This window comes from Propionispora vibrioides (genome assembly GCF_900110485.1).
GTDB lineage: Bacteria > Bacillota > Negativicutes > Propionisporales > Propionisporaceae > Propionispora > Propionispora vibrioides.
Window position 1 is genome coordinate 1 of record NZ_FODY01000013.1, and the last position, 57,671, is coordinate 57,671.

Here is a 57,671-nt window from a genome sequence, read left to right on the forward strand (position 1 = left end):
CCATACTCCTTTCGGAGAGCGGCAGGGTCTCCCAAGTTCACACGGAGTAATGGTGTGTAGCATGCCAAGACCTTCGATCCCGGGGCGCCAGACTTAACTCGCCTTTATCGCTAAGCCCAGTATTGTCTTCTGCTCGTCCCATACATCGACCTTTCCCTTTAGGAATTTCGGGATTCTACATCTTCAGCTTTCGCTTTCGGCCTACTACCTTTCCTACCTACGCTTAGACCTGGCGTTACCGCTTCAGTCCCAAGGCTGGATACAGAGTGGCTGGCTAGACCTTCTCTGGCGGGATTTCCACCCGCTTTACTCCGTGCGCTTCTTGGCGCACGGGACGGTTCTATCGAACCCAATTTGGTTGTCTTCACTTTTGCCTGCCAAATTCATGTTTCTGCTTGTCACTCATTTTCTAGTTTAAGCTTAGTGACCAAAAAACTAACTTTTAGCGTGAATCTTGTAACATGGCTGTTACACTGGCTCTCTAGAATAAGGATGAACATTCTAATCCTTAAAGAGGGAGGAGTTTAGACATGAAGGCTACGGCCCCGATCATGATTTTAGTCTTTGTTTTATTTTGCCTTTCCGGTTCTGTCTTAGCTGCTGAATCACTAAAATTATCCGGACAACCTACCATGTTCGTCCCCGGTAAAAGCACCGGTTATTTTATCTGGCAGGATAGCGATGGCCTGCACCTTCGCAGCACGTCTGACCAGAAGCATGTATTTAGCGGCGTTATTCAGACAAACGGCCATTTTGAAAATGTTTTCACGAAGCTGACGGAAAAGGATGACTACGCCCGCGTTAACCAAGCCCGTGATGAAGTCAACTTTACATTTACTACGGCAGGCAATGAAGCGGGAATTGATCTGTCGCTTAAAGGAGGGACCTATATCAAGTTCGATTTATCTATGGATAGCCAGAAGGTAAACCCGTTCGATATATTTATCGGCAGCGAAGGCTGGCATCCGGTGGATTACAAATTCACGCTCCGCCATAAAGAAGACCACCAGGGCGATCGCGATGACGATCATACCACCATTATTATCGACGGAGGGTTCTGGTGGGACTGGCTGCCACATCATTTTCATCCCGGTCCTGGTCCCGCCCCCAATCCCTGATAAACCGTCTGATCTATTATGAAAGATCAGCACGAGAAAACTGCTAAGCCAATTAGCATTAATTACATAATTAATAGGAGCTTTAGAATGAAAAAAAGGACAGTCAAGCCCCTCCTCTTTGCCGTCGGTTTTATGATCACAAGCATGTTTACTATGGTTCCATCCATATACGCCGACGACTTCACCGGTAAAACCATTGTCGGCATCAGCGTTACCGGTAATGAAGCCGTACCAAACGACCAAATTACCTCGGTACTTAAAGTGAAAGCCGGTGATACCTATGATGCCGACGCCATTAAACAAGATATGAAAGCTGTTTTTGATCTTAACGATTTTTATGACGTACAAGCCAATTTCGTGGAAGTGCCCGAAGGAATCCAACTGGTCTATTCTGTTGTGGAAAAAAAACCGGTTAAGGAAATAACCTTTACCGGCAACACCAAAATTTCCGCTAATGATTTGCTCACTCTGGTTTCGACACTCAAAGGTGCTGTTGTTGACAATAAAAGCTTACATGATGCCTCCCAGTCGATTGAGCAGTACTATCACGATCAAGGCTACATATTGGCGAAAGTAAGTAATATCGCCATGAACCCGGACGGAGAAATAAATTTCACAATTAACGAAGGCCTGGTAGAGGGTATCGTGATAAAGGGCAACGAAAAAACAAAAACATCGGTCATTTCCCGTGAGCTGAACATAAAACCACAGCAACCGTTTGATGCCAAGGCCGCCAAACGGAGTCTCCAGAAAATCTATAATCTGGGCTTTTTTGAAGATGTCAATATCAAGCTGAACCCCGGCAGAGAACCGAATGCCGTTGTGGTGGAAATTGACGTTGTGGAGAAAAAGACAGGCTCGTTTACGATTGGCGGCGGCTATAGCGAAAGCTATGGGTTCTCTTCTATTGTGGGCCTCGGCGACACGAATTTTAGGGGAACCGGCAATAATCTCAATGTGGAATTCCAGCACAGTTATTATAAATCACTCGGTACAAGCTGGAAAGTAAACTTCACCAATCCGTATATTGATGCTAAAAAGACGTCATTAAGTATTAGTGTCTTTAATACAACCGGTGAATACAGCGATTACGGACTGGACGGTGATAATACAACGCTGCGCTCCACCTATTACCGGCGTAGCAGAGGGGTCAGTCTTACCTTGGGCCGGCCGCAGGGCGAATATACCCAGAATTATATCACCCTTACCAAACGCAAAGACAGCTATTTAGAGTATGTTTCCGGGCCGGTTAACTACCTGGCCGGATCAAGCGATTCCACTTACAATGCCGATTACAACGCCGACTACCTTAAGGATAATTTTGGTGAGGTGCACAGCGTCACGTTGGCTAAGGTTTATGATAATCGTGACAATATCTTTAACCCCTCGGAAGGAAAACGTTTATCGTTGTCCAGCGAGTTTGCGGGAAAAGCGCTGGGCGGTCAGTTTGATTTCGACAAATACATCGCCGATTACCGGCAATATTTTAAAGTAGGCAGCAAACAGGTTATGGCCCTGCGTCTTTCCGCCGGAGCGGCCACAGGCCATGTACCGGATGCCAGCCTGTTTACCGTAGGTGGCATTGACACCTTGCGCGGCTATGAGGATGATCTGTTCAAAGGCAAGAAAATGTTTTCCTCATCCATCGAATACCGCTACCCTATCGCAAAAAAAATACAGGGAGTTGTCTTTACCGATGCCGGTAATGCCTGGAATGGAGATTATAATCTAAGTGAGCTGTACTATAGCATCGGTACCGGGGTTCGCGTGGAAACTCCGCTAGGACCGGTACGGCTTGAGTATGGGCACGGCAGTGAAGGCGGTAAATTCCACTTTACTTTTGGTACTCAATTCTAATAATAAAGTCTGAGGTAGAAACCGCAGCGTAGCTTACGGTTTCTACCTCAGACTATTTTAATGCATATTCCACGGCGGCGACGGCATGTAGCCTGGTTGTATCAAAAACCGGGATTTCAACATCGGCCTGCCTGATCAGCAGAGGGATTTCCGTACAGCCTAATACAACGCCCGCTGCCCCGTTTGCCGCCAGCTTATCTATGATGGTGGTAAATCGCGCCCTGGAATCAGACCGGATCATTCCCTGGCACAATTCATGGTAAATCACATGATGAATAAATTCTCTTTCCGCTTCCTCGGGAATCACTACGGTTATGTCAAACTTTTCTTTCAGCACCTGCTTATAGAAGTCTTGTTCCATCGTAAATTTAGTCCCCAGGAGCCCAACCTTTTTCATTCCCTTTTGAACAATGGTATGTCCAGTTACTTCGGCAATATGGAGCACCTTGATGCCGGCCCGAGTCTCTATGTCATTTGCCATTTTATGCATGGTGTTCGTACAGATAACCACAAAATCAGCACCGCCGTTTTTCAGTCTGGCAGCGGCAGCTACCATCATATCGGTCAGTGTGTCCCAGCGGTTTTGATGCTGCAAGGTTTCTATTTCCTGAAAATCGACGGAATACATCAGGCATTGGGCCGAATGAAGTCCTCCCAGTTTCGTGGCCACCGTTTCATTGATCAGTCTGTAATACTCCAGTGACGACTCCCAGCTCATACCACCGATCAAGCCGATTGTTTTCAAATTAAACCATCTCCTTTTTATGCTGCCATGCGAAGAATAACGACTCCCCTAACGATAAGACAGGCCCCGGTCAGCCTTACGGGTCCTATTTTTTCTTTTATTTACAAATTTACCCTAAAAGGAAAAACTCCTGCTAAAAACTTAACAGAAGTCTCCCTGCAGATGTAAAATATAAGGAATATATAATACAATCGTCTTCTACCATAAACAAGAAAAATCAATTCTAAAACAATAGTTGCTCCAATTGCCGGCATAGCTCTTCATAGTCAACAGCGTTAAAATCGGTCATATCCAGCTTGATCAAATATCCCAGCGAAAACTCACCATAGCCGCGGGTAAGACAGCGTTTGCTGAATTCATCATAATCCAGCAGGGCATCTGCCTTGCGGCGGTCAGCCGGCTGTTGGCCCTGATGATAGCTGGTCAACACGTGCCCCCAATGCCGGGAAGAATCCAGGTCCCGCCGTTTTTGCCGTTCAAACAAAATAGCCAGGTCGCCGGTCATCCGGAGCGTAATCACCTGATAGCCATACTGCCCGGTCAAAGCGGCCAGGCGGGCCTTTTGTTTATCACTGAAGGGATAATCCGACATGACGGCTAAACCCTCCTGCATGTAATCACATAGTTTGCCGTAATAATATTCCCAGCTTAGCCGGATGGTCGCTTCCTTTTCCGCCAGGTTGTCAAAACCTTGTTCATCCCAGAACTTTTCTTTGATCGCATCCGGTGACAGCAAGATGAACTCCGGCTGCCAGTCACGTATTTTATTGGCCAAATAGGTCTTTCCCGTACCGGGAAACCCAGCCAGTAAAATGAGTGTCTTCTTCATAGCCCTTATCCTTTCTGCTAAATAAACAGGTGCTACCCGCTCGAAAAGCGACTGCCTCATCGGCCGACCGCTTTCCACAAACGGATAACACCTTTTTTGACTATGCGTTTAAAAAGATCCCGATCTTATTTTTGATAATATTGAAAACCACTTCATTACAGGGCATGATGTTTTTCCGCAGCGAAGTATTCTCCCTGCTTTGCGAAAAATATTTGCTCGCTTCCCGTGTCCAGCCAACCAACAGCTCGGTGCCCACGTTGAACTTGCGCACGCCGTGCTTGGTGCACTGCCTGATGTCCTCATCCTTGACACCAGTGCCGCCGTGAATAACCAGCGGAATATCGACAGTCTCATGAATCTCTTTTAACAGCGGTATATTGAGCTCGGTTTTCGATTTATACTGGCCATGGTTGGTGCCGACGGCAACCGCCAGGGCGTCAATCCCGGTCTCGGCCACAAACCGTTTGGCATCGGCCGGATTGGTGTAGGCCTTTTGCTGTTCCGTCACCACCAGCCCGTCTTCCATACCGCCAATGGTTCCCAGCTCGCCCTCCACCGACACACCTCTGGCCTGAGCATAGTCAACTACTTCCTGCGTTCTCAGGACATTTTCCTTAAAGCTCAGCGCCGAACCGTCAAACATGACCGAAGAGTAGCCGGCATCAATGGCCTTCCGGATATCTTCAAATTTGTTGGCATGGTCCAGATGCAGTACAACTTCGGCGCTTTCGTAGTCGGCCAGATGCTTGCACACATTGGCGATGACGCCATAGCCGATATATTCCGCCGTACCGGCGCTGGTCTGGATAATGACCGGCGATCCCATAGCCTTGGCAGCCCGGATCATGGCCGGCAGCATCTCCAGATTATGCATGTTGAAGGCGCCCACCGTAAAATTCAACCGGGCCGCTTTCTCCGTCACTTTTTTCAAGGTAGTATACATGTGTGATTTCCTCCTGACTGCGTGTTTCTTTGCGTTTACTCCAGACCGCGAATGACATCCTTCGAGAGCTTCATCAGCGCGTCAATTTTATCAAGATAGTGCTGCAGCTGCTCGTCATCATTCTGTTCGGCCGCTTCTTTTCGCTTGACATTGTACAGCTTTAACAGATCAGTGTATGCCTTACCCAGTGTACGATTTTCCTGAATGCTTAGCTCATAGAAGCGAATGGCTTCGTCAATCTGCTCCAGCGCAAACAACTTGCCGCCCAGCTCATTAAGCAGTTCAAGCCGGACAGCTCCTTCGGCTGTTTCCAGGCGCTGCTTTAACACCGCCACCTGTTCAGGCAAAGCCGGATCAAGCTGTTTCACCGCAGCGGCAGGCTCCACTGGTTTTGCTGCTTTCTTTCCGAAGAAAAACAAGTTTTATCCCTTCTTTTCCTCAGGGCGTGTTAACACGCCCTAGAATATACTCATTAGCGGACTGATAATCCAGGCATACAGCAGCGCGGCTGCCACCGTATCCACATCAGTCGCCGTAGCGTTGGCAAAGCCCAACTGGCTGAACACCGTGACCAGCAGGGCCGGCAACAGAGTGATGAAAAAACCGTGGGCGATGCCGCCGATGATAGCGCCCCGTTTGCCGCCGGTGGCATTACCGAAAATCCCCGCCGTACCGCCGGCAAAGAAATTGGTCAGCATACCCGGCAGAATCATGGCCAGGCCGAACAGGGGCAATACAAACATCGCGATAACCGTACCAATCGTCGTAGTCACAAAACCAATGATCACGGCATGGGGCGCGTAGGGAAACAGCACCGGGCAGTCCAGCGCCGGTATGGCGTTAGGCACCAGCCGCATGGCAATACCACGGAAAGCAGGCACGATCTCGGCCAGAATCAGGCGAACACCGGCCAGCAGGACATAGACGCCGACGACAAACTGGATGGCCTGCAAAAAGGCATGCACCAAATAGTCGGTATGGCCGGCCAATGGAGCGCAAAACTCCGGTCCGGCAAAAAAGGCGGTAATCAGGTAAAGCGGCACCATAACGACCATCACCGAGAGATAGGTATCCTGCAAAAACTCAAACCCTTTGGGCAGCTTGATATCTTCGGTGGATTCCTCCGGGTTGCCGCAAACCTTGGCTACCGCTGCCTCAAACAAATAGCCGATGGTGCAAAAATGGCCCAGCGCAATATCGTTGCTGCCGGTGATCCTGCGAATGAGCGGCTGAGCAATCGCCGGCATGGCTACGGCAAAAATACCGCCCACAATACCACCGATTACGATCAGTGTAACGCCTCTAAAGCCTGCGCTATAGCCAAATACGGTGCACATGGTCGCCATCCACAGAATGGCCTGACCGGTCAAAAAGATATATTTCCACTTGGTAAAACGGGCAATGATAATATTTACAATAAAGATAGCTAAAAAAGTAAAGGCGATCGGGCTGCCCAGCCCCAGTTCGTTCATCGCCTGCCCGTTAATGGCTTCGATGGAAGGAATAATACCCTGCATATGAAATCCTTCGGTAAAAATCTTGCCAAAGTAAATCAAACTGCCGACAATGATACCTGCCCCGGCCGATAATACCTGGAAGCCCAATAAGGTTTTAAAGGTTCCGGCAATAGTCTGTCCCACCGATTTCTTCTGCAAAATCAACCCCAGCATGGCAATTAGCGAAATAGTAATTGCCGCCTGCGTCAAAATATTGGTGATAATGAAGTTAATGATTGACATAAACATCCTCCTTCGCTCTTTTACTCAGGTCTACAGCACGCCTTTGGCCTGCAGTAAGGGTACCAGCTTTTCCTCAATCTCCGCTTTGCTAACAATGTTTTTCAGGTACAAAATAGTTGTTGTCTCCGGAAGGGTAAACTGTTCAAACTGGGATTTAAAATTGCTTGCCGTAATAATAACCTCCGGATTCATCGACACGGCTGAGGAGATATCGCAGTGATCCATGTCCGCCTCCACCCCCAGCTTGTTCAATACATCCTCCACACTCATCTGGCAGGCAAAACTGCTGCCCAGACCGGCACCGCACACCATGAGCATTTTGATTTTCCGCTTCATACCGACCCCTCTTTTCTGATTAATGAACTAGACCCCGGAAACTCACGCCTGCATCCCCTCCTCAAATTCATCCAAGACCTTTTGAAAATCAGCGATGGTAGCTTGACCGGCAATCTTCTCAATCTTCGAATCTTCGCTGATGATGTTAACAATCGACTTCATTACTTTTAAATGGGAGAAATTATCAACAGCCGCCAGACAAAAGACCAGACTGACCGGATCGTTGGTTTCATGGCCGAAACGGACCGGCGTCTTCAGGGTCATGACGCTAAGTCCCAGTTTCAGCACGCCGTCTTCCGGCCGGGCGTGGGCCAAGGCCACTCCCTTCCCGACAACAATATACGGCCCGTATTTGTTCACGGCGGCGATCATCGCTGCCACATACTCCGGCTTGATATATTCTTCGTCCAGCAATGGCTGTGCGGCATCCCGTATACAGGCTTCCCAGTCCTGAGATGTCTGCTGCAGCAGAATATGCTGGTTTTTTAGCACTTCACGGATCATTGGTTGAACCCCCTGACGGTTTAGAATGATTTTATTGGTGGCAAACAGTTGTTCCAGTTCTTCAATGAACGGCTCCATTTTCAACTTGGTGCTGTGTTTTTCGGCTATTTTGCAAATATCTTTAAAAAAATCAACCGCAGCCAAATGAGTGGTGCCGGATTTTTTGATGTCCCGATGATTGTCCAGAAACTGTTTAATTTTCTGCTGGTCATGTTCGGTCAGTACCGGGTCGATTTTTAAAGAAGGCAAATTGTTGATTTCCATGTCGATCGTTTTCAGGGCAAAATCGGCACCCAGCCGCTTAATGGCGTGGAGATCATAGCCGTTGACAACACCCAGCACGTCAAACTGGTAATACTTCTTAAGGTTTTCCGCCAACAATTCTCCCGTAGCCACACCGTGGCCACAGATAATGACCACACGGTATTTCCCCGGATTATATTGAGCCAGTTTTTCCTCCGACGCGCTGAAATGCAGCGTCAGATAGGCAACTTCCTCTTCCGAAAGCTTCTGCCGGCAGAACAGTTCCAGTACCCGAACGGCCTTGTGCACCGTGTTGTACATCATGCTGTACTGCTCCATGACCATGTTCTTAAGGGGATTGAAAATGCTGACCCCGTTTTTAATCCGGTTGATCAACGGTTCGATATGATTAAACAACCGTTCAAACAGTTCTTTGTCCTGAGAGAAAGGAATCGCGGTAAGCTGCTCCATCTCCTGAATCAGTTGAATAGTCAGCAGTTGCAAGCCGCCCCAGTCAATTTTCAGGACCGTCGAATGTTTAATATTAAAACTATCAATGATAAAGCACAGATAGTAACGCTCATATTCACTGATAGCGCACGCTTCCAGCCCCATAGTCTCCTGCAAAAGCGGCACCACCATCTGGTAGGAATGCAGTTTTTCATGGCGCAGCGGCAGACAATTCGTACTGGTTACGGTGTATCCCTGGGTGAAACGCCTATACCAGACAGCAAAAATAACCGCCATTTGCCGGAAATGAATTTCATTGAAGGCAAATCCCTCACTGCGTGCCATCTGCTCAATATGACGATACATGCTGAACAGCAGTTTTTCGTTTAAATATTCCAGAACGATTTTTTCTTTCTTGGAAAAAACGAAATGATGGCAGCCATTATCCATCATCATTTCCAGATTGAGATATTGGTTGATGACATTATTAATGAACAGCCGGACCGACCATTCATCACCCTGGAATTTAAAGCCTTCCTTAGGTGTGCTTTTAAGGACGACCCCATACTCTTTCGCCAGCTTACGGATGGTCTTCATATCGGAATCAATCGAGCTTTTGCTGGTAATCAGTTCATCGATAAAGGTAGTGGCAAAAGTGGGTTCCTGCTCCTGCAAGATGGAAAACAAAATCCTGAGAATTCGTTCGTCAGCCGGATAATATTCCGCCTGTTCCTGATTGGTGTCCAACAGCGAGAAAAAGTGCTGCTTCTCGGCTGCTGTAAACTGCAGCCTGATCCCTAGCTTCCGGTCCTGCTCAATACAGGGAAATCCCTGCTGCTGCAAAGCCTGGTTGGCCTGCTCCAGATAATACCGGACGGTGCGTTCCGACTTTTGCAATGCGGTTTTCAATTCTCCATAGGTGCTATATTCATTTCTGGCGATTAGAAACAAGATCAACTCCAATTCCTTACTGGTCATTTCAATCCACCTCGCATGTTTAGTATACTGACTCCGGATTTTTCAAAAAAGTAGAACTATTTGCAAGATGGTTTTGCAAAAAGTTCTACTTACCTGTCCTCAATGTTTGGCAACCTCAGAAAATAAGATTATGGCAAGATAAGAACATAATAAAACAAAGTACCGCAATAAACCAAGTTATTACGATACTTTGTTTTTGGCTAAACGATGCTATATTATACATGGCAAGTAAGTTTTAGTCACCATGCTTGACCACTTTATCAGCCAAGCCTACAATATAAGGGAAAGCATAAACTGCGGAACTCATCGTGGGAAGGAGACAATCCCATGTATTATACAACTACAACAGTTAATGGTAAACCGTTAGACGAGTTTATTGCAAAATACCAGGATCAAGCGAAATTTTTAGTCTTTTGCCAACACTGCAGCAATTACCAAACCCTTTGGTCCTGCCCGCCGTTATTACTGGATATACCTCAATTCTTACAGGAGTTCAACTATATCTATATCATTGGGGTTAAAGTCATCTACGATGAAGAAACCATAAAATCAGCTCATACAGCGGAAAAGATCAAAGAAATTACGTTCCAGTCTTTACAGGAAGTTAAAACTAAGTTAGCCGCAGCTTTACTTGCTTTGGAACAACAAATCCCGGGTAGTGTCAGCCTATCCTCCGGGGGCTGCCGCCTCTGTCAGCGCTGTGAACGCTGTGACGACCGCCCCTGCAGGTATCCTGAAAAAATGCGTTATTCTTTAGATGCCTTTGGCTTTGACCTGACGGCGATTACGTCCGATTTACTCCAGATTGAATTAAAATGGGCCAAAAATAGTCTGCCGGAATATTACACCTTAATCCACGCATTACTAACCAATCAGGAATTAGACAAAACCATACTGCATGAAATGACACGGGGACTTTTCTAGGGAACCACTGATTAATTCACGCTGCGCGTCCTGACGGATCTTTTAATCAGCGGTTCCCTAAGAAAACTTCTTAAAAGTCCTTTTTCTTTTTCCCGGCACGGTTCCTGTTTTACCCCGCCTGGCATTATGCCCGGCAAGCCGGTTTTTTGTACCTAAGCACCCCGTCGCTCATTTCTCCGTATTGTTTTTGTACTCACTTAGTTTTTCATTAATCCGTCTTGCCTCTTTTTCACCGTCCACATACATCATGGCAAAGACGACTCCTTTTACAAGTAAAAGCACCACAATATAGGGTAGAATCAGGCTGCTGTCTGTGCTGGGACTAACCATAAACAACCATAGAACAATCAATATATCTGCCAGGAGGGTGCAAAGAGAAAATACAATTATCTGTCCTTTTCCGGTCAAATCATGGGGATTGGTATAAGCAACCTTAAACAGGGCAAAGGCCGCAGCCAGGACAATGATCTGCCACAGCAGTATAGGCCTGATTATTTCCGATGAATTGATTCCTAAAAGCAACGCCATTATAATCAGTAAACACCCACAGGCTTTAAAAATATCCGATACGATAGGTTTTATATATTGACCGACATCCATCACTAAAAACCTCCTTATAAACCTAATCTCTGTTTGAGAACAGGAACATATTGCCGGGAAATAACTGTTTTTTCACCATTTTGCAGTAAAGCCTCAAATCTTCCATAGAAAATCGACTTTAACGAATCTATTTTAGTAATATTAAGGATGGTTGATTTAGAGGCTCTGAAGAAATCACCCTTCTCATAGAGCTTTTCAATCTCGTAAAGCTTTAGTTTTGATTCGAAAACCTTCTCGTGACAGTAAATAAATACTTTATTATCGACCGACTCAAAATAGAAAACATCCCGGGGATCAACGATATGCATTTCCCCATCGGCCATTCCCGCCAGCTTTCTGGAAACTGATTTGATTGAATCAATACACTGCAGTAATGCCTCATCAACGTCATTAGCCCGTATGATGATTTCCGGTTCCGTTCCGTCGGGTATATTTTCAATCGTGATTTTTATGCTGACCACCTCCCGCTTCTTCTATTTCCAGTATAGGTCAGTAAATCAGCTTATTCAATACATGCAAAGGTAAGCTGCACCTATGGCAATCTAAGTTGCAAGTTTCGGGGATCTACAAAAAAAGAAACCTCTACTACATATTTCAGTTCTCAACCTTATAAATTTCTCCATAATAAAATATCATAGTGGTTTACATAGCAACAAAACTTCCGGAAACACTATACAAAAAGGAGGAGTAGAGCATGAACATCATACGCCTGGGAACAAGATTTCTCAACAATAGTTCTCCGCTTACGTTATTAGCTGCCGGTGCTGCTATTGCCGTTGCTTTTCCACCTGTCCGGCGGGGCTTTCGCGCGGTTGCCGTCATGACTACCCGAGGAGCCTTGGCCGTTGCAGACAGCGTTAAAGATTTAGGAGGCAAACTGAAAGAAAGTACCGCGGATATTGTGGCGGAAGCCAGAGACTATAGCGGGTCTCCACAGGACACTCTGTCGGAAACCATTGACTGTATTAAAGATACTGTCAGACACCAAGGCCGTCGTGTCGCAGTAGCAACCACCGCAGGTGCCCTGACATTGTCGGATAGAGCCCGGAAAATACGCCGGAACTTTAAAGATGTGGTAGAGGAAGCCAGAACCAGTCGCGCTGATAGAAACGATACCGAAGAGGTACGAGACGACCTGGCTTATGAAAACCCGGAAGATTCACCATACGAACTTTTAGATACCGATCTAACTCCCCCTCATAACAGACATAAAGAATAAAGGATAAAAAGAACAGAGTTGCCACTGTGCATTAGTGGCAACTCTATTCTTTTTCCATGATCCAAAAGTACGGCTTTCCGGTCTGATTAAAATAAACCATCTGCCTGTGCTCCGGAAGTGGCATAAGCCAAGTCTTTTCCTAAATTCCCGGGTCCTGCTTCTTTTCCTGCATTTTTTTCATTGCACAGGTTTTACCCACACCGTATACAAAAGGAATCCCGATGGCATGAATCAAAAGGAATGCGCCCCAGCCAATCGCGGGACGTGCCAGCAGCCAGTACATAGCATCACCTCCTTGCCACTTGTGCCGTGTCAGCCCTATTCCGTGGATACTGACGGGAGATATTACAAAAAATCTTCTCGCCACAACCCAGCAGTGTTAAGGTTGATACAAGACTAGTATTAGCAAAGAGGAAACATCCAACCCTTTCAACTTCAGTTCTCCTGCAATAACCTGAGTTGTGGCAAGGGACGCGTTTGTAACTCCTTGCCCGGTCTCCTCCATAACCAAAAGTCAAATACCGCAGTTACGATAGACACAAAGATCGCCAGACTCCATTCCCATACCGTTAATGGAACTGTACCGAAGACGGGCTGCAAAAACGGCAGATGAATGGACCCGATGACCATGAGCATCGATAGTGCTATCGCCGCAAACAGCCATTTGTTGTTTATACATTCCGTTTTTTTGATACCCTTTTCGATCCGGCAATCCAAAAGGTGGATAAACTGGCTGATAGCCAACTGGGCCAGCAGCAAAGAACGGGCGAGCAACAGATTGCCGCTTTGCCGCAATTTCCATCCATACAGCAATAAGCTGCTAACGCCAATAATCAAACCCCTGCTTATAATTTTCCTGCCCAGCCCATGAGCAAATACGCTTTCACTGCTTGACTGGGGACTTTGTTCCATTATATTTTCCGGCGGTGGATCATTGACAAGGGCAACCGCCGGCAAACCGTCACCGACCAGGTTAATCCACAAGAGTTGTATCGGTATCAACGGCAGCGGCATGCCTAGCACAACGGCCAAAAACATAAGCACTACCTCGCCAACATTGGTTGCAACCAAATACCGTATGGCCTTACGGATATTATTATAAATCGAACGGCCTTCTTCCATAGCCTTTATGATGGTCGCAAAATTATCATCGGCTAATGTCATACAAGCAGCTTCTTTGGTAACATCCGTGCCGGTTATCCCCATGGCAATGCCAATATTGGCGGCCTTTACGGCTGGAGCGTCATTTACCCCGTCGCCAGTCATGGCAACCACCTCGCCCCGGCTTTGAAAGGCCTTAACAATACGCATCTTATGCTGTGGGGTCGTCCTGGCGAATATGCAGGCTGTGGGGGCCGCTGCGGCCAATTCCTCATCCGTCATGCTGTCAATTTCCAGGCCTGTAATAATGCGCCCGTTATCCTTTAACAATCCCAGTTCCAGACCGATTGCCCTGGCCGTATTCGGGTGGTCTCCGGTAATCATGACTACCTTGACTCCGGCGCGGTGACATTTGGCGATCGCTTCCGGGACCTCGGCCCGAGGCGGATCGATCATCCCAACCAGGCCGCAAAAAACCAGATTATCTTCTCTTACCTGCTCCTGCCCCGCACCGTCTGCTTCCATAGGCCGGTAAGCACAAGCCAGAACACGCAATGCTCTTGCAGCCATAGCATTATTCGCCTGTTCAATATTCCGACGGGTTGTCTCATCCAACGGATAGCTATGTTCTCCGTCGGTGTAGTGAGTGCAAAGGCTAAGAATTTTATCAGGGGCTCCCTTGGAGTAAAGCGACATCTGCTTGCTGTCATCGGTACATAAAACGGACATCATACATCGTTCCGATTCAAAAGGGTATTCCACTACCCGGCAATGAGTTTCCGAAAATTGCTCAATATCAATGCCGGCCTTTGCCGCCAAAGTCAGGAGGGCCCCTTCAGTTGGATCACCGTCAATCGCCCAGCTTGCGGTTATACAAGGTCGCAAGGGAATCACCTTGCGATTTGCTTCCGTTTTCATCAGCTTTGCATTATTGCAAAGCGTGGCAATGGTTGCTACTTTTTTTAGCAGGCCGTTGGGTTTTACCGATTGATTATCAGCCACAAACTTACCCGCCGGATCATACCCTTCCCCGCTGACCAGCCAGTGACCGGCTGGTGAATATACCTCGCGCACCGTCATTTGGTTCTGCGTCAGCGTTCCCGTTTTATCGGAGCAAATGACGGTGGCCGCCCCTAGATTCTCAATGGAGGAAAGCCGGCGAACAATAATATTCCGTTTGCTCATCCGCTGAACCCCCATAGCCAATGCAATGAGAACAATGGCGGAAAGTCCCTCCGGTATCGCGGCCACAGCCAGACTGGCTCCTGTTTGCAGCATCTGAATCATCGGTTCGCCCCTTAATGTGCCCGCTAAAAAGACGAGGCCGGACACGGCCAGGCAGCCATACACTAAATATTTCCCCAGTTCCTCCAGCCGCCGTTGCAAAGGAGTTGCCTCTTCCTTCTGCTCCCCGATCAAGGAGGCAATCTTGCCCATTTCCGTCTGCATACCGGTAGCGACCACCACCGCGGTTGCCCGTCCTCTGGTAACAGTGGTGCCCATAAACACCATATTTCTCCGGTCTCCTAAGGCAACCTGATCCTTTTCCAACTTATCATATTGCTTTTTTACCGGAAGCGTTTCCCCGGTTAAAGACGCTTCTTCCACTTCAAAATGAACGCCTTGCAGCAACCGGGCATCAGCCGGTACCCGGTCCCCCGCTTCCAGAACAATGATATCACCGGGAACTACGGCGGCGGCGCTCACTTTAACCTGCCGGCCTGCCCGGATTACCCTGGCCTGCGGCGCCGCCAGTTCCTGCAGGGCATCTAGCGACTGACCGGCCTTTCGTTCCTGGGCAACCCCCAAAAACGCGTTGGCCGTGACAATTCCCACTGTCAGCATGGCATCTCTTCTTTTACCCAGTATGAAGCTTAAACCGGCGGCGCCAACCAGCACCTGAACCATAAAATCCTTAAATTGATCCAGCAACTGCCGCCAAAACGAAGGCTTGGGCCGTTCCGCCAGACGGTTATGGCCATAATGCAAGCAGCGCAGTGCCGCATCCTGTTCACCCAGTCCCCACTTGTTGGAAGTTCCCAGTTCCTCGCAGGTTTCTTCCGGACTCAGCCCATACCATTTTTTCGCTTCTGCCGGGATATGATTTTTCGCCTCACCCGCCTGCAGCGAACCAAGCTGAGATTCATTCATGGCAAAACGCTGCAAATTCAAGGGTTGACCCATTGGTGTGTTTTGGCCGGAAGTCAACAGGCGCCCTGAGTTGAGCACGACTCCCAGCGTGCTGATATTGGCCAGCAGCCCTGCCGTCAGCGGAGAAATAAGCCGGACAGCGGCTAAAGCTATCCCTATTATGTTTAATCCCGCAGCTAAAGCAATATTTTGCTTTACCACCTCATTTAGCCGTTTTCCCAATACCACTGTTTTTGCTATTTTGGCAGGATCATCATCGCCAATGACAATATCGGCCTTGTTGATGCTGGGCCCGGAGCCGGTTTTTCCCATGACAATGCCTACGTTGCTTGCCTGCAGGGCGTGCACGTCATTCATACCGTCGCCTACCATGATCACTTTATAATCATGCCGCTTTATATTTTGTATGATTCTGGCCTTTTCTTCGGGCAGCACCCCGCTGTAGGTATAGGGAATATCCAGCGTTGCGGCCACCGCCTGGGCGGCAGGATCCGCATCGCCGGTCAGCAGTGCCAGGTTCTGAATGCCCAGGCAGCGCAAAGCGGCCACACTTTCCAAACTGGCTGGCTTTATTTTGTCCCGGACTGCAATCAGTCCGCATAATTCCCGGTTAACCGCGACGTAGACAATTGTTTTGCCGTTCATTTTCATTCGGACAATCCGGTCTTTTGCCCCACCCAGCAGGACTTTTTCCTGCTGCATGAGTGTCTGATTGCCCACAGCAACCTGTTTCCCTGCTATAACGGCACAAACGCCTTTACCAGGAACCAGCCGGCTGTCGGCTGGCGGAAGCTGCAAGCCTCGTTTGACTGCTTCTGCCAGCAGCACCCGGTTGTACGGTTGAAATTCCCTTTCTCCTGCTGCCGCCGCCAGACGTATTATTTCGTCCTCACTCATACCGCCGATTGGCACAATTTCACCAATATGCGGCACAGCTTCCGTGAGTGTACCTGTTTTGTCGAATACAACCGTATCGGCTTCTCCCGCCGTTTCCAGTGCCCTGGGCTCTTTTACATAAATATTGTCTCCCATTGCCTGGGCAACTGCCGTCCCCATCGCCGAATTTCTCGCCAGCGAGATGGCTGCCGGCGACCCGGCAAGCAGTACGGCGATACTGCGGGGAATATCCCGGGTAAACAGAAAGATCAAACCGGCAATTGTAAGGCTCCACCACATCACTTTGTTGACATACCGGTCACTGATATGCCAAAGACCTTCATATTTGACCATATCATAGGCCAACGGCCTATAAGGAGTATTGTCAACATTATGTACCTGAATTTGAATCGATCCGGTTTCAATCAGCGCTCCGGGATGAACTATATCACCTTTAAGAGCCAAATACGGCATACAATCACCGTTCACCGCCGCCCGGTTTAATTCCGCCTGGCCGGCAATGATTTTTCCCTCAACAGGTATCGTTTCCCCCGAATGTAATGCAATCACATCGCCAGCCTTAATATTATGTTCCTGTATACTCTGCCTGCGGTCTGCCTCCAAACTAAGCCATTGTTGCTGCTTTTGCTGGAGCATTTTCTCAATCTGGCCACGGGATCTGGCCTGCATCACAAATTGAAAGAAATTAGCCAAATGGACAATCCACAGAATGGATAAGCCTGTTATACTTTCCCGCATGGCCAGCATCAGCAAGGAGGCTATAAAAATAACCAGGTCATGATTGACCCGTTTATGCCGTATCAATGATTTTACCCCGCTGCGAAATAAGGGATACCCCGATATAATTGTTGTGAGAGCCACCAGGTTAAACACATGGGGCGAAGAAGCCAGCGTCGAACGCCCTACTACCAGCCGTTTGGCAAAAATAGCCGCCAAAACACCGCCTGTTGTCAAAGCATACAACCCGGCACGGGAAGTTTCTCCCGGTTCCGGTACCGGAGCGGCAGCGGCGATCTGTCGCAACGCTGTGGCCTCACGGCGAACCTCCTCCAAAGTCTGATAGGTACTGACCACTTTAGCCACTTTTGCTCTGATGTCCGGCAAACCAATGACCGCAGCCTCATATAACACCAAAATCCGCCCGGTAAGCGGATTTGCCGTTACTTCACGAATTCCTGCCACCGAAGGCAGACATTCCTTTAGTAATTTTGCTAAAACAATATTCCGGTAAAGTCCTTTAACTTCCATTCTTAGACGTCCCGGTATCAGCCTACATTTCCCTGTCATCGTTTCCAAATGTATCACCCTATCCGACTACAATTTGTTTAGTTATTATACTGGAAAGAAAATATGGAAACTAAAGACCTGATGACGCAAAGGAACAACAGTAAGGCTTGTCCTTATTGTTGTTCAAAAAAACTTCAGGCGCGTCCAGGAAACACCGGAGAGTAAATTGTCCTTGGCCTCTTTACTCCTCTGTTTAACATACCCGAAAAAATCTTTTAAAAATAATTCCCACACCACAATCACTTCCGACTTGTCCTTTGGTGATTGCCGGCGTAGCTCAATGCTTAAATCTACAGCCTCCCGTAATTCTTTGCTAATCGCGGATACTTTTTCTTTCAAATCCTGTAGATCGGCCATCTCGTTCCTCCTGATTAAGGTGTAGGCTCCGTGGGCTCTGTCACCGTTTCATCTATAGCACTGTCAATGGACTGCTTAAACTGTTCAAACTGAGCTTCACTGACAATATCCTCCAAATCCTCCCGGACACCGCTAAACATTCCCTGGGCTTGTTCCGATAAGCCCATAATTCCCTGAACCGTTTTAATAGCCAGGGGCCGAAGTTTTTCTCTTACACTTGGCAGCAACAGCATACCCAATGCTGCTGTTCCCAGCCAAAAGGTCGGGCTGTGGCCCGTTTTCATTCTCATCCGGTGCCCCATTCTCCGGTGGGTGCGGGTAAAACTGTTCATATCCGGACTTTGCTCCACCAAATCGGCCAATTCGGTCAGATGCATTAATTCCCGGCGTTCCTGACGGATCATATCCTGTAAAACACTTCGGGCATAAGGATCGGTTATGGTGGCAAGTTTACGTTCATACGTACTAACCGCCGCTAACTTGGCCTCAAAAATCTGATCCAGACTTTCGGAAGATTCTACATTGGTTGTTTCCGTAATTCTTTCCCGCATGCGCTGTCCGCGGCTTTTTCGTTCATACCGTTCCTGCGATTTTGCCTCTTGTTTTTCGTTTTGTTCGTGATTTGATTCAATAGCCGGCATATACGCTCTGCCCCTTCTGTTATAGGATAACAATGTACAAGATAATATTACCCAGTTTAACCCATGTTATGCAGTTGCCTTCTCTGCGGGCAATAAAAAAACAGCATGATGTGGCCATCATACTGCATAGGGAACCTCATATAAAGAATGCCTCTTTTTCCGGCGTTTCCAATGTAGCAATTTATACTGATTTATTGTGGGAAGTTCAACATTCTTGCCGGTATATTCATCATAAAACCGGTAGTAAACTTCAGCGGCGGTTTCCTGATATTGATGTGTTATTTGGGTTGCCCAGTGGCTCAGCATACCATGAATGCAGTCATCGACCTGCCGCTGTAGCCGCTCTGTCTGTTCTGCCGGTGAGCAATCAAACCGGCTTAATAATAAGTCGCCCCAATCCATCTGGCCGGCTAACTGCCGCAACACCCGGGGCAATCCAGTGTGTGATAAGCTTTCCCGACAAGTTTTATTAACGACTCTGCCCATTGTTTTTGTAAAACGAAAGGTATTTCGATATTCCTGCAAGACCTGACTAATATAGGCCGGGGGAGAAAACAGCCGGGCACTGACCGTAAATAAATCTGCACATTCCGGTACGGAACGCCCGAAATAGTGCTGCATATCGGCCCTGACTAACGCATGGATTTCCTGTGCTAATTCATCAACCTGTAAATCTGCAAGCATGACTTCCAGGATACTCCGGTAATCCCATCGGCCACTAAGTAAAAGTAATGCATACGGACGGGAAATATTTTGACTTATTGCCAAAGTTCTTTGAATATACTGATCGATTTTTTCCTTGCAGGCGTTAATCCGGAGCAAAAGTTTTTTTTCTTCAGCCACACGGTGATTTGCCGCTATACAGCCAAGCAAGTGCTCACAAGAAACATTTGTCTGCATCACTGCAAAAGCTGATGAGAATGGGCGTATACATCGTCCTGACAAAGTTTTCACAGCACTTTCCCCTCTACTGGTCCCTATTTTCCCTTATTTTATTATATACCGGCATCTTTACGGGGAAGTTAAGTAAACGTAAAGGCTGTGTAAAATTTATTTTGGTATGGAAGAAACTACATCCTATAGCCACATAGAAATAACGCAAGCTTTCTCGCTGAACGTTTTATACTATAGGTTATATTGTCACTAGGGGGGATTTCTGTTGCAACATATTGGCTGGGCTTTTTTCGTTGCTTTTGCTGCCAATCTTGATAACCTGGGAGTAGGCATCACCTACGGAATGCGCCATATAAAAATATCCTATACGGCCAACGGGATCATTGCCGCTACATCGTTTTTCGTTGCCTGGATCTCCTCACAAGCCGGGCAAAGCTTCAGCCTATATGCCTCGCCCCAAATCGGCGCCATCATCAGTACCGCTTTACTGGTTTCAATGGGGCTATGGATCTGTCTCCAGCCAATCATTCACGCTGTCAAAGAGAAGCAGCCTATCATGGATCTACAGTTATTCGGAACCAAAATATATATCGGCCCGGTTGAAATATTGCGTCATCCGGAAAAGGTGGATCTGGATGCCTCGAAAGATCTTTGCTGCCGTGAGGCTTTCCTGCTTGGCTTTGCGCTTTCCCTGAATGCCATAGCCGGAGGGTTTGCTATCGGCACTGCCGGCCAGTCCCCTTTACTCGAATCTGTTCTCGTTAGCGCCTTCAGCCTTCTTACCGTCAGTTTAGGACATTATTGGGGACAAAAATATGCTTCGGAACTTCTCGGGAACTATGCGACTACCGTTTCCGGCTTTTTGCTGATGCTCATTGGAGTATACCAACTGGCCGGCTAAAGCTTTACCCGGCGCAACCTCAAATACAAGGCAGGCATTCATTTAATTGAATGCCTGCCTTGTACCGCAATACCGTCTAAATAAACCATAAGTTCCTGACTCGTCCAAAATGCATTTACTACTTCCTCCAGTAAGGCATGAATATTACTGGTTTCCAAAGTGATGTCGATGAGATGTGCCCTTGTTGTCCGTGGTTTAAGAATAACTCTGTAATTATAACCTGCAACAACCCAACAATCCAAGATTTCCCATCTTTCCTTGATCATAGCAGCAAATTCGCTCCTTATTACCGCCTGATATATTTACTGGAGGATATTCTGGATTAATAAAACGAAAACCTTTTTTTAATACAAAACTTTACAAATTTTTCATAAACTTAACTATCGTCCTCCTGTATTATCGGTCAGTAAATTCGCCTGTTCAGCAAACAACAATGCTCAAGTAATAAACAAAGTACCGCAATAGCTGTTATTGCGGTACTTTGTCGGTTGTTTTAAATCTGAAATTTATTGATTTCACTTTGAAGATTCATAGCCAGCTTGGCCAATGCCTGACTGGATGACGCGACCTCTTCCATCGTGGCCAGCTGCTCTTCGGTCGCAGCGGATACGGACTGCGTTTCGCCGGAAGCGCTTCGGCTCAGAGCATCAATTTGCTTGGCCGATTCTGCAACTTGCTGGCTTCCGACAGCCATTTGCTCAATAGCTGCAGTAATTTCCTTAATCTGCTCAGACACAAGAGTGATAACCGTAACAATTTCCTGGAAGGCCTGTCCTGAGGCATCAACAATTTCTGTTCCCAGTTTAACTTCCCTTGTCCCTTCTTTCATAGCATCTACAGCCATATTGGTATCTCCCTGAATTTCACCAATCAAAGTTGCAATTTGCTTAGCCGCCTCCTGAGATTGCTCTGCCAGCTTGCGAACCTCTTCGGCAACTACGGCAAATCCCCTTCCCTGTTCACCGGCCCGGGCCGCCTCAATGGCTGCATTCAAAGCCAACAGATTCGTCTGTCCGGCAATACCGGAAATAGTATCGACAATCTGACCAATTTCCTGGGAGCGTTCCCCTAATTTAGTCACAACCCCGGCCAGTGTTGTGACAGTATTTTCGATATGAAACATCTGCTTTACTGCCTTATCAATCGATTCTTTACCATGACTGGCCTTTTCAGAAGCCTGGTCCGAATGATTGGACACTTCGTGGACGTTAGCGGCTACCTGTTGAATACTGGCCGACATCTGCTGCACTACGGCCGATGTATCGTTCGCTGCCGACATCTGATTATCCATACCTTTCGCCACTTCTGCCATGGAACTGGCAACCTGATTGGCTGCCTGGGATGACTGCTCGGCACCGGCACTGAGTTCTTCTGAGGAGGAGGCAACCTGTTCCACCGACTGGCCAACCTGTTTTAATAAAACCTGTAGACTGCTGCGGGTATGCTCCAGAGCAGTCACTAATTGACCGATCTCATCACGGCGATTTATCTTACTGCCTTTATCCCGGAAGTCGCCGGCCGCAAAATCCCGGCATAAACCCACCATAAACGATAACGGCCCGGTAATGCTTTTAGTTATGTATAGGCCGCTAAACCCTAATAGCAGCACAACAGTTAGGATAACGGCTGAAACAATCAGTACCGCTTTTTCAAAATCAGCCTGATTTTCTTTATCGGACCGTTCCGACAGATCCGCATAATATTCGGAAAGTCCGCGTAGTTTATCCATAAAGTCGGTAGCTAACGGGTCTACTTTATCTATATAAAGAGCATAGGCTTCCGCATTTTTATTTTGTGCAGCCAATTCTATCACACCGGCTCTGGCCTGGCGATATTTGTCCTGCGCTGCTTGTATTTGATTCAATATGGATTGAGCTTTTTCATCCATCTGCATACTGACAAGCGATTTCATATTAGTATCTGCAGCAGCAGCGCCCTCGCTGATCGTGGCTTTTAATTCTTGATTTCTTTGTTCATTGGTAGTGATCATCAATTCCAAAATAGCCGAATTCACCTTGCGGGTTATTGTACGGGTATCATTAATCGTTTGTACGGGAAGCAGCCTATCCTTATATAAGGTAGTCATAGCTGTATTGGCATGCCCAAGATAGTAAAAGCCGGTAAAACTGATAATGCCTAAGGAAAGAAACGCAATAACAATCAGTATACTGAGTTTAAAAACTACTTTCATATTGTCCAAAAAGTGCATATAAATCCCCCTTATAAGTATGTTTTATACATTTAAATGCTAGCATTATAAATGTTGCGGGTGGTCTAGCCTGATCAGAAATACAACGGACAAATAGGCTCCCTGAGGGCAAGCCGAATATCCAAAAAATAAATTGTAAAATTTATCACAAAGCAGATTTGCCTTCTGCGGACGTTATCAAAAAGCTAAGTCGACTTTCTAATGTAACAAAATGACCTTGTGTTACATTAGAAAGTCGACTTGAGCTAGAAAAATCAAGGTTTTATAAAGAAAAAACTTGAAAACCAGGTTAACATATCACTAATTTCCACTACTTTTATCTTTTTGCAAGAAATGTAAGTTTATAGAGGAATCAAGCGAATCTTGTCGTATATAGTGTTAGAAGTGAATTGGAATATTACAGTAACACAAGGTCATTTTGTTACTATCTATTCGTAAACTCCGAAATCATCCGGAAAATGCAACTGAGAAAAAACTACTGGCGGATCTACCTTCCATCAGTAAAGCCAAACCGCCCCCAATCGCAGCATGAACTTAACTGCAATTGGGGGCGGTCTCTATAACAGCGCTCTGCTGTCCAGTCAGATTAAATGATTCTACGCCTGGCTTCTCTACTTTTATTAGCTCTCTTTATCCGGTTGGCCGGTTACGGTTTAACGCCCACTCGGCCATTTGTCTTACACGGGCATCAGGATCTTCCAGCGCTCTGGTAAAGTAAGGGGCATACGCTTTCGGGTCCTTATTAGCCATGGCCCGGATTATATTGCAACGCCATTGCCAAAAATCCTCTTGGGCGATATACCAGAAGCGAGGCTGCAAAACATTCCGGTACGTCACCTCATCCATAGCCAGCAGGGTCTCCAATTCCAGCAAACTGTCCAGAGCAACCGGTTCAACGAATTCCTCCTTACCCTGCCAGGCTTTATTCATGGGGCAGGCATTCTGGCATTCGTCACAGCCATACAGATAAGTGCCCATAGTTTTTCTGACATCTTCCGGCGGCAATGCGTCCCATTCACTGAAAGTCAAGTGAGCAATACAGCGGGTAGCGTCCATTGTCAATGGCGCGGTCAAAGCCCCCGTCGGGCAAGCCTGTATACATTTGTTACAGTTAGGCGGACAGGGGAAACGGCTGTCGCCGCCTGGCTGATCATAGGCCAGCGGCTTATCAACCAGCCAGGCATCAATCCAATGCCACGATCCCTGCGCAGTATATACAAAATTATTATTGCGGAACTTCCCCAAGCCGGCCTTCACCGCCGCCCAGCGCAGCGGCAGCCGCTCCCGGGCAATACGAAAACCGCTGTCCGTCAAAAACTGTTCAAAATCAGCCTGTGCCGCATATTCCGGCGAGTAAGGCAACCGCCCGTCGAACAGATAGTACTTGCCCACCAACTGATCCAGTTGCGGCTGAAGCTTATACTTATCGTAACGCCGCAGGCAAACTACGATAGAACGGGCCCAGGGGACGACAGCTTGCGGCTGCGAAGCGACTCTTGCCTCCAGCTTGTCATAAAACGGCGCCGCATGAGGAAACAGGCGGGCGCGCCGCTCCACTCCCGCTAAAAATTCCTGAAACGGTGCCGCCGCAATAATCCCACAGCCGTCATAGCCCAGCTCACGGGCTTTTGCCTTGATAGCCTCTTCCCAGGTTCCCAAATGTATCACGCTCCTGTTCCTTAATCCCCCACTGGTTCTTCTGCTCCGGGTTTTCTGTTCACCATACAGGAAAAGTTAACTACACGGTTTTTCCCGGAGGCTTTGGCCTGCAGCATGGCCGTGTCTGCCATAGTAATAATTTCATTGAGCGATTTGTCCGGACATTGCGTTATATCCACATAGCCGATACTGGCACTGACGCAATACCTGTTTTGATTACAATAAACCGGCTGCTCGATCTGAGATAGCAGGACAGCTCCGTCAAACACCTCACCGGACTCCAGGATCAGTAAAAACTCGTCGCCGCCCATCCGGTAGACCGAGGCCTGGGGCAGACAGTTTTGCAACCGCACGGCGATCTCCTGTAAAACCTGGTCGCCGGCTTCATGACCAAAATTATCGTTAATGACCTTGAAGTGATCCAAATCCACGTAGATAATGCTGGACTGCTGCAATCTGGACACGTCGGAAAACTCGTTGAACAAAGCATGCCTGTTTTTTACGCCCGTCAGATAATCGGTAGCCGCCAGCCATTCCAGTTCTCTGTTCCGTCGACGCATCAAAACCGTAGCAATCATAAAAATCATAAAAGTCGTTAGCAGCAGCATGAGAAAGAAATTGCGAAGCTCGTTCATGTGCTGCTCTTGCAAAACATGGTCCTTATAGTAGGCAAAAATACTTTTATCTTCATAATACTGCTTGCCAATCGTCTTTAAATCCAACTTTTTCATGCCTTTATCAAGAATTTCAATGAGTTTTTTCCCGTTTTCCGTCTTAGGCGAAAAAAAAGCATACTGCCGGATGTTATCGTTAATGGAAAATACAATCTCATAATCAAATAATTTCCCCGTAAAATACCGCTCCACAAAAGCCGCTTCATTATGTGAAATCAGGTTTACCTCTTGCCTTCGCAAAGCGGCAAACGCATCATCAAAGGTCCGGTAATAGATAACTTTTTGCGGATCGGCAAACTTTAATAGATAATCGTTAACCGACATCCCCTCAACCAGGCCTATTTTATACCGCGCAATATCATTGATCCGGCTTAGCCGTACATGATGATCAATAGCACCAATCAAAGCATAATTCATTTCAAAATAAACAGTATTGGCAAAATACCCGTACGATTTCCGTTCATCGGTTACACTGGCGGCGCATAGTATATCAATTTTGTTGTCCCTGATTAAGTTCAGATGCTCGATCCAGGACAGGTCGCCATACGGGATAAGCGTATACTTAAACCCCAGTGTTTGCGATAAAATCCGCAGTACCTCGATGGACACACCGTCAAATTCACCTGTTTTCTTGCTATAGCAGGATATGGGCGGAAACCTCTCGTCCACCGCCACTTTTAGAGTGCCCAGCGAACGGATGAATTCCCTCTCTCCCGCCGTCAGTTCCACCTGCATATCAGGCGTAATGGCGACGTGTCTGTTTTGCGTGGTCCGCATTTCTTGTACCTTATAACCATAAAACGCGGTCATACCAATGATGATCACTATAAGAAAAAGACCTGCCAGTTGTTTACTTTGTTTCATTAGGTAACCCACTTTACCAGGTAAATTTACCTTTACTGCCCACGGGGCTGCTTTAATACCGGTTATGACTGGGATAAATCACCAAGATTCCGGTTGTGTACTCATTCTGTACGGAGCTGAAAGTTCCTGCCAAATTCGACAAGAATATGCAAATACTTCTTCGCTAAAAGAGCAATGCTTACTGCTACGGCTTGGCTGGAAAATGAATAGCAACCCCGGCAGGAAATCCTGCCGGGGTTGCTATTATAGCGATTTTATATTTTAATTCATCCTTCGGCAACTGCCTTTAGAATGCTTTTCTCCAGTACCGTCAGCCCCCGGTCCAGTTCTTCGTCAGTGACAACCAGTGGAATAAGCAGGCGGATGACATTGCCGAACACTCCGGCGCTAATCAGCATAACGCCCTGTTCCAGGCAGTACTGGATGATCTTGCCGGTCAGTTCCTTGGCCGGTTCCTTAGTCTCCCGGTCTTTGACCAATTCAATGCCGATCATGGCTCCCACACCGCGCACGTCGCCGATAGCCGAACAGCGTTCCTGCAGAGTTTTCAGGCGGCTCATCGTAATTTCACCGATCTTAGTTGCCCGGCTGCACAGCGCATTTTCTTCAATATATTTAATGGTCTCCAACCCGGCTACGCAGGCCAGCGGATTACCGCCATAGGTACCGCCGATATTGCCGCCGTCGGGAGCGTCCATATATTCGGCCTTGCCGGTTACCGCACTTAAAGGGACACCGGCGGCAATCGACTTGGCCGTTGTCATCAGATCAGGCTCAACACCCCAATTTTCTATGGCAAACATTTTGCCCGTCCGGGCAAAGCCGGTCTGCACTTCATCGGCAATCAGCAAAATGCCTTTCTTCTCACAAATAGCTTTCAGGCCCGGCAAAAATTCCGGCGGCGGCACCAGGAAACCGCCCTCGCCCTGTACCGGCTCAATGATCATGGCGGCGATGTGTTCGGCGTCAATCTCGGTGGTAAAGAACCGCTCAAAATTCTCCAGACAATGCATGCCGCAGCCCGGATAGCTTGAGCGGTAATGACAGCGGTAGCAATAAGCCGAAGGCACCTTGTAGATATCCGGCGCAAAGGGGCCGAAGCCGTATTTATAGGGCTTTACCTTGCTGGTCAGACTCATAGTCATCAGCGTCCGTCCGTGAAAAGCACATTCAAAGGCAATAATGCCGGTCCGCCGGGTGGCATGACGGGCAATCTTCACGGCATTTTCCACCGCTTCAGCGCCGCTGTTGGCAAACATCGTCTTCTTCGGCGAAGCGCCCGGTGCGATGGCGTTCATCTTTTCAGCAAGTGCCACATATGATTCGTACATACCAATGGCAAAGAAGGAATGCAGCAACTTCTCCGCCTGGCTTTGCACCGCCTTGACTACCGGTGCGGGACAATGTCCGATATTCAGCACACCGACCCCGGCATAAAAATCCAGATATTCTTTGCCTTCCACATCGGTAATGACGGCGCCGCTAGCCTTTTCCACAAATACTCCGGTAGAATTAGCAATGCCCTTAGGTACCGCCTTGTTTTTTCTTTCAATCAACTGCTTCGTTTTGTCTCCTCTAGCGCTCATGCGAATCCCTCCCCTTCCCTGATAAAAAAGATAAACGCTGAACCGCCTCTAGGGATACGGTTCAGCGCCATTGCTTAAAAACTATTTGCGTGTCCTTATGCTTTTATAGTACCAAATACCGGCCGGGGCGTCTATGTGACACCTTCACAAGATATATCGGCGTATTTTGTGATATCATCCTAATATCATAGGTAACCGCTGATTAAATGAACCTGTCGGGCTGGCGAGAGATTTTTTCGTCTGGCAAGGAAGCAAAACCGCAGAAATAGCGGCCTCTGTTGCAAGGTTTTGCTGACGCAGCCAGGCGGAGAAAGCTCCATCAGAACGCACAGTGTGAATTAATCAGTGGTTACCCTGAGTCCGCTCAACCCGGCAAATCAAGGGAAAATACACTGCTGTCCATTTGTTTGCCCATAATTACCCCGAGCTGCAGCGTCAGCCGGTCATAGGGATCATCCAAATCACGGCCGCTGATTTCTTCAATCTTTTTCAAACGATAGTCCAGCGTGTTGCGGTGAACAAAAAGCCGTTTGGCAGTTTGCGCGGCATTACAGTTTTCTTCAAAATAGGCAAACAGTGTGTCAATCAGCTCGGTGTTGTTTCTCCGGTCGTACTCATGGAGCGGTTCAATGATTTCCTGATAATAAAGCGCAAGCTTCTCCGGACCGATTTCAAACAACAGCTTGTAAATACCCAGCCGTTCATAGGCATAAACCGGTCGGGCAGCTCTCCGTAAACCGCCGAACAGCCGCAGCACCCGGCTGGCCTCCAAATAACTGCGCCGGGCCTCCGGCAGCGCCGCAAACCGCCCGCCCACCGCTACGGTAACCGCCAGTTCCGGCATCTCATCGACAAGCTGCGTCCAGACCCGTGTCAACAGCTCCAGGTTCTGCCGCACACCGGCCGGTTCACTGTCATAAGGCATCAAAAGAACGATATCATCGCCGCAAAGGGTCTGCAGAATCTTCCGGTCCCAGCGGGCCAAAATGTCCTGTACAACATTGCCAAAACGCATTTTAAACGCCATCAGGGCATTTTCGTCTTTCAACTTTTGCGCCTCCAGATATTCGGTTAAATTGCGCGGACTGATGACCGCCACCTGATGCGGCCGGGCAAGATCATAACCGTAATAAGCCGCCCGCTGGATCAGCACTTCCGGGTCGGCCAGCGGGAAAAACAGCAGTTGCTCCAGGAAGTCCTTAATTGACCGTTCCTCGGTCTGCTTCCGGACGATATGACTGCAGATGTCTCTGGTCACTTCAATGATTTTGACTTCCCAAGGCAGCGCAAAAATCGGGAAATGAGCCTGATCGGCCAGTTGCAGCACCTCTGCCGGGATATCCTCAATATAGGGCCCGACATTAATAATCAGCCCGGCCAGTTTTTTGTTGATAATCCCCCGGACAAGCTCCCTGAGTTTTTCCGTATCTCCCTGCAGGCCGATGCCGGTGATAATGAGCAACTCACCGCCCTGCACCCAGGGCAGCACATCGGGCAGATCGATAAAATGCACCCAGCGCACCAGCCGGTTCAGTCCGGCATGTCCCGCCACGATTTGCAGCTTGGTCAGCGAAGCTAAATTGACAACTTCACGGCAACTGATCATAGCCGGTCTCCTTTCACCGTATTCCGGTTAAAATTTAAAGACAATCAATTTTTCTTCCGTCATTTCCCGGACGGCGTACTGCGGACCTTCTTTCCCCATACCGCTTTCTTTGACGCCGCCGTAGGGCATATTGTCCGTTCTAAAAGTGGCGCCGTCATTAATGATCACACCACCTGTTTCAAGCTTCATGGCACACTCGCGGGCCACGTCCAGCGAGCCGGTAAAGACGCCGGCCTGCAGGCCGTACGCCGAATCATTGACCAGGGCAATGGCTTCGGAAATAGTATCATAAGGAATAATGGAAAAAAGCGGTGCGAAAACCTCCTGGCATACCAGCTTCATGTCCGGCCGGACATGAGTCAGTATGGTGGGGGCAAACCAGGCGCCGGAGCGTGTGCCGCCGGTCAGTACCGTGGCGCCCTGCGTTACGGCCTCTTTCACCCATTCCTCCACCCGCCCGGCTTCACTCTCGCTGATCATAGGCCCCACATCGGTGGCCGGGTCCATTGGATCACCGACAATAAGCTGTTTGGCATAGGCCACCGCCTTGTCGCAAAATTCCTGATACACACTGCGGTGCACATAGACGCGCTGACAGGAAATGCAGACCTGTCCGGCATTGGCAAAGGCATATTTGGCGCACAAAGCGGCCACTGCCGCCACATCGGTATCATGATGTACAATATTGGCCGAGTTGGAACCTAGCTCCAGCGCCACCCGCCGGAGGCCCGCCCGCTTCAACAGTTCTTTGCCGACCGCCGGACTGCCGGTAAAGCTGTAAAAGCCAATCCGTTTTTCTACCAGCAGCCATTCACCCAGTTTGGCACCCGAACCTGTCAGCAAGTTCAAAAAGCCGTTCGGCAAACCGGCCTGAGCAAAGATCTCGCACAACAGCACGGCTGACAGCGGCGTAACGGTGGCCGGTTTATACACCACCGCATTACCGGCGGCCAAGGCCGGACCGATCTTGTGGCAGGCCAGATTCAACGGGAAGTTAAAGGGCGTAATGGCACAGACAACGCCCACAGGCACCCGCAAAGTAAATGCCCAGCGGTTATCGCAGCCCGGCGCGCCGGCTAGCGGCACCATTTCGCCGGTCATCCGCTTGGCTTCTTCCGCCGACAGAATGAGGGTCTGCTGCGCCCTGGTTACTTCCGCCAGAGCTTCCTTCATAGGCTTACCTACTTCCTGGACGAGGATTTCCGCCATCTCCCGCTGCTTTTCCCGCAAAAGCTGACTGGCTTTCATAAGAATGGTATAGCGCATATACGGCTCCAACTTAACCGTTTTAAATGCCTGCTCGGCCGCATCGACCGCCGCCTGCACATTGTCCTGCCCGGCTGCAGCCACATACCCCAGTACACTGTTATCCGCCTTATTTTTCACGGCAATTTTATCCCCGGTGGCTACCCAGGCGCCATTAATAAATAAACCATGTTCTTTCATAATCAATCCTCCTCTATTTTGCTCTGCGATTTTTCGTTTCCGCAAAAATTCGCTCCGCCACCTGCAGTGTCCTGCTAATATCCGCTTCGCTGTGTTCGGTAGACAGATAAATCCGCCCCCGCCGCGCCGTGAAACGCACGCCATATTGCCGCGCTTTGCGCACAAACAGATCGTAATAAGCGATATCGGCGGCGGTTAGATAGTGCCGGAAATCATCGACCCCCTTTTTCAGGCCGAACATCAGAATGCAGATGGAGCCCACCGCCTGGCAAAACAAGGGTATCCCATAGGTTTCACCCAGCGTCCGCATGCCCTGGACAAACAGGCCACCTAACTGCTCCAGCCGCGGGTATACCTGTTCAGTTTCCAGCACCCCGATGGTCGCCAACGAGGCCGCCACGGCAATAGCATTGGCATTAAAGGTGCCGGCCGCCGGTACACCGGCTTCCATGATTTCCCGTTTCCCAGCGATTGCCGCCAGCGGATAACCGCCGGCAATCGCCTTGGCGAACACCGCTAAATCCGGCGTGACCCCATAGTATTGCTGCGCACCGCCCAGAGCCACCCGGAAGCCGGTGATGACTTCATCAAAGATCAGCACTACCTGATAGTGGCTGGTCAAATCCCGCAAACCGGCTAGATAGCCTGGTTTAGGTAGGATTGGACCCGAATCACACATGATCGGTTCAGTAATAACGGCGGCAAGCTCACCGGCCTCTTGCTCAATAACCTGTTCCAGCAACTCCAGATCATTCCAGGGCAGAATAATGATATCGTCTGCTGTTTCCCGTCGCTGCCCCCTGGTAGTAAACAGCCGGGCTGGTGCCTGCCGCTCGCCCAGTTCTTTTACGTTGGCGGCGTCAATACTTATTTTTTCTTCGTCCGCCCAGCCATGGTACTGGCCTTCAAACTTGATAATTTTTTTCTTGCCCGTATAGGCCCTGGCCAACCGAAAGGCATGCATATTGGCTTCGGTGCCGGAGTTCTGAAAGGATACCCGTTCGGCGCAGGGAATGATCTCAGTCAGCTTCTTCGCCAGTTGACAGAGAGAAACGGTCGTTGCCGACAATTGTGAACCCCGCTCGATTTGCGCCACCACAGCCCGGTTGACCGCCTCCGGGCTGTACCCCAGCAGCATGGGACCGAAGCCGCCAATATAGTCAATGTATTCATTGCCGTCCACATCATAGACCTTGGAGCCTTTGCCCCGCTCCAGGCAGAGCGGATACTCCTCATCGGCCGCTTTGTGAAACGAACTGGCCACGCCCTCTACCAAGTACATTTTTGTTTTTGCGAATAACGCCTTGGAACCTTCTGTATTTAATTTTTCCACCGTTATCGCCCCTTTCCAAACAGTAATATATAATTGGTACAACACGCGGTGCACCGTTAAAATGGTGCAGGAGGAAACCAAAGCTCCCTCCTGCAGGTAAACGGTTATTTGATTTATTTCACGTTTTTCGTTTTACCGTCTTCCAGCGATACGAAGTAATCCTGGTTCAGACCGTATTGTTCCAGTATTTTCATCAGGGTGCCATCTTTTTTCATATCGTTTATCGCTTTATTGACCGCATCGTTCAATTCCTTGTCTTCAAACCGGATAGCCGCGCCAATCTTGCCGGCAGCTTCCGCTTCATAGGGACTCAGGATTCTCAGGTCCAGACTGGAGTCCTGTTTTAAGGTATAGCCGGCCACAATGCCGTCGGTAACACAGGCATCAATTTTCCCGGTGTTAACCGCCATCATCAGTTCTGCCTGGCTGCCAAAAATTTTCAGGTCTTTAATTTTGCCTTCATTCAGCCATTTTTGAGCGATTTCCAGGAAGGCCGTACCTTTTTGGCCGCCCAAGACTTTATCCTTCAGGTCTTCCTTGGATTTTATACTGGAATCCTTTTTGACTACAACAGCTTCGCCTTCTTTATACCATACATCGGTAAACAGGGCTTTTTCCAGGCGCTCCTGTTTGATATACATGCCGTCGGTTACCATATCAATCGTTTTGTTGTTAAGCTCAATGAGCAAGTTCTCAAAGGGAATCTGCTTCATTTCCACTTTGGCAATGCCCAGACGTTTAGCCACTTCGCGGATAATGTCGGCATCAACACCGGAAAACTTGTTGCTGCTGGCGTCCATATAGGCGAAAGGAGCATCATTGGAGGAACCCACTACCAGAACACCTTTTTCCTTTATGGCGCTTAGCGTACTGCCGGCACCGGCGTCCTTCTTCTCCGTCGTAGTGCTGGAGGAACCGCAGCCAACCAGCAGGGCTGCCAGGGCAAATACCAAAACCACTAAACCTGCAAACCGTTTATACACTTTGTTCATCATGTTCCACTCCTCTTTTTTTATGAATGAATATATAGTACAGAAAACCAGCAGTTTCGAACTCTGCCGCCGGCTTTCTCTTCCACCGGTAACTGTCTTACCCGGTTATTTGGTCTTTAACCGGTGTTCCACAAAGGCCACCAGGTGCGACAGCGGCACACTGATGATAAGATAGGCCAGAGCCAAAAAAGTATATGATTCAATAGTTAAAAAGGTTTGTGACGCGAAGGTCTGGGTGCGAAGCAGCAGTTCATTGACCGCCACGTAAGCCAGGAGCGACGTGTCTTTGACCATCATGACCAGATAATTGCCCAATGATGGGATAATGCTCCGCAGGGCCTGGGGCATCACGATGCGGAACAGGGCCTGGTATTTGCCAAAGCCCAGCGCCAGGGCCGCTTCGGTCTGGCCGGGATCGACGGCAACGATGGCGGCCCGGATGACCTCGGACATATAACAGCCGTAATTGATACCCAGTCCCAGGATGCCGGCCGTCAGCGAGGCGATCTGTACATCCGTTTTATAGCCGAACAGACCGGCGATAAGGTTAAGCAGCAAAGGTACCACATAGTAGATATAGACAAGCTGCACCAGTAAGGGCGTTCCCCGGATAAGTTCCAGCAGCAAATACAAAAAACCTCTAATGATTTTAATGGATGAAAGCCTGCCGATAGCAATGATAAGTCCGATGAAAGTTGCCAGGATAAACCCCAGAATTGTCGCCTGAATAACCACACCAAAACCATGTAACAGGGAAGGAATTAAAAGATCGGCTGCTTTAGCAAAGTGTAGTGGCATGTTCTCCCTCCTTATGAATCACTGATTTATTCGCACTGGGCGTCCTGACGGATCTTTTTCCGCCTGGTTGCGTCGGCAAAACCTTGAAACAACTTAATTATTCCTGTGGTTTTACTTCCTTACCAGGCAAAATCTTTTGTCATGCCGACAGGCTCATTTCTCAGCGGTTCCTTATAAAACTCTTGCCAGAAACTCTTGAGTCCGCTGGTGTTCCGGCCGGTTAAAGATTTTGGCCGGCGGCCCTTCCTCCACGATATAGCCTTTATCCATAAAAATGACACGATCGGCCACATCGCGGGCAAAGCCCATTTCGTGAGTAACCACCACCATGGTCATCCCTTCGGCAGCCAATTGCTTCATGACTTCCAGCACATCGCCGACCAGTTCGGGGTCCAGCGCGGAAGTTGGTTCATCAAACAGCAGGAGCTTGGGTTTCATAGCCAGCGCGCGGGCAATGGCCACCCGCTGCTGCTGTCCGCCCGAAAGCTTAGCCGGATACTGATTGGCTTTATCGGCCAGGCCGACTTTGCGCAGCAGCTCCATAGCTATTTCTTCCGCTTCCGCTTTCTTTACTTTATTGACATGAATGGGAGCATAGGTTAAATTGTCCAGCACGGTTAGCATGGGGAAAAGATTAAACTTCTGGAACACCATGCCGACTTCTTTGCGGAGCTTTTTGCTGTCCAGATCGGCCTCAATCAGCGTTCCGCCATAATAGATTTTTCCGCTTGTCGGCACTTCCAAAAGATTCAGACAGCGCAGAAAGGTACTCTTGCCGGAACCGGACGGTCCGATAATACAGACTACCTCGCCGGCCTTGATAAACAGGCTGATGCTTTTCAGTACTTCCAAATCGCCGAACTTTTTACCTAAATTGATTATGTTAAACATAGCCCTTCCTCCTCTATTCTATAATTTGGGAAGGCGCCTGCCGCTAAAAGCAACCAGACGCACCGGCTAAAAAACAAAAAAAGCAAAGCACTCTCAGATTAAGCGTCTTTGCTTGATCGCCAGTAGGCAGTAGCCGCCGGGACGGTACGCCAACTGGCCGGTATTCACTTTTTTTACGGTAGTCTTTGCCGAAAGGATAACAAAAAAGATGCCTGGCAGAATAAGACAGTCTTTGTCTTATTTGTTAGCATCTTTGCTCAATTTTTTCGGTTGTATTTACTTTTATCTCATTATAGCAGAGCCGTCAAGCACTGTCCAGGGACAAAAATAACAATATATATGGCCTGCATTTGTGCAAACAACACAAATGCAGGCCATTCATCACTCCTTCAACTGATACGGCACCGTAGTGACAATGACATTTTCCTTGAGAATCAGCGTAGTCCGCAGAATCCAGCCTGTTTGGTTGTGCAGCAGGCGGTGCCACCATTTGGGAGTTTCAAATTCCGGGATAACCACCGTAATATAGTCATTGCTGGCTTTTTTCTGGACAATGTTTTCGATGTACTCCAGCAGCGGGTTCATCAGCAGCCGGTAAGGCGACCGCAGGATGACCAGCCGGACCCCCAGATTCCATTTGTCCCAGTTCTGCCTGATCTTTTCCTCCGACGCTTCGGTACTCGCCACATGAACCGCCAGCACATTATCACCGATCAGCTTGGCGTATTTCAAGGTTTGAAACACCACCCGCGTCGGCGTGGAAACCGGCACAATGACGATATGCTTACCGGCCGTCGATAAAGAATTCCCCTCACAAATCAATTCCTCCGGCACCCGCAGCTGTTCGGCGATGCTGTCATAATGACCGCGAATTTTCTTAAAGATAAATACAATAAAGGGAATAAACAATAAAATAATCCAGGCGCCGTGCACAAACTTAGTCACCGTAATAATCAGCACGACAATGCCGGTCGTGACCCCGCCAACGCCGTTCATCCAGGCCCGCAGGACCCAGCCGGGCTGGCGTTCCCTTTTCCAGTACACCACCATACTGGTCTGGGCGATGGTAAAGGAAATAAACACGCCAATGGCATACAACGAGATCAAGTGGTCAATCTGCCCCTGGAAGGCGACAATCAGCAGCGCGGCCATAAAGGTAAGCAATACAATGCCGTTGGAGTAAGTCAGCCGCTCACCCCGGGTGGCCAGATAGCGGGGCATATAGCCGTCCCTGGCGATGATGGACAGCAGGATGGGCAGTCCGTTATAGGCCGTATTGCCGGCCAGATACAACACCAGCATGGTACTAAGCTGAATGTACAGATAGATACCGTCCCGGCCGAACACTTTCTCGGCAAGCTGCGACAAAGCCGTCACCTCATGGTGCGGCACGATATGATAGTGCATGATCAGGAAGGTAATGCCGATGAACATAACCCCGAGAATACCGGCCATCCAGTACGTAGTGATGGTGGCGTTACGGGCCTCCGGCTTCCGGAACATCGGCACGCTGTCGGCAATCGCCTCGATACCGGTCATTGAGCTGCAGCCGTTGGCAAAGGCACGCAGAATCAAAAACAGCATGGCCCAGTCCAGCGGCTGCTTGGCCAGCGCGTCAGGATGGATGAGATAGGGAGCATCAAACAGCGCTTTGTAGCAGCCCGCTCCCAGCAGGGCCAGCACGCCGAACAAAAAAGCATAGGTAGGGATAACAAAGGCATTGGACGATTCCCTGACACCGCGCAAATTGACGACCATTAAAATAACGAATAAAACAAATAAATCAATAAAGACCTTGTGTTGCAATAAGGGGGGGTACGCCGAAGTAATCGCCGCCGTGCCCGCCGAGACACTAACCGCCGCGGTCAGCACATAGTCGGCAAACACCGAGCCGGCGGCAACCAGGGCCGGCAATTCACCTAAATTCTTTTTGGCGATAGCATAAGCACCGCCGCCTTCCGGATTGGCTTTCGCCACCTGAACATAGGACAGGGCGATGATGGCAAGTAAAAGTAATATGGTCAGGGCCACCGGCGCCATATAACCGTAGGCGATGATACCGGGAACGGTAATCAGTGTAATCATGATCTGTTCAGGGCCGTAAGCCACTGACGATAAGGCATCGGAAGAAAAAATAGATAAGGCCTTCCATTTGGGCAGGCGCTCGTGGGCCAGCTCGTTGTTGTGCAGCGGCTTGCCGATCAGCAAGCGCCGAATCACGCTCATCATAACAGTGTTAGTACATCCTTTCTGCTTTCGAATCCTATGTAGTATATGTGGTTTAGGGAAAAGATACCCCTGGTACTCTGCGTCACCTAAATACACGGACTTGCAACCTTATAATGATTTAAGTGATCCAGGATATTAGCGGCCCACCAAGTCTGAAATTACAATTACTTCACGGACCTTTTCCCGCAAGGTTTCGTTGTCGTCGGCTTACCTATATCCGCTAGGCGCGCCTCTTTCGCCTTGCCTTACAAAAAAATCTCCATAAGTTCAATTTGCACTTTCAAAGCCCGCGGACCACTAATCACAGATTAGATCATATCATCCGCCGGGATGCTTGTCCAGACGGCAGCAAATAATAAAAAAAACGCCCCGTACGCTGTCCGTCACCGGTCGCCGGGCGTTTAGTCATTCTCGTTCCCTTCTTACCACTGTTACTTATTCTACCATAGGTATAACTTCTTCCAAACTGTTCAGCGAAGCACAAGTAAGCGCTACGATAGCCTCGCCCGGATCAACGATATCTTTGACAAAAATACAGTCTATTTCAGCGCCGCTTGCTGCCTTAATGCCATTGATCGAATCTTCCAATACGACAGCTTCCCGCGCTGCATAGCCACTCATAGCCAACACCTTTCTGTAGATCTCCGGGTGGGGCTTACCATGACAGATTTCATCGCCACACAAAAAATAATCAAACTTTGAATAAACCTTGGCTGCTTTCAGCAATTTTTCCATACTGGCTCGCGGACTTGATGTGGCCACCGCTTTCTTTCGCCCTTTTCGTGTCAATAGGTCTAACAAATCTCCCAGTCCCGGCTTGATAGGCACACCTTCTTTAGCGATAATAGCGTCACTCTCAATTTTATATTGCTGCAAATAATAAGAGAATGGAAAATCCGGACCAAATTCTGCAAAATACTTATCTTGCAGCGTATGATCCGGTGAACCGATTAATGTTTTATAAAACTCAAAATTCAGTTGATAGCTATCCACTGCCAATAGTCTTTTCCAGGCTTGATAGTAAATCCATTCGGTATTGAACATTAATCCGTCCATATCAAAAATGAAGAGCTTTTTTGCCTGTAACTCCAATATATAACTCCCCGCTCCCCTAGCAAATACTTCCGTCTCAGCCACACATAAAACCCGTCTCATGCTAACCAGCAACTGTAACAGCTAGCCGGATTTGCATACATTGTAGAATTAAGCGACAACGCGGCAAATCCAGTTAGGTAACCGCTGATTAAATGAACCTATTGGCCTGGCGAGAGATTTTTTCGTCTGGCAAGGAAGTAAAGCCGCAGGAATAGCGGACCCTATTTCAAGGTTTTGCTAACGCAGTCAGGCGGAAAAAACTCCGTCAGGACGCGCAGCGTGAATTAATCAGTGGTTACCTAGCTCTAGCTATTACTCTAAATTCGCATGCCTTGCGTACATCTGCTCATACGACTGTTTTACAACCTTGTTTACTTCAATAATTATGCTGTCATAAATCAACCAGCTTAATTGCTCAAAGGAAGAACCCAGCGGTTGAAGGGAAGATTGTTTCCCTGTTTCACTGCCGCATTTTGCAGTAACTCCAGGAATTTTGATAATTGCATCTGCCATTGAGCCAATAGTATGGTCGGGGAAAATAGTTAATGTAGCTATTTTGGCTCCCTGGGAACTTGCCTTTTTCGCCATGGTAACAAGGCTTGCCGTTTCCCCTGAGCCTGAACCGATAATTAAGAGATCCGCTTCCTGAATAGAAGGCGTGGTAGGCTCCCCTACAAAATAGACAGTTAACCCTAAGTGCATCAATCTATTGGAAAATGCTCTTGCTGCAAAGCCTGATCGCCCTGCTCCGGCAATAAATACCCGTTTTGCCTCTACTATTAATTTTACGACAGATTGGATCTCATCCTCATCTGTCAGCTTGGAATCAGCTGCCAGTTCACCAATGATGGTCAGTAGTGTTGTGCATTCTTTCATTTGTTCCACTCCTTCTTATTTCATAATAGCCTGTTTAATTAATTTTGCTTCTTCTACCGGATTTGCTGCGTTGCCGATTGCTGAACCAACAATGACGATATCCGGTTTTAGAGCAACATACAGATCAATTGTTTTACTGTTAATTCCACCGGCAACTGAAATTTTAACCGTCTTGGCATGCTCCACCATTACTTTTAGATCTTCAATAGGTTTACGCCCGGCAGCCTGTTGATCAGCACCTGTATGCACGGCTAGAACATGTGCATTAATAGCTTCCATTTCATGAATTCTTTTAGGCAAATCTTGTACACAAATCATGTCAACGACAACTTGTTTACCATATTTTTCAGCGGCCTTTATGCAACCTTTTGCCGTCAAAATATCGGTTACTCCCAGTACTGTAATATAATCGGCTCCGGCATCGAAGGCCAATTCAGATTCATAAAATCCACCGTCCATAATTTTCAGATCGGCCAGGATCTCTTTTTCGGGAAAATATTTTTTAAATTCCCGCACTGCCCGCATACCTTCATCAATGACAAACGGGGTACCGATTTCAATAATATCTACATATTCGGCTACTTTTTCCGTAAAAAGCAACGCATCAACTAAGCGTTTTTCATCTAATGCTAACTGTAACTTCATGTCGTTTCCCTCCCATTACTTACGATGAATATTTTTAATTGCGGCCAATTCATTATATCTGGATAAAATAACATGAAACATTTTTGATTCTGGCTGAATACCGGTGAAGGTCTCAATCGCTTTGGCCACACCATGAGACTCTACATAACTTTTTAATTCCACGCACTGCGGATCTTCCGCATTGTCCACAAATAGCAATGCTGCGGCAATCCCCTTCAACAGATTTGTATTATCACAGCCAAACTCCTCACACTGTACGCAAGGACCGGTCAATCGATCGGCCAGTGCCAGCTTACGGATCGGTGAGCGCGATACACGGTTAATCGTATCGGTAATCCCCGGAGTTTTAAAACGGCCGATAGCAAAGTCGATATAGTCTTCCAGCTCCTGTGCCTTAAAGCCATATTTTTTCACTAATAATCCAGCCGATTCTTGCATAGTTTTGCGGACTTCTTTAACCAGCTCTTCATTATGGAATACATCCTGGATAATATCGTAGCCATATAGATGACCTAGATAACCGGCCCATGCATGCCCGCAATTGATAATATAGAGTTTGCGTTCTAAAAATTTCTGCAGATTATCGGTATATTCGCCACCCTTAATTGGCTCACTCCCCGGCTCAAGCAGCTTGTTTTGCTCAATAACGAGTTCAAAATCCGTCCCGATATCCACTGCTTTTTTCCCATCACGTACCGAGTCGAACACCATGCGATCGACAGCCGTATTCGGGTAACAACCAATCGACTCAAGTTCACTCATATTAATATCCACCGGGCAATCGGCCATTGCCTTTTTCAAAATATCGGTATTAAACATAGCATTTTCACAAGCTAACACGTTAACCTTTCCCTTACCGGCCGCTAAGCGAGCCTTGAGCCCCTTCGCCAAAGTCGGCGCAATTTTAGGCAGGTTATCGGCCCACACGGAGGTCGTAATCATATCGGCTTCCACAATTTCCTGAATAACTTCAACCTCTTGGGTGATCGGCGAAAGGGCCGTTACCTGATCAATCGTTTTTTTCGCGTATCCTTCATTAATTAAATACACATCATAGCTTTTTTCGGCATTTAGCTGTTTCACCAGTTCGTCATTCACTTCGACAAAGGTAATCGCAAAGCCGGAATTATGCAGCAATTCGCCAATAAAACCCCGGCCGATATTGCCCGCTCCAAAATGTACTGCTTTCATCTATGACAACTCCTTAAAGATTGATAATATTTCTTGCTTGGTTTGAGCCTGTACTAATTTTTCAATGTTTTCTTCTTCCGTGCAGACCATCGCAATTTTCCCTAATATCTCCAGGTGCTCATTGTCTTTCCCGGCGATACCGATAATCAGACGGGCCACGCCACCTTCAAATTCAACACCTTGCGGTACTTGTACAAAGGAAATCCCTGAATTTTCAATGCGGTTCTTCGATTCCGATAAACCATGGGGAATCGCTACCGAATTACCAATATAGGTACTGACCGCTTTTTCCCGGGCCAGCATATCGTCGATATAATCAGCGTCCACATAAGCGTTATCCACTAAAATCTGTCCTGCAGCCCGAATAGCCTCCTCCTTATTGCTAAACACAGCCTGGAGGCGAATATTTCGTTCATCAAAAATAGTTTTCATCGCCATTATCCCTTTCCTGAAAGTTTTCAATGATATATTGTTTCATCCGCTGGCCGAGCGACACAGAAAGCCTGTTTTTTTGATCAATATCCACTAGCGAAATCATATCCACTTCTTCAATGATCCACATAATCATATTGCCGATAAAATCCCCCAGCACATCACTGCGCTTGGCGGGATACAGAAGCAGCACCACGGACTTAATCTCTCTGCCTTCAGCAATAAGCTGCGCCTGCGAAAAATTATAAATAAACATTTTGGGTTGACTGACTTCCGGCAGACAGCAATCTAAATAACTAAGCTGCGTATTAGGAATGATAAAGTTCACATCATTGATGTTGTGGGTAATAAAGTCCTGTGCCTTATCAAAACTCATGGCAATCCCTGCATCGATAATCTGCTGCGCAAAAAAGTCAATCAATCCTCCCGGCATATTCTCATTTGTCACGGTAAGCACATCAAAGTAAGCTAATATATGGAGACTCCACTCTGCCATAATTTTCATATTCGCAAAATCCTGCCATGCTGCAGCTCCGCCACCGCTCCCCTGCATACGTTTCTTTTGGGTCAAGATCCGTAGTTTCCGGTGCTTATGCCGTTGAATAGCCTGTTGAATTTTTTCTAATTCCTTATGATTCAAGAGTGGCGATACCCTCATATAGTTGGCATTATCCAGCATCAGCGGTATCGTAGAGAGAATCAAATCGTATTCTTGCAAATCCTCTTCCGGCAGGCTGATCAGCGAAATTATTTTTTTGATATAAATCTCGGGAATCTCCCGTTCCAGGCGGCTGGCCAGCATCTTGGAAGATCCCATCCCACTCGAGCATACCACCAGCACCCGGAACGAACCTTTGGCAAATTTATCAACCGAAACGGCAAAATATAAAACCAGATAGCCAATTTCATCTTCGGGGAACTGATCCTCGGGAAACACATAATGCATACAGTTTTTTACTACCCAATACAAATCTCCGTATTTGTCCTGGATTTCTTTATTGATCGGATTAATAACGCTCATACCGCTGCGAATCCGCGTTAGCGTCTTGTCCATGTGTGCCGACAATCCTTTTAGCAATGTAATATCATTACTAAAAGAAATTCCCGTTTGTTCTTCCACTAGGGAGATTATCTTTTTCATTTGCGGCGCCAGCATAAACTCCCGCAGGCACAGCATAGTATTGATATTGGGGTTAAAACTCAAATACATTAACCATAGTAAATAGCGAAATTCATCTGCCGTACAGGTAACATGAAATTGTTTTTCCAAGGTCCCTTTTATTTTTTTTGCCTGCTCATAAAGATCGCTTTTTTGCTCGGTAAAATCAAAATCATCATAGCTTCGCTTTCCCTCCAATGTGCGTTTCATAAGTAATGCCGCCAGCATCACAAATTCTAAAAAATTCACATCAGTGGTACGTATATTTTTATTATCAATAACGGTTTTTAAAAGCAGATATACAGTCTGAAACAGTTCAGCATAACCATATAGCTGCAGGGTATCCAGAAATACTTGACTGCCACGGTAGCGGCCTTCCATCCAGGCCAGCAACAGATCGACATCTACATTCCGCGTAATCACACTGACAAGCAAATGATGTTTAAAGACAGGATCCCCCGATAGATAGATACCTTCACCCTTTTTGGTCTGTAGCTTTAAATTATGGCTGAGCGCCATTCGTTCAATTAGTTTAAGATCATTACGGCTTGTCCTGAGCGAGCTTTTGGTTTGAATGGCAACTGCCTGGGTTTTAATATAATCTTCCTGGTTTAATAGCTCAATAATGGTAAGATCAATGCGGTCCTGCGAGCTGACATCATAATCTGCCCGTTTATCCTGCAAAATCTGTCCTAAGCGGTCCAAAGCCTCCGGCTCGCCTTTTAAAAACATCCCTTTTCCTTGTACTGTTTCCAGCTTAACCTGACACTGCTGCAGCACTTTTATGACTTCCGGAATCTCCCGGTATACCGTCCGCTCTGTCACTTTTAACTTATGGGCAATTGCTTGGATTGGCACATAGTCAATGCTCTTACGCAAATAATCAATAATTGCTTTGGTGCGTGAAGAAATAACCATTAAGAATGCCACCTTTCTCATGTCTGTATAGGAAATATCGAATGTGTTCGCTAAGAATCTGGTGCCCCCTGCTTTCCATATCGATATTTCCCATACTCCACTATCGTGTGCGTTATAAAAGGCGGTTTATTCTTTATTGTGCTTTTTTCAAATACGTTACAATGCGATCATATTCATTATTGTCTAAGAAATTCTTGATGGTTAAAACATCCGCACCGTTCGGGGCCTTTTCCCGTACCCGTTCTTCGAGTACAGCGTTGGTAATCACAACATCGGCATCGTGGGGAATATTGTCAACCGATACATTGACCACCTCCATATCGAGCATGGCTTTACGCATTTTAGTTTTTAAAATCGATACCCCCATCGCGCTAGACCCCATACCGGCATCACAAGCGATGATGACTTTATTGATTCTTTTTCCGGCAGCCGGAACAGGAACTGTGACCGCAATACCACTCGCACCGGCCAGGGCTATGCTGTTATTTAAAATCCCGTCAGTATCTTCATCATAATCTTCCCCTGCTTCGACCTTGGCGGTTTTCAAGAAAAATGCCACAGTCACAAAGGAAACCGCTGCACTAATAATATACGCCATTGCGTTAACTATAAAATATCCTTTCGGGGTCATCGCCAGCAGCGCCAGGAAGCTGCCCGGTGATACAGCGGCAACGGTACCGCCCTGGAAGATCTGCAGCCAGAATAGGGCAGCCATATTACCAAGGATAGGCCCCAACAGGGTAACCGGTTTAATCATCGCATAAGGGAAGGCAACCTCACCGATCCCACCTAAAAACATGATACTGGCGGAAGCCGGTGCAGTTTTCTTAGCCATGCCACGGCCAAAGACAGCAAAACCTAACAACAGGCCCAGCCAGTTTCCGCCATTTGCCTCTACCAGGAACAAAATCGAACGTCCGGTTTCCATTGCCTGCTGGATACCCAGCGGAATCATAATTCCATGATTTACAGCATTATTTAAAAACAATACTTGCGCCGGCTGAACGAATAAGCTTGCCAATGGGATAAGCCCCTGTTTTGTTACCCATTCAACACCGCCAGCCAAGAATTTTATGATAACGGAAAAAATCGGTTCAACGGCAACGTAACCAAAAATCATGATGAGAGCGCCGACAATACCGAGGGCAAAATTGTCTACCAGCATTTCCAAGCCGGAACGCATTTTGCCGGCTAACATACCATCGACCTTTTTGATAACAAAGGCGCCGAGCGGTCCCATAATCATACCACCGATCAGCATCGGCATATTAGCCCCGACAATCACGCCCATGGTTGACAAAGCACCAATCGCTCCGCCACGCTTGCCATACACATTGTAGCCGCCGGTATAACCGATTAAAAGCGGCAGCAGGTACGTAATGGTTGGACCAACTAATTTACAAAGATATTCATCCGGCACCCAGCCAGTAGGGATAACGAAAGCGGTGATAAGGCCCCAGGCAATAAATACACCGATATTGGGCATTACCATAGAACTCAAAAATCCGCCCATCTTTTGTATCTTTACACGAAGAGAAGCTGAATTCGACATATATTAGCCTCCTGTCATTTGTGTGTTTATTATTTTGTTATAACATCCCTGCCGATCGACACCTTCATTATACGGGCGGCTGAGAACCAGTGTCCACACAAAGCAGTTGCACATATTTCACAAACGAAATTGACAAAAATGTACTTGCTTCGGACAGGGCAGTGCTATCAAGTGTTCCACGGTTTCTAAATCTAAACCACAAATAATACATAAGAGTAGCACACTGCGTGCTACTCCTGTTTTATACCTTATTGTCTCTATTTATCCGGACAAATGCAGGAAAAAGACCGCCTTCCCTTTCCGGGAAGACGGTCTTTAGCGACCTTTCGTGCCGCTACCGCCTAACAAGTCGGCGAGCAGCCGTTATCATCGAAGCAGCAGAACAACAAAAGGATGATAATGATTATGATAAACCAACTTCCTCCGCGGCCAAATCCATTTCCCCAAGCCATAATGACAACCTCCTCATAGAATATTTTATTAAGTAGCGGTTTCTAATGTATCCTATGATGCGTTAAAGGCTTCGGTGACTCTATCGGGAAAAAAGAACATCCCATCCGCTTCTTTGCCATCATGTCCGGTGCTTCCCTCCTGTTTCTGTCCCTAGTCAGGAAGGCCCGGTCCATCTTCTGTTTGCAAGGCTAGGCATTGTGCCATATAATGGTACTAGTACCTTACCAGCCTTAAGCCAGTGACTCAGGGAACTACGTTCCTTCGCTGTCGTCACTTAGCATACTTCCGGTATGCCTCCTTCTCCATCTTATGCTGCGAAAAATAACTTTGCCAGCATCCTACTGTTTTAAAGCTGACAAGGTACTGGTTTTTTAATTGAAGATCTGGAGGGAACAACCATGTTGTCACAAAATATTCAAAACAAAATCAGCAAATCTTCATGGATTCGCGCCATGTTTGAGCAGGGCGAAAAACTTCGTAAGCTCTATGGTTCGGAAAAGGTCTACGATTTCAGCCTGGGTAATCCTGACTACGAACCGCCGCAGGAAGTGCAGGACGCCCTGATCAAATACGTAACCGGCGAAACGGCAGGACTGCACAAGTATATGAATAACGCCGGCTATCCCGAGATCAGGGAAAAGATAGCGAAACGAACCGGCGAAGAATCCGGCCTGCCATTGACGTCGAACCATATTATTATGACCTGCGGTGCTGCCGGCGGGCTCAATGTTGTCTTAAAAAGCATTCTAAACCCCGGGGATGAAGTCATCGCCCTGGCGCCATACTTTGTGGAATACGGGTTCTACGCCGAAAACCATGGCGGCAAACTGGTGGTTGTCCCGACCGATCCGGCCACTTTCCAGCCCTCTATAGCCGCTCTGGAACAGGCTATTACCCCGAAAACCAAAGCACTCATCATTAACTCGCCGAACAACCCGACCGGCGTTATCTACAGCGAAGCTGTCCTTACCCAGGTTGCCGGCCTCTTAGCCCGCAAGGAACAGGAATTTGGCTCCCAGATTCTTGTGATTTCCGACGAACCTTACAGCAAAATTGTCTATGACAACGCCAAGGTGCCCAACATTCTTTCGATTTTCCCCAATTCTGCTGTAGTCAACTCTTACAGCAAGTCGCTGGCCTTACCCGGCGAACGGATCGGCTACATCGCCGTCAATCCGCAAATTAAAGACGTGGAGCTCCTCATTAGCGGTCTGATCTTTGCCAACCGCACCTTGGGCTTTGTCAATGCGCCGTCCCTCTTTCAGAAAGTTATTGGCGACTCGCTGGATGTGGCCGTCAACACCGACGAATACAAACGCCGCCGCGACTATCTCTACTCCCACCTGACCGAACTGGGCTTTACCTGCGTTAAGCCGGAAGGGGCTTTCTACCTGTTCCCCAAGGCGCTTATCCCGGATGATGTGGAATTTGCCCAGCGAGCCTTGAAATACAATCTGCTGATCGTTCCCGGCAGCGGCTTCGGCTGCCCCGGCTACTTCCGCCTCGCCTACTGCGTCAGCATGGAAACCATCAAGAATTCCATCAGCGCCTTTAAGGCCCTGGCTGAAGAGTTCCGGGCCTGAGCCGACCGCCAGCAAAACGCTTGTCTGCTTAACAACTTTACAAAATAAAAAGGCCCGGCAGCCAAAACCGCCGGGAAACAAAAAAATACATAGCAAAAAGGAGTCATTACGCTTTATATTATACCCCTTTATCTTCGCGTAAAACTCGCAAACATATCTATTTTGACCGAGCCGCCCCAGTTATTACACCGGGGGCGGCTCGGTTTTTCCGTTTAGTATTTTGCCTGTTTCAGGGGCCTCTTCACCAGCTCCTGTAAATACGGCTGCAGCCGGCAAAAAAGCTCCCAGCATATTGCTGAGAGCTTAGTAGCGCGTTGTTAGCTTATGGCTCACCGGCAGGAAAAGAATGCAGCTTGCCAGATCGCTCACGGTCGGTAGAAACAGTCAATTCAATTCTGGTTTTATACGCTAATGATTTCGATATCACATATTCGAGAATCCTATTATTTTCATCGAAAGTTACCGTATAGGTAATCGTAATCGGATCGCCAACCTGAATGCCCAGATGCAGTGCTTCATACTCTTCCGCTTTTGAAATTTCGATCACCTTATGGGCATAGCTCGGATAAATACCATACTCCGCCAAAGTACGGTATAACGATCTGTTGGTAAAGTCTTTTTCCAAGAGTCCTGAACACAAGGTATAAGGAAGATATGCATTCGCCAAAGAATAAACCTTGCCGTTAATGTAACGCAATCGCTCCAATCGAAATACATAATCGCCCTTTTTCAATTCCAATTTGGCTGCCACCTCTAACGAAGCTGGCTCTATATTTTGAAATAACACCTTACTGCTTGTATAGTTGCCTCTTAAAACAACTCGATTGTAAAATGCCAGTTCATTTTTACTCGTTTCTGACTGACCATCAACAAACTCTTTATTACCGAGGAAGAATGTTCCCTTCGTCGGAATCTTTACTATAAATTTTTCTTCTTCCAACAGCAATAAAGCCTTCCTGACAGTAGGGCGACTGACATTATAATTACTGCAAAGATCCCGTTCGCTTGGCAGGGGTGTAAAATATGGCTTATCGGAATAATCAGCTAAGATCCTTTTTTTTAATTCATCATACAAAAATTCGCCTTCCCTTTTTCCGACAGCCAAAACGCTACACTCCCTGTTATCATTTTAGAACTTAACAACGACTCTAAATTTGTCTCCCTTGCTGGCAGATTCAAATGCGGCCTTTATATCATTTACCGGATATACTTCACTAATAAACGGCTTTACATCTATGATACCATATGACAGCATTCTTGTCGCTTTCACAAAATCCCGCGCATTGGAATTGGCTGTTCCCAATACTTTAACGGCGCTTTTATGAAGCCAATCGGGGCTAAAAGATACCGGGATGTCCGGATAAAACGCGCTATATAAAACAAGCCTGCCATTATTCGCAAGGCATTTTCTCGCTTCCTCAACCACTGCTGAAATAGGTGTTGTATCAAATACAACTTGCGCCTTAAGACCGTCAGTAATCTCCCTTACTCTTTCCGCCAAATCTTCTCTCTTAGGATTAACCGCATATGCCGCGCCCATTTTCAGCGCTAATGCAGTCCTCTTTTCGTCGGTATCAGATACAATGACTACCGCACCTTTCCTAGTGGCAAGAAGAACATGCAACAAGCCCATAATTCCACAGCCAATGACAACTACAACATCACCAAATTGCACATCGGCCGTTTCCACGCTATGCAATACGCACGACACAGGTTCCGTAACAGTTGCCTCTTCGACCGAAATATTTTTGTATTTAAACAAATTGGCTGGATGTACAAGCAAATGAGAACTGAGTCCTCCCATCCCTTTATGCGGAAGGCCTTCAAGCTGCTTGCTATGATTAAAATGTTCACAATTTTGTTCATTTCCGCTCTTGCATTGATAGCAATTATTACAAGCAAGTGTAACACCAAGAGCTACCCGGTCATGTAACTGCCAGTGTACCTTATCTACGCGATCTCCCATAGCAATAATTTGGCCAACCGTTTCATGCCCGCCAATAAAGGGAAACTCGACTTGCTTAATTCCTTTATAAACCCGCTGTTCCCATGTGCAGATAGCACAGGCATCTACTTTGATCAGTACTTTATCGGGCTCGACTTCAGGTATATCGTATTCTTCCAGCTGGATTTGACCTACTCCGGTAAATACGGCTGTTTTCATTTTGTGACTCAATTTCATTCACCCCATTATTCTAATATTTCTTTATTTTAATTACAAGATATTTAATATACCGCCAATTACATCAACAGCAATCAGCTCCACATGTATTACCAGCAAGATTCCAATCATGTTACCAGCACACTTTTCATAAATCCCACAATCATAACCACTTGTCACATCCCCTTCGTTTTATATTACCATTGGTTATAAGTAGAATAATCCGTAATTTTTAAAATGTCAATATAAAACCTACAAATATTGAGTTTATTGACTTAACCAGTTGCATTTGCGTATTAAAAGATAATTGACAATTATATTACCATTGGTTATACTTTTTCTTAAGTAATCAATAAAAGCGAATGGAGGATTCGTATGTTAACCACAATGAAAGATGTGTTATTAACGGCAAAAAAGCACAAGTATGCAGTAGGTGCCTTTAATGTCCCCAATCTGGAATCGATTCAGGCAGTTATTTCTGCTGCAGAGGAGTTGCAAACTCCAGTCATCATACAACACGCAGAAGTGCACGAAAAATATATCCCCTTGACTGTTATCGGTCCTATCATGCTCGATTTTGCCAAAAGAGCAACGGTTCCGGTATGTGTGCATTTGGACCACGGCTCCAGCTTCGATTTATGTATGCAGGCGATTCGCCTTGGCTTTACCTCCATTATGTACGATGCTTCTGCCAAAAGTTATGAGGAAAACTTTAACGAAACAAAAGAAATGGTTCGTATCGCCCACGCTGTTGGTGTTTCTGTAGAAGCCGAATTAGGTCATATTTTCACCTCAGCCATAGGCGGCGGTGAAGGACGCGGAGCTGTGGGCGCCGAAGATTTCGCTTCGCTGGAAGATTGTTATACCGATCCTGAAACCGCCCGGAAATTTGTCGAAGGAACCAATGTAGACGCACTGGCTATTTCCTTTGGAACAACGCACGGAGTTTATCTGACCAAACCCCGTTTAGATTTAAACCGTATAACCGAAATTAAAGAAAAAATCGATATTCCTTTAGTCATGCACGGAGGTTCCGGCCTTTCTGATGATGATTTCAAAACCGCCATTCATAATGGCATTACTAAAATAAATTATTATACTTATGGGACAATAGCCGGTGGCGAGCAAGTAGCAAACATACTCGAAACCGCACATGATGAAAAATTATTTTACCATGATATTGTTCTTGCCGGCATAGCCGGCATTAAGGCAAATATAAAATCAGCCATGCAGGTATTCTACCATTCCATTTTATAAAAGTTGCAAGGCATAAAAACAGTTCTCAGCCTACTGCCGAGAACCCAAAATAAAGCACTCCTTTTTGTTCGTATAAAGCTCGTATCAATATCCATCCTGAACCTGCCGGGCAAAAAATTCCGGCAGCAGCTAAAGCAGCCCCGGCATGATAGCCGGGGCTGCTTAGTTGCGTTCTTATTATTTTGTCAGTTCCAGAACAATGTTCATCATTTGCATAAACATGGTCTGCCGTTCCTCGCCTGTCGCAGCCTCACCGGTAACCAGATGATCGCTGACCGTTACAATCGTCAGCGCCTGTACTCCGATTTTCCCCTTTCTAATAATCAAGCAGGCCGGTCCAACGGCTGGCTTTTAATAGAACTACTTTCAGCACCGAATTCCTTGCAAACAATAATGAATGGATTGCATAATATAATTTTTACGGTTAGCTTTATCGGATAAGTTTAGTTCCTGCGGTAGTAATGACACGGCAAGATGTGGCGCATGCAGCATTTCTACTAATACGGAGGCCGTATGGAAAGGTTCCAAATCGGCAAGAAATTCTTCCTGGGAAATTCCATGACGCAAAGAAGAGACGATATACTGATATAATTGCAGCGTATATTCCCTTACAAAAAAACTGCTCTCAGTAGTAGGGTGACGGCTCATTTCACGTTGCCAAAATACAGATAAATAAGGTTGTTTGTATTGGATCGCAGTTAATACATTTGTATAGGTGAGCAATCTCTCGGTAGCGGTAGTACCGGACCCGAATTCTATTTCTTTTAATGATTGAATAGGAGGACTAAACTGTCTTCTTAAAACCTCTTGATAAAGATTCTCTTTATTACCGAAATAATAGGAAATTGCTGCAGGATTACTTTTTGCCTCTCGCGCTAATTGATTTACAGTTACAGTTTCAAAACCAAGTTTGGCAAATAAAAAAGTGGCATTATCCAGTATTTTGTTGGCTGTATCGTTTTTCATATCACCAACTCCTTAAAAGGATATATTGAGATCTCCATTGATTATTGATGCAGCGAATGGCTTATTTTATGCTGTTTCTTGCTCGGCCAGTATGCAACATAGCCTGCTGCTATACAGACAGATTAAATTAGTGAACAACCAGAACAGGACAGGTAGCATGATGCACAACGTATGTACTGACACTGCCCAAAAATAGCCCGGCAATTGTCCCCAGTCCTCGACTGCCAACAACAATGACGTCACACTCATTGTTGTTGGCAAAGTCAATAATAAAAGTACGTGGTTCGCCCAATTCGTTATAGGTTTTAACCGGAATATCTTTCGGGACAAGCTGAGTAGCTTCTGCCAAAATTGCTTTAGCAAAGCTTGCGGGATCTTTAGCTGCATGGGGTGGAATTTTAGAGCCTTGAATTTGATCGTATAGCGGAACCTGCTGAGACAGGACCGATACATAAAGAATGTTAAGTTCGCCGGCAAAAGAACGTGCTAAGGCTTCGGCATGCAGCAGTGCTCTTATTGAATGACGTGAACCATCTACAGGTACCAAAATTTTCTTATACACCATTTCCATTATGTTCAACTCCTTATAAATATTTTTAAACCATATAACGGACTAAAAGCAGACAAGTTTTAATAAGGCTAATTTTTTTTTAAGCTTTCTCCTTTCTCTCCATCATTTGCTTTAACCAGTGTATAGGTAGAATGTGTGTAGCTAAAACCCAGATCATGCAGTAAAAACAATACCCCACGATCTGAATATTTTATTTGGAATTGACAATAAATCCAGGAGGCGACTAACGAACATGTCCAATTCAGTTCGCCAGGAAAGCCAACTTCTTCAGGACGTTGGGAAACCACCTGTTTTACCTGTTGCTTTTGCGTGTCACTCAAAAAAGGCTGTCGGCCAGGAGGAAGTTTACGCTCTAAACCGGAAAGGCCCTTTGCTAAATAAGCACGAATATAAGAACCAACTGTTACGCGGCATCTACTGATAATTTCAGCAATCTGGTCAACCTGCGAGCCTTCTAAATACAACTTAACTGCCTGGTATCTCTCAAGCATACGGCAATCTTTAGTTGATTTTATTGCAGTTGTGATTTCTTCTAGTTTTAGATTTTCCGTTTCACTCATGACAACACTTCCTTCCAGACAATAAATATGGTTAATAGGCTGTGCCATATAGGAACAAAAGAATAGCTATTACATTCTAAACAGCAAAGTTAAACTGAAGGACCGGCTGCACCGGTAGTCACGTTGCCTTGCACACTACTATTAGGCTTCGCTCTATACCAGGCGGCGTACATGACCGGTAATACAACCAAGGTTAAAATAGTAGCCCCCATTAATCCCGCCGCAATAGCAATAGCCATCGGCCCCCAGAAAATACTGGAGACTAAAGGAATCATGCCTAAAATAGCTGCCGCAGCTGTCAACAGAATGGGCCGCAGCCGGATGACAGTAGCGTTAATAATGGCATCCCAAAGCGGTTCGCCATTATCTAACAATTGGTCAATCTGATCCATTAATATAACGGTATTACGCATGATGATCCCCGATAGGGCTAACATACCTAATTGAACGACAAAGCCCATAGGACTGTTGGTAATCAATAGTCCGGCAACCACGCCAATAAATCCCAGCGGCGCTGTCATCAAAGTCAGAATCATTTTGGGAATGTTCTGCAGTTGTATAATTAAAAGAATCATAATCGCAATGATCATGGCCGGAACAGGCTGCATCATAAAACCGACTGCCTTGATGCTATCCTCCTTAGGTCCGTCATACTCAATGCTGTAGCCAAACGGTAACCCGGCGCGCAATTCATTCAGGTTGTTGTAGACTTGTTCCGCCACATTATCCCCGGTTACATCGTTAGAATTCAATTCCGCCTGTATCCAGATCATCGGTTTTAGATCACGCCGGTAAATCAATCCGTCTTCTGCTTCAAAGCTGATTTTGGCAATTTGATCAAGCGGAACATATTTGCCATTGCCAAGCGGAATGTTGAAATTTTTAATTTCAGCAGGATTGTTTCGATCCTGCGCGTCAAAGCGAAGCAACATATTAACTGTTTTGTCATCTTCACGGAATTGAGTGATATCTGTTCCTGACTGTTGCATCTGCAGCGCAGATGCCAGAGTTTGTGATGTAATCCCCAGTTTGCGGACCTTATCCTGGTCTATGGATAAATGGGCGATCTTACTTTTTTCACTCCATTTTAAATTGACGTTTCGGGTATGGGGATTAGCGGCCATAACCGTCTGTACCTGTTCGGCAATTTCCCGCACTTTGTCCACGTCGTATCCTTTGACCCGCAGCATGACCGGATAGTCGGAAGTAGGACCGTTATTGATTACTTTGGTATGGAATTGTACATCGGAAAATTCGTTTATTAGCACCTGACGATATTTCTTCTGCAGTTCATCACGGGCCTTGTAATCTTTGGCGACAATGATGAATTCGGAAAAATTAGTCTTGTTTGCTGTGGGATCAAAACTTAGCACAAAACGAGGCGCACCTTCCCCTACATGATAGGTATAATAAGAAATTTGCGGATCACCTTCCAGTTCTTGGGCAAACTGGCAGGCAACAGCATCCATATTTTTAAGCGAAGAGCCTTCCGGCAGTTCCAACTGGACAATCAGCTCCGAACGGGTAGAAGCCGGAAAAAACTGTTGCTTTACCAGCCCTAAGGCAGAAACTGCAACAATAAAAACGCCCACAGTCATTCCTAAAACGATTTTTTTATGAGTCATGCACCAAACCAAAAGCTTTTTAAATTTTTGATAAAAAACCGTGTCATAAGGATCGTGCTCGGTTTCACCGTCATTTTTGGGCTTAATTTTGATAAATAAGTAGCCTAGCAACGGAGTGGCGGTTCCGGCAACAATCCAGGAGGTCAGCAAGGAGATGGTGACAACTGTAAAGATGGTAACGCAATATTCCGACGCACTCCCGACGGCAAAGCCGACCGGAATAAAGCCGGCGCAGGTCACCAGTTCCCCGGTTAAACGGGGATAGGCAGTGGAGGAATAGGCAAAGCAGGCGGCATTAAAGCGGCTCCAGCCTTGTTCAAGTTTAACCACCATGGTTTCAATGGTAATAATCGCATCGTCAACTAGCAATCCCAAAGCAATAATCAGAGCGCCCAAAGATATACGCTGTAAATCAATACTGAACAAGTTCATAAAGGTAAACACGATGGCGATAACCAGAGGAATACATAAGGCCACGATAATGCCTGAATGCACACCCAGACTAATAAAACTGACAATAAGAACAATCACAATGGCTTCAAACAGCGATTCTACAAATTCATCAATTGAGCTTTCCACCACTTTAGGTTGATTTACCGTTTGATGAATTTCCATACCGGCCGGCAATTCTTTTTTCACCTGTTCGATTGTTTTAGCGATATTCTCACCTAAAGTCAAGACATTGCCACCAGGTTCCATGGCCAGAGAAATTCCGACACTGGGCTCCCCATTATAATAAAACTTAGGATCGGAAGGCTCGCTGTAGGAACGGGTAACGGTAGCAATATCGCCAAGGCGGAAGGTGCGGCCATTCGCCTGAATCGGAGTATTTTTAACATCTTCCAGATTTTCGAACATGCCGGTAACCCGCAAGTAAATATTATCGCTGGTTGTTTCCAACATGCCCGATGCGGACATGGCGTTTTGCGCTTGCAATGTGCTTGTAATGAGAGTGGGATCAATGCCTAATTGTGCCAATTTATTATTTTCGACTTCAACATAAATCTTTTCAGTCTGTACGCCAAGCAGATTTACTTTTTTTACACTGGGAACTCCCAATAAAATTCGCCGGATTCTTTCCGCTTTTACGCGCATATCCTCATAGGTATAACCATCACCGGTTAAAGCGAATACCACGCCATAAACCTCGTCAAACCGGTCATTAAATTGCGGTGTAGTGACGCCGGTAGGAAGGGTGCCCGCAATATCGTTAACCATATTGCGAACTTCCAGCCATTTGCCGCGCACCTCCTTTTGGAGTATAGAATCCTTTAAATGGACATAAATAACTGTTGTGCCCGGAGTAGAATAACTCTTTAAATAATCGAGTCCCGGCAGGTCCTGCAATTTCTTTTCAATTTTATCGGTAACTTGTTCCTCCATCTGTTTCGCCGTGGCTCCCGGCCAGGCTGCACTGACAATCATTTGCTTAATGGTAAAATCAGGATCTTCCATTCTTCCCAGCTTTTGATAGGAGACAAAACCGGCAATGAAAAAAAGTATCATAAAAAAGTATATGACTTGCTTATGATTCAACGACCATTCGGTCAAGTTGAAGCCTTTCACAATGAATCACCACCGATGCTCACTTGTTGCCCTTCGGTCAGTTTATGAACCCCGGCAATAACAATCCGGTCTCCCTGCTGTAAGCCACTGATAACCTGAATGGTATTATCCTTGCCATAGTTGCCGGTTTGAATGGAACGCAAGGTTACCCTGCCGTCTGTTACCACCCAGACAGCAGGAGTGTTTCCTTCAGCCTGGTAAACAGCCGCTACAGGAATATTCACAGTTGGTTGCATCGTGCTGTCGTTTATGGCTACGGCAGCGGTCATACCCAACTTCATTTCGGGCGGCGGGTTGACTAAACTGACCCGGACTTTAAAAGTACGGGTGGTTTGATCAGCCATCGGAGAAATCTCCCTTATTTTACCGGTTACTGTCACCTCTGGCAAAGCCCAAAAGGAAACCTGTATTTTTTCAGCTTTGCGCAGGCCTTCTATCCGGTTTTCCGGTACACTGATTTCTACTTCTCGCTCTCCGTCCTGTACGACAGTGACAATCACTTGCCCGGCACTGACAACTTGACCTATTTCGGCAGAGATACCTGATACGATCCCCGGTTTATCAGCCTTTAACAAGGTATAATCCAATTGATTGGTGCCTTGTGTGTATTGGGCCTGGGTCTGCCGTACCCCGGCTACAGCCACTTTGTAAGCATTGACATATTGATCATATTGCGACTGGCTGATTGCGCCTCCTTCTAATAATTCACGATAGCGTTTAAGATTGCTCTCAGCCAATTGCAATTGCGATTCAGCCGAATCGACCTGAGCAGAATAGTTATTTACCGTTTGCAGGACATCTTTTGCATCAATTTGCAAAAGAACGTCACCGGCATCTACTTTACTGCCCAGTTGAATATTTCTTTTGATGATTTTCCCATTTACCTGAAAAGCCAACTGACTTTCATAACGCCCCCTCACCTCACCGGCGTAAGTATAACCTTGCGAAATATCGGAACCACCAATGACGGTAGTACGTACTGCAGGAATTTCCTTGAGAGTTTCCTGGGCAGGCTGCTGTCCTTTCCAGAGTACACTGCCGAGAATGCACAAGCCGGCGATTACAGACAGGGTTAAGTATAATTTTTTTCGGTTGATTTTACTTGATAAAGCTGATAATTGCATGATCTCACTCCTCAATTAATTTGTAGCAAAGCTTTATAATCCAGCAAATTAATTAAACTCATTTAATTAAATACGTTTAATTAATATATCAAAAAAACCGCCAACTCATAGTTAGAGAAAGCGGAGTTTGAGACATCACTCCCTGTACTCAGCATATACACAATTAATTAAATGCATTTAATTAATTGATTCAAATCGACCACTCCCCCTCTGATTAGAGAAAGTGGCACAGTAAAGACTTTCTCATTATATTCTCTTCTCACTGTTTAGAATAAAATATGAATTTTTCCCGCTGGCAGGCCAACTACTCTTTCAATAAGTGATTCTGCAAGCCTCACACGCAGTTCCAGAAGATCGTCAGCTATTTTTTCATAAAGGGCGTCAATTAAAAATTCGTTAACCAGTAAAATAAAACTCCAGGAAGTTGGCGGATGTTCTACTTTGAATTCACCGCAACGCTGCCCCTCTTCAAGGATTCTTAAGCCCCATGGTGTGAGTAAGCCCGTTACTTCCTGAATTAATTTATTTTTAATATGCAAATTTTTCTCATGATAGACAGTATCTAACAATTCCATGCCTTGCGCTCGAATGCTCTTAATGATGATACCGGTCAGAAGTCCCAGCTTCTCGGAAGGAAGAAAGCTAGAATAAGTCATCTCTCTAACTTCGGACACTAATATAGCCGTTTGACGCTTAAGCAGTTCTTCAAGAATTTCTTCCTTGGATTTAAAATAGTAGTAAAACATACCCTGGGTGACACCCATTTTCTTGGCAATATCGCTGACAGTGGTGCCAAAATAACCTTTACTACTAAATAAATATTTTGCCGTATCCAAAATCTCATTAATACGGATTTGGGGATCCTGTGGAGGTCTGGCCATATAACACCTCAGTTATTTAAACATGTTTAAATTATAAATCCACTAGAAAATTTTT

Annotated in this window: 49 protein-coding genes; 7 read left to right on the forward strand and 42 right to left on the reverse strand. The window is 46.8% G+C overall.

All coding sequences use genetic code 11. The features are described from left to right. Positions 1 to 530: 530 nt before the first annotated feature. Both BMW43_RS11345 and BMW43_RS11350 read left to right on the forward strand, forming a co-directional pair. The gene (locus BMW43_RS11345) at positions 531 to 1,118 is read left to right on the forward strand and encodes a hypothetical protein (protein WP_091747297.1); all 588 of its coding nucleotides are present in this window, start codon (positions 531 to 533) and stop codon (positions 1,116 to 1,118) included. Between the two features lie 87 nt (positions 1,119 to 1,205). After that, positions 1,206 to 2,975 (forward strand): BamA/OMP85 family outer membrane protein, encoded by a 1,770-nt coding sequence (locus tag BMW43_RS11350; protein WP_091747300.1) that lies wholly within the window; start codon positions 1,206 to 1,208, stop codon positions 2,973 to 2,975. Between the two features lie 52 nt (positions 2,976 to 3,027). On the opposite strand, the gene BMW43_RS11355 is transcribed toward BMW43_RS11350, so the two are convergent. The 7 genes from BMW43_RS11355 to BMW43_RS11385 all read right to left on the reverse strand — a co-directional run bounded on the left by BMW43_RS11355 (position 3,028) and on the right by BMW43_RS11385 (position 9,742). Further along, positions 3,028 to 3,720, reverse strand: a complete 693-nt coding sequence (locus tag BMW43_RS11355; RefSeq protein ID WP_091747303.1) for an aspartate/glutamate racemase family protein — start codon at positions 3,718 to 3,720, stop codon at positions 3,028 to 3,030. A gap of 223 nt (positions 3,721 to 3,943) precedes the next feature. Further along, positions 3,944 to 4,549, reverse strand: a complete 606-nt coding sequence (locus BMW43_RS11360; protein WP_091747306.1) for a P-loop nucleotide/nucleoside kinase family protein — start codon at positions 4,547 to 4,549, stop codon at positions 3,944 to 3,946. Positions 4,550 to 4,649: 100 nt separating this feature from the next. Further along, the gene (locus BMW43_RS11365) at positions 4,650 to 5,492 is read right to left on the reverse strand and encodes a class II fructose-bisphosphate aldolase (protein WP_091747308.1); all 843 of its coding nucleotides are present in this window, start codon (positions 5,490 to 5,492) and stop codon (positions 4,650 to 4,652) included. 35 nt (positions 5,493 to 5,527) lie between these two features. Continuing rightward, positions 5,528 to 5,911 carry a hypothetical protein gene (locus tag BMW43_RS11370; protein WP_091747311.1) on the reverse strand — a complete coding sequence of 128 codons (384 nt, stop codon included), beginning with the start codon at positions 5,909 to 5,911 and terminating at the stop codon, positions 5,528 to 5,530. A 39-nt stretch (positions 5,912 to 5,950) separates the two neighbouring features. Beyond that, positions 5,951 to 7,231, reverse strand: a complete 1,281-nt coding sequence (locus BMW43_RS11375; RefSeq protein WP_091747314.1) for a PTS sugar transporter subunit IIC — start codon at positions 7,229 to 7,231, stop codon at positions 5,951 to 5,953. A gap of 30 nt (positions 7,232 to 7,261) precedes the next feature. Next, complete coding sequence (locus BMW43_RS11380; RefSeq protein ID WP_091747316.1) at positions 7,262 to 7,567, reverse strand: PTS sugar transporter subunit IIB; 306 nt, start codon at positions 7,565 to 7,567, stop codon at positions 7,262 to 7,264. 42 nt (positions 7,568 to 7,609) lie between these two features. Then, positions 7,610 to 9,742, reverse strand: a complete 2,133-nt coding sequence (locus tag BMW43_RS11385) for a BglG family transcription antiterminator (RefSeq protein WP_091747318.1) — start codon at positions 9,740 to 9,742, stop codon at positions 7,610 to 7,612. A gap of 327 nt (positions 9,743 to 10,069) precedes the next feature. On the opposite strand from BMW43_RS11385, the gene BMW43_RS11390 reads away from it, so the two are divergent. Beyond that, positions 10,070 to 10,666: a DUF2284 domain-containing protein gene (locus BMW43_RS11390; RefSeq protein ID WP_091747321.1), complete on the forward strand. Its 597-nt coding sequence runs from the start codon at positions 10,070 to 10,072 to the stop codon at positions 10,664 to 10,666. 168 nt (positions 10,667 to 10,834) lie between these two features. Here the strand turns inward: BMW43_RS11390 and BMW43_RS11395 are convergent, their stop codons facing one another. Both BMW43_RS11395 and BMW43_RS11400 read right to left on the reverse strand, forming a co-directional pair. Beyond that, positions 10,835 to 11,269, reverse strand: a complete 435-nt coding sequence (locus tag BMW43_RS11395) for a DUF3021 family protein (RefSeq protein ID WP_143050610.1) — start codon at positions 11,267 to 11,269, stop codon at positions 10,835 to 10,837. Between the two features lie 11 nt (positions 11,270 to 11,280). Next, positions 11,281 to 11,727 carry a LytTR family DNA-binding domain-containing protein gene (locus BMW43_RS11400; RefSeq protein WP_218140660.1) on the reverse strand — a complete coding sequence of 149 codons (447 nt, stop codon included), beginning with the start codon at positions 11,725 to 11,727 and terminating at the stop codon, positions 11,281 to 11,283. Positions 11,728 to 11,960: 233 nt separating this feature from the next. On the opposite strand from BMW43_RS11400, the gene BMW43_RS11405 reads away from it, so the two are divergent. Then, a complete protein-coding gene (locus BMW43_RS11405; protein ID WP_091747327.1) occupies positions 11,961 to 12,485 on the forward strand; it encodes a hypothetical protein in 525 nt (174 codons plus the stop codon). Between the two features lie 139 nt (positions 12,486 to 12,624). On the opposite strand, the gene BMW43_RS21160 is transcribed toward BMW43_RS11405, so the two are convergent. The 5 genes from BMW43_RS21160 to BMW43_RS11425 all read right to left on the reverse strand — a co-directional run bounded on the left by BMW43_RS21160 (position 12,625) and on the right by BMW43_RS11425 (position 19,762). Beyond that, positions 12,625 to 12,768 (reverse strand): hypothetical protein, encoded by a 144-nt coding sequence (locus tag BMW43_RS21160; protein WP_177173566.1) that lies wholly within the window; start codon positions 12,766 to 12,768, stop codon positions 12,625 to 12,627. Positions 12,769 to 12,920: 152 nt separating this feature from the next. Then, positions 12,921 to 17,921: a cation-translocating P-type ATPase gene (locus BMW43_RS21730; RefSeq protein WP_143050611.1), complete on the reverse strand. Its 5,001-nt coding sequence runs from the start codon at positions 17,919 to 17,921 to the stop codon at positions 12,921 to 12,923. Between the two features lie 123 nt (positions 17,922 to 18,044). Then, entirely contained in the window at positions 18,045 to 18,278 is a 234-nt protein-coding gene (locus BMW43_RS11415; RefSeq protein WP_091747333.1) for a hypothetical protein, read from the reverse strand. 14 nt (positions 18,279 to 18,292) lie between these two features. Beyond that, positions 18,293 to 18,919 carry a hypothetical protein gene (locus BMW43_RS11420; protein ID WP_091747335.1) on the reverse strand — a complete coding sequence of 209 codons (627 nt, stop codon included), beginning with the start codon at positions 18,917 to 18,919 and terminating at the stop codon, positions 18,293 to 18,295. Positions 18,920 to 19,036: 117 nt separating this feature from the next. Continuing rightward, positions 19,037 to 19,762 (reverse strand): hypothetical protein, encoded by a 726-nt coding sequence (locus BMW43_RS11425; protein ID WP_143050612.1) that lies wholly within the window; start codon positions 19,760 to 19,762, stop codon positions 19,037 to 19,039. A 316-nt stretch (positions 19,763 to 20,078) separates the two neighbouring features. Between BMW43_RS11425 and BMW43_RS11430 the strand changes: the two genes are divergently transcribed. Continuing rightward, on the forward strand, positions 20,079 to 20,714 hold the full coding sequence (locus BMW43_RS11430; RefSeq protein WP_091747341.1) for a manganese efflux pump: 636 nt from the start codon (positions 20,079 to 20,081) through the stop codon (positions 20,712 to 20,714). Positions 20,715 to 20,752: 38 nt separating this feature from the next. Here the strand turns inward: BMW43_RS11430 and BMW43_RS11435 are convergent, their stop codons facing one another. The 19 genes from BMW43_RS11435 to BMW43_RS11525 form a co-directional block, all read right to left on the reverse strand. Next, positions 20,753 to 20,980, reverse strand: a complete 228-nt coding sequence (locus BMW43_RS11435) for a hypothetical protein (RefSeq protein WP_091747343.1) — start codon at positions 20,978 to 20,980, stop codon at positions 20,753 to 20,755. 227 nt (positions 20,981 to 21,207) lie between these two features. Next, a complete protein-coding gene (locus BMW43_RS11440; protein WP_091747346.1) occupies positions 21,208 to 22,923 on the reverse strand; it encodes a methyl-accepting chemotaxis protein in 1,716 nt (571 codons plus the stop codon). Between the two features lie 630 nt (positions 22,924 to 23,553). Further along, positions 23,554 to 24,582: an epoxyqueuosine reductase gene (locus BMW43_RS11445; RefSeq protein WP_177173568.1), complete on the reverse strand. Its 1,029-nt coding sequence runs from the start codon at positions 24,580 to 24,582 to the stop codon at positions 23,554 to 23,556. A gap of 20 nt (positions 24,583 to 24,602) precedes the next feature. Beyond that, complete coding sequence (locus tag BMW43_RS11450; RefSeq protein ID WP_091747353.1) at positions 24,603 to 26,120, reverse strand: transporter substrate-binding domain-containing diguanylate cyclase; 1,518 nt, start codon at positions 26,118 to 26,120, stop codon at positions 24,603 to 24,605. A 266-nt stretch (positions 26,121 to 26,386) separates the two neighbouring features. After that, positions 26,387 to 27,706 (reverse strand): 4-aminobutyrate--2-oxoglutarate transaminase, encoded by a 1,320-nt coding sequence (gabT, locus tag BMW43_RS11455; protein WP_091747356.1) that lies wholly within the window; start codon positions 27,704 to 27,706, stop codon positions 26,387 to 26,389. Between the two features lie 364 nt (positions 27,707 to 28,070). Continuing rightward, positions 28,071 to 29,312 (reverse strand): PucR family transcriptional regulator, encoded by a 1,242-nt coding sequence (locus BMW43_RS11460; RefSeq protein ID WP_091747359.1) that lies wholly within the window; start codon positions 29,310 to 29,312, stop codon positions 28,071 to 28,073. A 27-nt stretch (positions 29,313 to 29,339) separates the two neighbouring features. Beyond that, positions 29,340 to 30,758, reverse strand: a complete 1,419-nt coding sequence (locus tag BMW43_RS11465; protein ID WP_091747362.1) for an aldehyde dehydrogenase family protein — start codon at positions 30,756 to 30,758, stop codon at positions 29,340 to 29,342. 13 nt (positions 30,759 to 30,771) lie between these two features. Then, a complete protein-coding gene (locus tag BMW43_RS11470) occupies positions 30,772 to 32,091 on the reverse strand; it encodes an aspartate aminotransferase family protein (protein WP_091747531.1) in 1,320 nt (439 codons plus the stop codon). A 113-nt stretch (positions 32,092 to 32,204) separates the two neighbouring features. Continuing rightward, a complete protein-coding gene (locus BMW43_RS11475) occupies positions 32,205 to 33,086 on the reverse strand; it encodes a substrate-binding periplasmic protein (RefSeq protein WP_245732389.1) in 882 nt (293 codons plus the stop codon). A gap of 102 nt (positions 33,087 to 33,188) precedes the next feature. Further along, positions 33,189 to 33,881 (reverse strand): amino acid ABC transporter permease, encoded by a 693-nt coding sequence (locus tag BMW43_RS11480; RefSeq protein WP_091747367.1) that lies wholly within the window; start codon positions 33,879 to 33,881, stop codon positions 33,189 to 33,191. Between the two features lie 171 nt (positions 33,882 to 34,052). Further along, positions 34,053 to 34,772: an amino acid ABC transporter ATP-binding protein gene (locus BMW43_RS11485; RefSeq protein ID WP_091747369.1), complete on the reverse strand. Its 720-nt coding sequence runs from the start codon at positions 34,770 to 34,772 to the stop codon at positions 34,053 to 34,055. 381 nt (positions 34,773 to 35,153) lie between these two features. Then, the gene (locus BMW43_RS11490; RefSeq protein ID WP_091747372.1) at positions 35,154 to 37,001 is read right to left on the reverse strand and encodes an APC family permease; all 1,848 of its coding nucleotides are present in this window, start codon (positions 36,999 to 37,001) and stop codon (positions 35,154 to 35,156) included. Between the two features lie 435 nt (positions 37,002 to 37,436). Next, entirely contained in the window at positions 37,437 to 38,093 is a 657-nt protein-coding gene (locus BMW43_RS11495) for an HAD family hydrolase (RefSeq protein ID WP_177173569.1), read from the reverse strand. Between the two features lie 315 nt (positions 38,094 to 38,408). Continuing rightward, the gene (gene hxlB / locus BMW43_RS11500; protein ID WP_091747378.1) at positions 38,409 to 38,972 is read right to left on the reverse strand and encodes a 6-phospho-3-hexuloisomerase; all 564 of its coding nucleotides are present in this window, start codon (positions 38,970 to 38,972) and stop codon (positions 38,409 to 38,411) included. Between the two features lie 15 nt (positions 38,973 to 38,987). After that, positions 38,988 to 39,617, reverse strand: coding sequence for a 3-hexulose-6-phosphate synthase (hxlA, locus tag BMW43_RS11505; protein WP_091747380.1), 630 nt, complete (start codon positions 39,615 to 39,617; stop codon positions 38,988 to 38,990). A gap of 15 nt (positions 39,618 to 39,632) precedes the next feature. After that, complete coding sequence (locus BMW43_RS11510) at positions 39,633 to 40,808, reverse strand: mannitol-1-phosphate 5-dehydrogenase (RefSeq protein WP_091747383.1); 1,176 nt, start codon at positions 40,806 to 40,808, stop codon at positions 39,633 to 39,635. After that, the gene (locus BMW43_RS11515; RefSeq protein WP_245732391.1) at positions 40,809 to 41,246 is read right to left on the reverse strand and encodes a PTS mannitol transporter subunit IIA; all 438 of its coding nucleotides are present in this window, start codon (positions 41,244 to 41,246) and stop codon (positions 40,809 to 40,811) included. It abuts the gene before it with no gap. Next, positions 41,224 to 43,317, reverse strand: a complete 2,094-nt coding sequence (locus BMW43_RS11520; protein WP_177173570.1) for a BglG family transcription antiterminator — start codon at positions 43,315 to 43,317, stop codon at positions 41,224 to 41,226. Before BMW43_RS11520 ends, BMW43_RS11515 begins: the two co-directional genes overlap by 23 nt. Before the next feature lie 133 nt (positions 43,318 to 43,450). Next, positions 43,451 to 44,869 carry a PTS transporter subunit EIIC gene (locus tag BMW43_RS11525; RefSeq protein WP_091747389.1) on the reverse strand — a complete coding sequence of 473 codons (1,419 nt, stop codon included), beginning with the start codon at positions 44,867 to 44,869 and terminating at the stop codon, positions 43,451 to 43,453. Between the two features lie 851 nt (positions 44,870 to 45,720). Here BMW43_RS11525 and BMW43_RS11530 point away from each other — a divergent pair. Further along, on the forward strand, positions 45,721 to 46,905 hold the full coding sequence (locus BMW43_RS11530) for a pyridoxal phosphate-dependent aminotransferase (protein ID WP_091747392.1): 1,185 nt from the start codon (positions 45,721 to 45,723) through the stop codon (positions 46,903 to 46,905). Between the two features lie 322 nt (positions 46,906 to 47,227). On the opposite strand, the gene BMW43_RS11535 is transcribed toward BMW43_RS11530, so the two are convergent. Both BMW43_RS11535 and BMW43_RS11540 read right to left on the reverse strand, forming a co-directional pair. Continuing rightward, positions 47,228 to 48,010: a GntR family transcriptional regulator gene (locus tag BMW43_RS11535; protein WP_091747394.1), complete on the reverse strand. Its 783-nt coding sequence runs from the start codon at positions 48,008 to 48,010 to the stop codon at positions 47,228 to 47,230. A gap of 24 nt (positions 48,011 to 48,034) precedes the next feature. Beyond that, positions 48,035 to 49,069, reverse strand: a complete 1,035-nt coding sequence (locus BMW43_RS11540) for a zinc-dependent alcohol dehydrogenase (protein ID WP_091747397.1) — start codon at positions 49,067 to 49,069, stop codon at positions 48,035 to 48,037. Positions 49,070 to 49,441: 372 nt separating this feature from the next. Here BMW43_RS11540 and BMW43_RS11545 point away from each other — a divergent pair, with 372 nt between their 5' ends. Next, complete coding sequence (locus tag BMW43_RS11545) at positions 49,442 to 50,323, forward strand: class II fructose-bisphosphate aldolase (RefSeq protein ID WP_091747400.1); 882 nt, start codon at positions 49,442 to 49,444, stop codon at positions 50,321 to 50,323. A gap of 177 nt (positions 50,324 to 50,500) precedes the next feature. On the opposite strand, the gene BMW43_RS21165 is transcribed toward BMW43_RS11545, so the two are convergent. The 7 genes from BMW43_RS21165 to BMW43_RS11575 form a co-directional block, all read right to left on the reverse strand. Continuing rightward, positions 50,501 to 50,650, reverse strand: coding sequence for a hypothetical protein (locus BMW43_RS21165; RefSeq protein WP_177173571.1), 150 nt, complete (start codon positions 50,648 to 50,650; stop codon positions 50,501 to 50,503). Between the two features lie 39 nt (positions 50,651 to 50,689). After that, complete coding sequence (locus BMW43_RS11550) at positions 50,690 to 51,289, reverse strand: TetR/AcrR family transcriptional regulator (RefSeq protein WP_091747403.1); 600 nt, start codon at positions 51,287 to 51,289, stop codon at positions 50,690 to 50,692. A gap of 127 nt (positions 51,290 to 51,416) precedes the next feature. Then, entirely contained in the window at positions 51,417 to 51,860 is a 444-nt protein-coding gene (locus BMW43_RS11555; RefSeq protein WP_091747406.1) for a universal stress protein, read from the reverse strand. Positions 51,861 to 51,928: 68 nt separating this feature from the next. After that, positions 51,929 to 52,420, reverse strand: a complete 492-nt coding sequence (locus tag BMW43_RS11560; protein ID WP_177173572.1) for a helix-turn-helix domain-containing protein — start codon at positions 52,418 to 52,420, stop codon at positions 51,929 to 51,931. An 89-nt stretch (positions 52,421 to 52,509) separates the two neighbouring features. Then, the gene (locus BMW43_RS11565) at positions 52,510 to 55,611 is read right to left on the reverse strand and encodes an efflux RND transporter permease subunit (protein WP_091747412.1); all 3,102 of its coding nucleotides are present in this window, start codon (positions 55,609 to 55,611) and stop codon (positions 52,510 to 52,512) included. Continuing rightward, on the reverse strand, positions 55,608 to 56,735 hold the full coding sequence (locus tag BMW43_RS11570; RefSeq protein WP_091747414.1) for an efflux RND transporter periplasmic adaptor subunit: 1,128 nt from the start codon (positions 56,733 to 56,735) through the stop codon (positions 55,608 to 55,610). Before BMW43_RS11570 ends, BMW43_RS11565 begins: the two co-directional genes overlap by 4 nt. Before the next feature lie 266 nt (positions 56,736 to 57,001). Beyond that, positions 57,002 to 57,616 (reverse strand): TetR/AcrR family transcriptional regulator, encoded by a 615-nt coding sequence (locus BMW43_RS11575; RefSeq protein ID WP_091747417.1) that lies wholly within the window; start codon positions 57,614 to 57,616, stop codon positions 57,002 to 57,004. Positions 57,617 to 57,671: the final 55 nt, after the last annotated feature.

What these genes read in the sequence shown, in the direction of transcription:
- BMW43_RS21160 (WP_177173566.1), bottom strand. Translation starts at nt 12,768, where the DNA reads ATGTACTGGCTGCTGGCACGTCCCGCGATTGGCTGGGGCGCATTCCTT.
- BMW43_RS11385 (WP_091747318.1), bottom strand. Translation starts at nt 9,742, where the DNA reads ATGACCAGTAAGGAATTGGAGTTGATCTTGTTTCTAATCGCCAGAAAT.
- BMW43_RS11350 (WP_091747300.1), top strand. Translation starts at nt 1,206, where the DNA reads ATGAAAAAAAGGACAGTCAAGCCCCTCCTCTTTGCCGTCGGTTTTATG.
- BMW43_RS11545 (WP_091747400.1), top strand. Translation starts at nt 49,442, where the DNA reads ATGTTAACCACAATGAAAGATGTGTTATTAACGGCAAAAAAGCACAAG.
- BMW43_RS11375 (WP_091747314.1), bottom strand. Translation starts at nt 7,231, where the DNA reads ATGTCAATCATTAACTTCATTATCACCAATATTTTGACGCAGGCGGCA.
- BMW43_RS11480 (WP_091747367.1), bottom strand. Translation starts at nt 33,881, where the DNA reads ATGCCACTACACTTTGCTAAAGCAGCCGATCTTTTAATTCCTTCCCTG.
- BMW43_RS11485 (WP_091747369.1), bottom strand. Translation starts at nt 34,772, where the DNA reads ATGTTTAACATAATCAATTTAGGTAAAAAGTTCGGCGATTTGGAAGTA.
- BMW43_RS11560 (WP_177173572.1), bottom strand. Translation starts at nt 52,420, where the DNA reads ATGAGTGAAACGGAAAATCTAAAACTAGAAGAAATCACAACTGCAATA.
- BMW43_RS11345 (WP_091747297.1), top strand. Translation starts at nt 531, where the DNA reads ATGAAGGCTACGGCCCCGATCATGATTTTAGTCTTTGTTTTATTTTGC.
- BMW43_RS11490 (WP_091747372.1), bottom strand. Translation starts at nt 37,001, where the DNA reads ATGATGAGCGTGATTCGGCGCTTGCTGATCGGCAAGCCGCTGCACAAC.
- hxlA (WP_091747380.1), bottom strand. Translation starts at nt 39,617, where the DNA reads ATGAAGTTACAGTTAGCATTAGATGAAAAACGCTTAGTTGATGCGTTG.
- BMW43_RS11575 (WP_091747417.1), bottom strand. Translation starts at nt 57,616, where the DNA reads ATGGCCAGACCTCCACAGGATCCCCAAATCCGTATTAATGAGATTTTG.
- hxlB (WP_091747378.1), bottom strand. Translation starts at nt 38,972, where the DNA reads ATGAAAGAATGCACAACACTACTGACCATCATTGGTGAACTGGCAGCT.
- BMW43_RS11415 (WP_091747333.1), bottom strand. Translation starts at nt 18,278, where the DNA reads ATGGCCGATCTACAGGATTTGAAAGAAAAAGTATCCGCGATTAGCAAA.
- BMW43_RS11475 (WP_245732389.1), bottom strand. Translation starts at nt 33,086, where the DNA reads ATGATGAACAAAGTGTATAAACGGTTTGCAGGTTTAGTGGTTTTGGTA.
- BMW43_RS11440 (WP_091747346.1), bottom strand. Translation starts at nt 22,923, where the DNA reads ATGCACTTTTTGGACAATATGAAAGTAGTTTTTAAACTCAGTATACTG.
- BMW43_RS11450 (WP_091747353.1), bottom strand. Translation starts at nt 26,120, where the DNA reads ATGAAACAAAGTAAACAACTGGCAGGTCTTTTTCTTATAGTGATCATC.
- BMW43_RS11515 (WP_245732391.1), bottom strand. Translation starts at nt 41,246, where the DNA reads ATGGCGATGAAAACTATTTTTGATGAACGAAATATTCGCCTCCAGGCT.
- BMW43_RS11465 (WP_091747362.1), bottom strand. Translation starts at nt 30,758, where the DNA reads ATGAAAGAACATGGTTTATTTATTAATGGCGCCTGGGTAGCCACCGGG.
- BMW43_RS11510 (WP_091747383.1), bottom strand. Translation starts at nt 40,808, where the DNA reads ATGAAAGCAGTACATTTTGGAGCGGGCAATATCGGCCGGGGTTTTATT.
- BMW43_RS11520 (WP_177173570.1), bottom strand. Translation starts at nt 43,317, where the DNA reads ATGGTTATTTCTTCACGCACCAAAGCAATTATTGATTATTTGCGTAAG.
- BMW43_RS11380 (WP_091747316.1), bottom strand. Translation starts at nt 7,567, where the DNA reads ATGAAGCGGAAAATCAAAATGCTCATGGTGTGCGGTGCCGGTCTGGGC.
- BMW43_RS11405 (WP_091747327.1), top strand. Translation starts at nt 11,961, where the DNA reads ATGAACATCATACGCCTGGGAACAAGATTTCTCAACAATAGTTCTCCG.
- gabT (WP_091747356.1), bottom strand. Translation starts at nt 27,706, where the DNA reads ATGAGCGCTAGAGGAGACAAAACGAAGCAGTTGATTGAAAGAAAAAAC.
- BMW43_RS11390 (WP_091747321.1), top strand. Translation starts at nt 10,070, where the DNA reads ATGTATTATACAACTACAACAGTTAATGGTAAACCGTTAGACGAGTTT.
- BMW43_RS11460 (WP_091747359.1), bottom strand. Translation starts at nt 29,312, where the DNA reads ATGATCAGTTGCCGTGAAGTTGTCAATTTAGCTTCGCTGACCAAGCTG.
- BMW43_RS11525 (WP_091747389.1), bottom strand. Translation starts at nt 44,869, where the DNA reads ATGTCGAATTCAGCTTCTCTTCGTGTAAAGATACAAAAGATGGGCGGA.
- BMW43_RS11530 (WP_091747392.1), top strand. Translation starts at nt 45,721, where the DNA reads ATGTTGTCACAAAATATTCAAAACAAAATCAGCAAATCTTCATGGATT.
- BMW43_RS11555 (WP_091747406.1), bottom strand. Translation starts at nt 51,860, where the DNA reads ATGGAAATGGTGTATAAGAAAATTTTGGTACCTGTAGATGGTTCACGT.
- BMW43_RS11570 (WP_091747414.1), bottom strand. Translation starts at nt 56,735, where the DNA reads ATGCAATTATCAGCTTTATCAAGTAAAATCAACCGAAAAAAATTATAC.
- BMW43_RS21730 (WP_143050611.1), bottom strand. Translation starts at nt 17,921, where the DNA reads ATGACAGGGAAATGTAGGCTGATACCGGGACGTCTAAGAATGGAAGTT.
- BMW43_RS11365 (WP_091747308.1), bottom strand. Translation starts at nt 5,492, where the DNA reads ATGTATACTACCTTGAAAAAAGTGACGGAGAAAGCGGCCCGGTTGAAT.
- BMW43_RS11360 (WP_091747306.1), bottom strand. Translation starts at nt 4,549, where the DNA reads ATGAAGAAGACACTCATTTTACTGGCTGGGTTTCCCGGTACGGGAAAG.
- BMW43_RS11540 (WP_091747397.1), bottom strand. Translation starts at nt 49,069, where the DNA reads ATGAAAACAGCCGTATTTACCGGAGTAGGTCAAATCCAGCTGGAAGAA.
- BMW43_RS11420 (WP_091747335.1), bottom strand. Translation starts at nt 18,919, where the DNA reads ATGCCGGCTATTGAATCAAATCACGAACAAAACGAAAAACAAGAGGCA.
- BMW43_RS11550 (WP_091747403.1), bottom strand. Translation starts at nt 51,289, where the DNA reads ATGAAAAACGATACAGCCAACAAAATACTGGATAATGCCACTTTTTTA.
- BMW43_RS11435 (WP_091747343.1), bottom strand. Translation starts at nt 20,980, where the DNA reads ATGATCAAGGAAAGATGGGAAATCTTGGATTGTTGGGTTGTTGCAGGT.